This is a genomic window from Mesorhizobium sp. P2_C7, from assembly GCF_056404515.1.
On the sequence record NZ_JBFUDW010000020.1, the window covers coordinates 56,782 to 113,018 of the forward strand.

55 protein-coding genes (1 of these 55 running past the window's edge) are annotated in these 56,237 nt (G+C 63.4%); 36 read left to right on the plus strand and 19 right to left on the minus strand.

The features are described 5' to 3' along the window. Window positions 1-837, plus strand: the 3' end of a protein-coding gene (locus AC1D2G_RS31045; protein ID WP_477418823.1) for a DUF4159 domain-containing protein. 1,983 nt of this gene lie to the left of the window's left edge; 837 of the gene's 2,820 nt are visible here — the last part of the coding sequence; its start codon lies off the left edge, out of view; its stop codon occupies window positions 835-837. A gap of 63 nt (window positions 838-900) precedes the next feature. After that, a complete protein-coding gene (locus tag AC1D2G_RS31050) occupies window positions 901-2,979 on the plus strand; it encodes a hypothetical protein (protein WP_477228231.1) in 2,079 nt (692 codons plus the stop codon). A 2-nt stretch (window positions 2,980-2,981) separates the two neighbouring features. Here the strand turns inward: AC1D2G_RS31050 and clpS are convergent, their stop codons facing one another. The 4 genes from clpS to AC1D2G_RS31070 form a co-directional block, all read right to left on the minus strand. Beyond that, window positions 2,982-3,287 carry an ATP-dependent Clp protease adapter ClpS gene (gene clpS / locus AC1D2G_RS31055; protein WP_095090829.1) on the minus strand — a complete coding sequence of 102 codons (306 nt, stop codon included), beginning with the start codon at window positions 3,285-3,287 and terminating at the stop codon, window positions 2,982-2,984. A 138-nt stretch (window positions 3,288-3,425) separates the two neighbouring features. Next, a complete protein-coding gene (locus tag AC1D2G_RS31060) occupies window positions 3,426-3,791 on the minus strand; it encodes a hypothetical protein (protein WP_477300303.1) in 366 nt (121 codons plus the stop codon). Window positions 3,792-4,006: 215 nt separating this feature from the next. Then, window positions 4,007-4,240 (minus strand): hypothetical protein, encoded by a 234-nt coding sequence (locus AC1D2G_RS31065; protein ID WP_095090827.1) that lies wholly within the window; start codon window positions 4,238-4,240, stop codon window positions 4,007-4,009. A 38-nt stretch (window positions 4,241-4,278) separates the two neighbouring features. Next, window positions 4,279-4,581, minus strand: coding sequence for a hypothetical protein (locus AC1D2G_RS31070; RefSeq protein ID WP_457151218.1), 303 nt, complete (start codon window positions 4,579-4,581; stop codon window positions 4,279-4,281). A gap of 233 nt (window positions 4,582-4,814) precedes the next feature. Here AC1D2G_RS31070 and AC1D2G_RS31075 point away from each other — a divergent pair, with 233 nt between their 5' ends. Then, complete coding sequence (locus AC1D2G_RS31075) at window positions 4,815-5,531, plus strand: response regulator (protein ID WP_095090825.1); 717 nt, start codon at window positions 4,815-4,817, stop codon at window positions 5,529-5,531. After that, complete coding sequence (locus tag AC1D2G_RS31080) at window positions 5,528-6,934, plus strand: ATP-binding protein (protein ID WP_477228234.1); 1,407 nt, start codon at window positions 5,528-5,530, stop codon at window positions 6,932-6,934. Before AC1D2G_RS31075 ends, AC1D2G_RS31080 begins: the two co-directional genes overlap by 4 nt. A gap of 60 nt (window positions 6,935-6,994) precedes the next feature. Here the strand turns inward: AC1D2G_RS31080 and choV are convergent, their stop codons facing one another. The 3 genes from choV to AC1D2G_RS31095 all read right to left on the minus strand — a co-directional run bounded on the left by choV (window position 6,995) and on the right by AC1D2G_RS31095 (window position 10,101). After that, complete coding sequence (gene choV / locus AC1D2G_RS31085) at window positions 6,995-8,176, minus strand: choline ABC transporter ATP-binding protein (RefSeq protein ID WP_095090823.1); 1,182 nt, start codon at window positions 8,174-8,176, stop codon at window positions 6,995-6,997. Beyond that, window positions 8,173-9,027, minus strand: a complete 855-nt coding sequence (gene choW / locus AC1D2G_RS31090; protein ID WP_477418825.1) for a choline ABC transporter permease subunit — start codon at window positions 9,025-9,027, stop codon at window positions 8,173-8,175. Before choW ends, choV begins: the two co-directional genes overlap by 4 nt. Before the next feature lie 138 nt (window positions 9,028-9,165). Beyond that, window positions 9,166-10,101, minus strand: coding sequence for a choline ABC transporter substrate-binding protein (locus AC1D2G_RS31095; protein WP_477418827.1), 936 nt, complete (start codon window positions 10,099-10,101; stop codon window positions 9,166-9,168). Between the two features lie 259 nt (window positions 10,102-10,360). On the opposite strand from AC1D2G_RS31095, the gene AC1D2G_RS31100 reads away from it, so the two are divergent. The 8 genes from AC1D2G_RS31100 (at window position 10,361) to AC1D2G_RS31135 (ending at window position 20,593) form a co-directional block, all read left to right on the plus strand. After that, the gene (locus AC1D2G_RS31100) at window positions 10,361-10,972 is read left to right on the plus strand and encodes a thymidine kinase (protein WP_477418829.1); all 612 of its coding nucleotides are present in this window, start codon (window positions 10,361-10,363) and stop codon (window positions 10,970-10,972) included. 187 nt (window positions 10,973-11,159) lie between these two features. Next, on the plus strand, window positions 11,160-11,549 hold the full coding sequence (locus AC1D2G_RS31105) for a c-type cytochrome (protein ID WP_457151215.1): 390 nt from the start codon (window positions 11,160-11,162) through the stop codon (window positions 11,547-11,549). 308 nt (window positions 11,550-11,857) lie between these two features. Beyond that, on the plus strand, window positions 11,858-12,946 hold the full coding sequence (locus tag AC1D2G_RS31110) for a hypothetical protein (protein ID WP_095091695.1): 1,089 nt from the start codon (window positions 11,858-11,860) through the stop codon (window positions 12,944-12,946). 31 nt (window positions 12,947-12,977) lie between these two features. Further along, window positions 12,978-14,123, plus strand: a complete 1,146-nt coding sequence (locus AC1D2G_RS31115) for a hypothetical protein (protein ID WP_095090818.1) — start codon at window positions 12,978-12,980, stop codon at window positions 14,121-14,123. Between the two features lie 24 nt (window positions 14,124-14,147). Continuing rightward, a complete protein-coding gene (locus AC1D2G_RS31120; protein ID WP_477418831.1) occupies window positions 14,148-16,058 on the plus strand; it encodes an AAA family ATPase in 1,911 nt (636 codons plus the stop codon). 9 nt (window positions 16,059-16,067) lie between these two features. Beyond that, window positions 16,068-17,369 (plus strand): DUF6638 family protein, encoded by a 1,302-nt coding sequence (locus AC1D2G_RS31125; protein WP_477418833.1) that lies wholly within the window; start codon window positions 16,068-16,070, stop codon window positions 17,367-17,369. Window positions 17,370-17,473: 104 nt separating this feature from the next. Further along, on the plus strand, window positions 17,474-18,598 hold the full coding sequence (locus AC1D2G_RS31130) for a DUF2333 family protein (protein ID WP_477228240.1): 1,125 nt from the start codon (window positions 17,474-17,476) through the stop codon (window positions 18,596-18,598). A 315-nt stretch (window positions 18,599-18,913) separates the two neighbouring features. Beyond that, entirely contained in the window at window positions 18,914-20,593 is a 1,680-nt protein-coding gene (locus AC1D2G_RS31135; protein WP_095090813.1) for a formate--tetrahydrofolate ligase, read from the plus strand. A gap of 75 nt (window positions 20,594-20,668) precedes the next feature. Here the strand turns inward: AC1D2G_RS31135 and AC1D2G_RS31140 are convergent, their stop codons facing one another. Next, window positions 20,669-21,313, minus strand: a complete 645-nt coding sequence (locus tag AC1D2G_RS31140; RefSeq protein WP_477418835.1) for a cysteine hydrolase family protein — start codon at window positions 21,311-21,313, stop codon at window positions 20,669-20,671. Window positions 21,314-21,439: 126 nt separating this feature from the next. Here AC1D2G_RS31140 and AC1D2G_RS31145 point away from each other — a divergent pair, with 126 nt between their 5' ends. Further along, a complete protein-coding gene (locus tag AC1D2G_RS31145) occupies window positions 21,440-22,435 on the plus strand; it encodes a GlxA family transcriptional regulator (RefSeq protein ID WP_477418837.1) in 996 nt (331 codons plus the stop codon). A gap of 61 nt (window positions 22,436-22,496) precedes the next feature. On the opposite strand, the gene AC1D2G_RS31150 is transcribed toward AC1D2G_RS31145, so the two are convergent. Beyond that, window positions 22,497-23,105: a cytochrome b/b6 domain-containing protein gene (locus AC1D2G_RS31150; protein WP_477418839.1), complete on the minus strand. Its 609-nt coding sequence runs from the start codon at window positions 23,103-23,105 to the stop codon at window positions 22,497-22,499. 5 nt (window positions 23,106-23,110) lie between these two features. After that, window positions 23,111-23,377 (minus strand): PepSY domain-containing protein, encoded by a 267-nt coding sequence (locus AC1D2G_RS31155; protein ID WP_095091693.1) that lies wholly within the window; start codon window positions 23,375-23,377, stop codon window positions 23,111-23,113. A gap of 166 nt (window positions 23,378-23,543) precedes the next feature. On the opposite strand from AC1D2G_RS31155, the gene AC1D2G_RS31160 reads away from it, so the two are divergent. Then, window positions 23,544-24,203 carry a response regulator gene (locus tag AC1D2G_RS31160; protein WP_477228244.1) on the plus strand — a complete coding sequence of 220 codons (660 nt, stop codon included), beginning with the start codon at window positions 23,544-23,546 and terminating at the stop codon, window positions 24,201-24,203. Beyond that, complete coding sequence (locus AC1D2G_RS31165) at window positions 24,200-25,552, plus strand: ATP-binding protein (protein ID WP_477418841.1); 1,353 nt, start codon at window positions 24,200-24,202, stop codon at window positions 25,550-25,552. Before AC1D2G_RS31160 ends, AC1D2G_RS31165 begins: the two co-directional genes overlap by 4 nt. Before the next feature lie 173 nt (window positions 25,553-25,725). On the opposite strand, the gene AC1D2G_RS31170 is transcribed toward AC1D2G_RS31165, so the two are convergent. Further along, window positions 25,726-26,289, minus strand: a complete 564-nt coding sequence (locus AC1D2G_RS31170) for a sugar O-acetyltransferase (RefSeq protein ID WP_477418843.1) — start codon at window positions 26,287-26,289, stop codon at window positions 25,726-25,728. Window positions 26,290-26,473: 184 nt separating this feature from the next. On the opposite strand from AC1D2G_RS31170, the gene AC1D2G_RS31175 reads away from it, so the two are divergent. The 4 genes from AC1D2G_RS31175 to AC1D2G_RS31190 all read left to right on the plus strand — a co-directional run bounded on the left by AC1D2G_RS31175 (window position 26,474) and on the right by AC1D2G_RS31190 (window position 30,752). Then, window positions 26,474-26,935 (plus strand): DUF4126 domain-containing protein, encoded by a 462-nt coding sequence (locus tag AC1D2G_RS31175; RefSeq protein ID WP_095090807.1) that lies wholly within the window; start codon window positions 26,474-26,476, stop codon window positions 26,933-26,935. Further along, on the plus strand, window positions 26,932-28,308 hold the full coding sequence (locus tag AC1D2G_RS31180; RefSeq protein ID WP_477418845.1) for an FAD-containing oxidoreductase: 1,377 nt from the start codon (window positions 26,932-26,934) through the stop codon (window positions 28,306-28,308). Before AC1D2G_RS31175 ends, AC1D2G_RS31180 begins: the two co-directional genes overlap by 4 nt. Window positions 28,309-28,428: 120 nt before the next feature. Further along, window positions 28,429-29,607 (plus strand): MFS transporter, encoded by a 1,179-nt coding sequence (locus AC1D2G_RS31185; protein WP_477418847.1) that lies wholly within the window; start codon window positions 28,429-28,431, stop codon window positions 29,605-29,607. A gap of 89 nt (window positions 29,608-29,696) precedes the next feature. Then, entirely contained in the window at window positions 29,697-30,752 is a 1,056-nt protein-coding gene (locus tag AC1D2G_RS31190) for a M14 family metallopeptidase (protein ID WP_477418849.1), read from the plus strand. Between the two features lies 1 nt (window position 30,753). Here AC1D2G_RS31190 and AC1D2G_RS31195 read toward each other — a convergent pair whose 3' ends face one another. Continuing rightward, on the minus strand, window positions 30,754-31,524 hold the full coding sequence (locus tag AC1D2G_RS31195) for an isocitrate lyase/PEP mutase family protein (RefSeq protein WP_477228251.1): 771 nt from the start codon (window positions 31,522-31,524) through the stop codon (window positions 30,754-30,756). Window positions 31,525-31,843: 319 nt separating this feature from the next. On the opposite strand from AC1D2G_RS31195, the gene AC1D2G_RS31200 reads away from it, so the two are divergent. Together AC1D2G_RS31200 and AC1D2G_RS31205 are read left to right on the plus strand one after the other, a co-directional pair. Continuing rightward, window positions 31,844-34,033: an anthranilate synthase gene (locus AC1D2G_RS31200; protein ID WP_477418851.1), complete on the plus strand. Its 2,190-nt coding sequence runs from the start codon at window positions 31,844-31,846 to the stop codon at window positions 34,031-34,033. A gap of 5 nt (window positions 34,034-34,038) precedes the next feature. Next, a complete protein-coding gene (locus AC1D2G_RS31205; RefSeq protein ID WP_095090802.1) occupies window positions 34,039-34,986 on the plus strand; it encodes a cation diffusion facilitator family transporter in 948 nt (315 codons plus the stop codon). Between the two features lie 7 nt (window positions 34,987-34,993). Here the strand turns inward: AC1D2G_RS31205 and AC1D2G_RS31210 are convergent, their stop codons facing one another. Then, window positions 34,994-36,085 (minus strand): hypothetical protein, encoded by a 1,092-nt coding sequence (locus tag AC1D2G_RS31210; protein WP_477418853.1) that lies wholly within the window; start codon window positions 36,083-36,085, stop codon window positions 34,994-34,996. 102 nt (window positions 36,086-36,187) lie between these two features. On the opposite strand from AC1D2G_RS31210, the gene AC1D2G_RS31215 reads away from it, so the two are divergent. The 4 genes from AC1D2G_RS31215 to AC1D2G_RS31230 all read left to right on the plus strand — a co-directional run bounded on the left by AC1D2G_RS31215 (window position 36,188) and on the right by AC1D2G_RS31230 (window position 39,002). After that, the gene (locus tag AC1D2G_RS31215) at window positions 36,188-36,625 is read left to right on the plus strand and encodes a DsrE family protein (protein ID WP_477418855.1); all 438 of its coding nucleotides are present in this window, start codon (window positions 36,188-36,190) and stop codon (window positions 36,623-36,625) included. Between the two features lie 61 nt (window positions 36,626-36,686). Next, entirely contained in the window at window positions 36,687-37,469 is a 783-nt protein-coding gene (locus AC1D2G_RS31220) for an SDR family NAD(P)-dependent oxidoreductase (RefSeq protein ID WP_477418857.1), read from the plus strand. Between the two features lie 62 nt (window positions 37,470-37,531). After that, entirely contained in the window at window positions 37,532-37,846 is a 315-nt protein-coding gene (locus AC1D2G_RS31225) for a putative quinol monooxygenase (RefSeq protein WP_184874721.1), read from the plus strand. A 70-nt stretch (window positions 37,847-37,916) separates the two neighbouring features. Next, window positions 37,917-39,002, plus strand: a complete 1,086-nt coding sequence (locus AC1D2G_RS31230; RefSeq protein ID WP_477418859.1) for an AbrB family transcriptional regulator — start codon at window positions 37,917-37,919, stop codon at window positions 39,000-39,002. A 123-nt stretch (window positions 39,003-39,125) separates the two neighbouring features. Here the strand turns inward: AC1D2G_RS31230 and AC1D2G_RS31235 are convergent, their stop codons facing one another. Beyond that, window positions 39,126-39,902, minus strand: a complete 777-nt coding sequence (locus AC1D2G_RS31235) for an esterase family protein (RefSeq protein ID WP_095090797.1) — start codon at window positions 39,900-39,902, stop codon at window positions 39,126-39,128. A gap of 4 nt (window positions 39,903-39,906) precedes the next feature. After that, window positions 39,907-41,073 carry an ATP-grasp domain-containing protein gene (locus tag AC1D2G_RS31240; protein WP_477418861.1) on the minus strand — a complete coding sequence of 389 codons (1,167 nt, stop codon included), beginning with the start codon at window positions 41,071-41,073 and terminating at the stop codon, window positions 39,907-39,909. Between the two features lie 516 nt (window positions 41,074-41,589). Here AC1D2G_RS31240 and leuA point away from each other — a divergent pair. The 4 genes from leuA to AC1D2G_RS31260 all read left to right on the plus strand — a co-directional run bounded on the left by leuA (window position 41,590) and on the right by AC1D2G_RS31260 (window position 46,900). Then, a complete protein-coding gene (leuA, locus tag AC1D2G_RS31245; protein ID WP_167392405.1) occupies window positions 41,590-43,266 on the plus strand; it encodes a 2-isopropylmalate synthase in 1,677 nt (558 codons plus the stop codon). A 184-nt stretch (window positions 43,267-43,450) separates the two neighbouring features. Further along, window positions 43,451-45,217, plus strand: coding sequence for a tetratricopeptide repeat protein (locus AC1D2G_RS31250; protein ID WP_477418863.1), 1,767 nt, complete (start codon window positions 43,451-43,453; stop codon window positions 45,215-45,217). A 146-nt stretch (window positions 45,218-45,363) separates the two neighbouring features. Then, window positions 45,364-46,167 (plus strand): alpha/beta fold hydrolase, encoded by an 804-nt coding sequence (locus AC1D2G_RS31255; protein WP_457154252.1) that lies wholly within the window; start codon window positions 45,364-45,366, stop codon window positions 46,165-46,167. Window positions 46,168-46,282: 115 nt separating this feature from the next. Beyond that, window positions 46,283-46,900 (plus strand): hypothetical protein, encoded by a 618-nt coding sequence (locus tag AC1D2G_RS31260; RefSeq protein ID WP_477418865.1) that lies wholly within the window; start codon window positions 46,283-46,285, stop codon window positions 46,898-46,900. Here the strand turns inward: AC1D2G_RS31260 and AC1D2G_RS31265 are convergent. Continuing rightward, window positions 46,884-47,813 (minus strand): metallophosphoesterase family protein, encoded by a 930-nt coding sequence (locus tag AC1D2G_RS31265; protein ID WP_477300255.1) that lies wholly within the window; start codon window positions 47,811-47,813, stop codon window positions 46,884-46,886. The genes AC1D2G_RS31260 and AC1D2G_RS31265 overlap by 17 nt on opposite strands. Before the next feature lie 52 nt (window positions 47,814-47,865). Between AC1D2G_RS31265 and AC1D2G_RS31270 the strand changes: the two genes are divergently transcribed. Continuing rightward, window positions 47,866-48,363 (plus strand): NUDIX domain-containing protein, encoded by a 498-nt coding sequence (locus AC1D2G_RS31270; protein WP_477300253.1) that lies wholly within the window; start codon window positions 47,866-47,868, stop codon window positions 48,361-48,363. A 1-nt stretch (window position 48,364) separates the two neighbouring features. Here AC1D2G_RS31270 and AC1D2G_RS31275 read toward each other — a convergent pair whose 3' ends face one another. After that, window positions 48,365-49,354, minus strand: a complete 990-nt coding sequence (locus AC1D2G_RS31275) for a glutathione S-transferase family protein (protein WP_477418867.1) — start codon at window positions 49,352-49,354, stop codon at window positions 48,365-48,367. Window positions 49,355-49,624: 270 nt separating this feature from the next. On the opposite strand from AC1D2G_RS31275, the gene AC1D2G_RS31280 reads away from it, so the two are divergent. The 6 genes from AC1D2G_RS31280 (at window position 49,625) to AC1D2G_RS31305 (ending at window position 54,452) form a co-directional block, all read left to right on the plus strand. Continuing rightward, the gene (locus tag AC1D2G_RS31280; RefSeq protein ID WP_095091689.1) at window positions 49,625-50,161 is read left to right on the plus strand and encodes a GNAT family N-acetyltransferase; all 537 of its coding nucleotides are present in this window, start codon (window positions 49,625-49,627) and stop codon (window positions 50,159-50,161) included. Between the two features lie 62 nt (window positions 50,162-50,223). After that, window positions 50,224-50,985, plus strand: coding sequence for a 3-hydroxyacyl-CoA dehydrogenase (locus AC1D2G_RS31285; RefSeq protein ID WP_095090789.1), 762 nt, complete (start codon window positions 50,224-50,226; stop codon window positions 50,983-50,985). A gap of 6 nt (window positions 50,986-50,991) precedes the next feature. Further along, entirely contained in the window at window positions 50,992-52,167 is a 1,176-nt protein-coding gene (locus AC1D2G_RS31290; RefSeq protein WP_477418869.1) for a CaiB/BaiF CoA transferase family protein, read from the plus strand. A gap of 30 nt (window positions 52,168-52,197) precedes the next feature. Then, window positions 52,198-52,995: a HugZ family pyridoxamine 5'-phosphate oxidase gene (locus tag AC1D2G_RS31295; RefSeq protein ID WP_477228331.1), complete on the plus strand. Its 798-nt coding sequence runs from the start codon at window positions 52,198-52,200 to the stop codon at window positions 52,993-52,995. Window positions 52,996-53,136: 141 nt separating this feature from the next. Next, window positions 53,137-53,481, plus strand: a complete 345-nt coding sequence (locus AC1D2G_RS31300) for an ArsR/SmtB family transcription factor (RefSeq protein ID WP_477228332.1) — start codon at window positions 53,137-53,139, stop codon at window positions 53,479-53,481. 167 nt (window positions 53,482-53,648) lie between these two features. Further along, complete coding sequence (locus tag AC1D2G_RS31305) at window positions 53,649-54,452, plus strand: TrmH family RNA methyltransferase (protein ID WP_477418871.1); 804 nt, start codon at window positions 53,649-53,651, stop codon at window positions 54,450-54,452. Window positions 54,453-54,454: 2 nt separating this feature from the next. Here the strand turns inward: AC1D2G_RS31305 and AC1D2G_RS31310 are convergent, their stop codons facing one another. Together AC1D2G_RS31310 and AC1D2G_RS31315 are read right to left on the minus strand one after the other, a co-directional pair. Then, window positions 54,455-55,591 (minus strand): coiled-coil domain-containing protein, encoded by a 1,137-nt coding sequence (locus AC1D2G_RS31310; RefSeq protein WP_477418873.1) that lies wholly within the window; start codon window positions 55,589-55,591, stop codon window positions 54,455-54,457. Between the two features lie 107 nt (window positions 55,592-55,698). Beyond that, on the minus strand, window positions 55,699-56,235 hold the full coding sequence (locus tag AC1D2G_RS31315) for a DUF1134 domain-containing protein (RefSeq protein ID WP_246461785.1): 537 nt from the start codon (window positions 56,233-56,235) through the stop codon (window positions 55,699-55,701). Window positions 56,236-56,237 lie beyond the last annotated feature (2 nt).

The window sequence follows — 56,237 nt, forward strand, 5'->3', positions numbered from 1 at the left end:
GTGGCCACCACCGCCGCGATCCTGATTGCGCTCGGCGCGCTGTTTGGCCATGCCGATCCTGCCCGCGCCGACGACGCCAAACCTGGCGACGAGGTCGCCATCGAGGCCATATCGAAGACCCGCATCGCCTATGTGCTGACCGGCGTGCCGGGCGACGATTCGATCAGCCGCGCCGGGCTCGAAGGCCTGACCCGCTTCCTGGTCGAGAAGACGGCGCTGGAACCCGGCGCGCCGGCCGGCGTCGACATCGCGAAGGACGAGCTGTCGTTCTATCCCTTGATCTACTGGCCGATCGATCCGGCCGCACCGATGCCGAGCCAGGCCGCGATCGCCCGCATCGACGCCTATATGCAGCAAGGCGGCACGGTGCTGTTCGATACGCGCGACCAGTTCGCCAACGGCATCGGCGCCGATTCGACCAGCCCGGCGACGGAGCGGCTGCGCGACATCCTCGGCAACCTCAACGTGCCGCCGCTGGAGCCGGTGCCGTCCGACCACGTGCTGACCAAATCCTTCTTCATCCTGCCCGAATTTCCCGGCCGCTTCAGTGGCAGCCCGCTCTGGGTCGAGGCCTCGCTCGACGCCAGCAATGCCGAGAACCGGCCGGTGCGCACCGGCGACGGCGTCTCGCCGATCATGATCACCGCCAATGATTTCGCCGGCGCCTGGGCGGTCGACGAAAATGGCGATCCGCTGCTGCCGACCGTGCCGGCGGACCCGATGCAGCGCATCTACGCCTTGCGCGCCGGCGTCAATATCATGATGTACATGTTGACCGGCAACTACAAATCCGACCAGGTGCATGTGCCCAYACTGCTCGAACGGCTGGGGCAGTAGGATGACGTGCTTTGTTGCGTTCCCAGCCCGGAATTGCCCTCCCCACAAGGGGGAGGCTAATTCATGAACTGGTCGATCTCCCTCGAGCCGCTGATCTCCTGGCCCCTGCTGGCTCTGGTGCTGGTGCCGCTGGCGCTGCTGGCGCTCATCGGCCTGTGGTTTCGCCAGCGCGGTGCCGTCTTCCGCTTCGTCGCCCTGATGGCGCTCGCGGCCGCCCTGTTCAACCCGGTGTTCCTCAACGAGGAACGCGAGCCGCTGAAAAGCGTCGTCGCCCTCGTCGTCGACCGCAGCCAGAGCCAGGATATCGGCGACCGCACCAAGCAGACCGACGAGGCACTGGCCGGGCTGCAGCAGCGTCTTGGCCGCTTCAAGCAGTTCGATGTGCGCGTCATCGAGGCCGGCAAATCGCAAGCCGCCGAGGAGCGCACCGAGACACGGCTGTTCGGCGCGCTCGAAGGCGCTTTCCGCGACGTGCCGCCGTCGCGCATTGGCGGCGCCATCATGATCACCGATGGCGAGGTGCATGACGCGCCCGCGGGCAGCCCCGATTTCAACGCACCGCTGCATGCCCTGATCACCGGCAACGATCACGAGAAGGATCGCCGCATCCGCTTCGAGAACGCACCGCGCTTCGGCCTTGTCGGCAAGCCGCTCGACATGACCTACCGCGTGATCTCGACGGAAAACGAGACCAGCCCGGTCGAAGTGCGCGTCTCGGTCAATGGCGAGCAGGTCGCGGTCGAACATGCCACCGTCGGCCAGGCCATGCCGCTGCAGGTGACCATTCCGGGCGCTGGCCGCAACATCGTCGAGCTCGCCATCGACCGCGAGCCGGGCGAACTGACCGACACCAACAACCGCGCCATCGCGCTCATCGACGGTATTCGCGAAAACCTGCGTGTGCTGCTCGTCTCCGGCGAGCCGCATGCCGGCGAGCGCACCTGGCGCAATCTCTTGAAATCCGACGCCTCGGTCGATCTCGTCCATTTCACCATTTTGCGGCCGCCGGAAAAGCAGGACGGCACGCCGATCAACGAATTGTCGCTGATTGCCTTCCCGACCCGCGAACTGTTCGTCGAGAAGATCAAGGATTTCGATCTCATCATCTTCGACCGCTACCAGCACCGCGACGTGCTGCCGATCCTCTACTACGACTACATCTCCGAATATGTCGAAAAGGGCGGCGCGCTGCTGATCGCGGCCGGCCCCGAATATGCCGGCGAAAGCTCGATCGCGCGCACGCCGCTGATGTCGGCCTTGCCGGCGATGCCTACCGGCGAGGTGGTCGACAAGGCCTTCTATCCGCGCCTCACCGACCTCGGCCAGCGCCACCCGGTGACGCGCGGGCTCGACGGTTCGGCCACCGAGCCGCCGCACTGGAGCCGCTGGTTCCGCACCATCGGCGTGCAGAATCCCGAAGGCGAAGTGGTGATGAAGGGCGCCGACAACCGGCCCCTGCTCTTGCTCGACCGCAAGGGAGAGGGCCGCGTCGGCATGCTTCTGTCCGACCAGGGCTGGCTGTGGGCGCGCGGCTTCGAGGGTGGCGGCCCGCATGTCCAACTGTACCGACGCATCGCGCACTGGCTGATGAAGGAGCCCGATCTCGAGGAGGAGCGGCTGACCGCCGACGGCCGCGGCATGGTGCTGGAAATCCGCCGCCAGACCATGGCCGATGCTCCCGGCCCGGCGCAGATCATCACCCCGTCCGGCAAGACCTTGACCGTCAAGCTCGACAAATCCGATCCCGGCGTCTTCCTTGGCAGCGTTGAGACCAGCGAGATCGGCCTCTACCAGGTCGCCAATGGCGACCTCACCGCGCTCGCCCATGTCGGGCCGGTCAACGCGCCGGAATTCGCCGATGTCATTTCCACGGAAAACCGGCTGAGAACGCCGGCGGAAGCCACCGGCGGCAGCGTGCGGCGACTGGCGTCATCCACGGCCCTTGGCAGTGACATTACGCTGCCGTCGATCGTGCCCGTCCGCTCGGCCGGCGATGCCAGCGGCAGCGACTGGATCGGCCTGCGCACGACTGACGACAGCGTGCTCAAGGCGGTCTCGCGCGTGCCGCTGTTCGGCGGCTTCCTCGGCCTCGGCCTGCTGCTTCTGGCGATGGGTTCGATGTGGTACCGCGAGGGGCGGTAGGGCTACTCTTCCGGCTCGGTCGTGAACAGCAGCGGATAGCCCTTGGCCTTGCCGGCATCGGTCGCCCGTGTCGCCTTGGTCTCGGCGACATCCTTGGTGAAGACGGCAACGACGCACACGCCGCGCCGGTGCGCGGTGATCATGATCCTGTGCGCCTGGTCTTCGCTGAGCTTGAACTCGCCCTTCAGCACCGTCACCACGAATTCGCGCGGCGTGAAATCGTCATTGATGAGGATGACCTTGTAGAGCTTTGGCCGCTCGGTCTGCGGCTTAACCTCGGTACGCGGTTTTGTGGTGATTTCAGGCATCGGAACCGACAATTTTGCGCAAGCGACCTGGCCCGCATTCTGACACCAGCGAATTCAGCCGTCCATTTTGATTGACGCGCAAAGCCGGTCCGGAGGGCGCCGTCATTCACAACTATGTGGGAAAGTCTCGGTTGCCGTTCAACGGTCCTGGCGGCCGAAGATGCGGCGGCCGGGAATCTGCCGCGCGGCTGTGACGGACGGCAAATCGGACCGAAGGCGGTTTCCGCCCGCATCCGCCCGGCGTTCCAGCCATGCCGCGATCGGCCACGCGACGACGCAGATCAGCGTTGTGCCGGTGAGCACGATCAGCACCCAGGTCTGTGCCGGCGTGATGTAGTCCCAGTTGGTGGAAATCTCCGGCGCGAACAGCGAAGGCTCGGTGCGTCCGCTGGCCGGATCGGGCACCGGGCTGGCGGTGAGCAGGATCAGCACCCTGGCGGCGCCAGTGGCGACCAGGCCGCCAAGCACCAACGAACGCAGAGTGGACGAAAGCCGCTTCTTCATGCGGATTGTCCTACATGGCCGGCATTGCAAACGGGCTAAAGTCGGTCGGGGCGGAAGCTGCCGRCGCGGGGCTTCGGCCAAACATCGGTAGGCTAACCGTCCGCTACATCGCCGATATCAGGGCTTTCAGCGGTCGGACAGGAAAGAAGGCCGCCCCAGCCGAAAAACAACTGGAACGGCCTTGTCGCAGACGGGCAAGGTATGCCTGATCTGGATTAAGCCTTCGGGGCGTCCTTCTTGACGGCCTTCGTCGGAGCCTTCTTGTGCTTCTTGGTCTTCTTGACGACCTTCTTCGGGGCAGTCTTGGCCGGGGCGGCAGTAGCCGGAGCGGTGGTGGTCGTCGAAGCAGCCGGAGCAGCGGTCGTGGTGGCAGCGGCGTTACCGAGAGCCGGCATCGCGAAGGCGAGAGCGACGGCGAGACCGGTTGCGGAGAGGATGGACTTCTTCATGGCTTCACTTCCTTTTTAGCGGGTCGAGTTTTCGAGCGTCACTGAACCGGGTCGTTCGGCGTCACTCCAAGCAGCTTCAAAGCGTTGGCGAGCATCCGGATGCCCTGTGCCTGTTTCTTGGCGGCGCAGTACCGGTTACCCTTTCTCTGAAGTGCCTTTGCCGCGGTGACCTGCGTTGCCGCGGCATGGGTTTCGAGGGCTTCATCAAATTGGTGGCTGAGATTGGCGCACCGTTCGCTCCGGGTGGTGGGCGTCACCTTTGCGTCCGATTGTTCGACAGCGGCAGTAACCAGGCAAATGCCCAGCAACGCACCCAACAAACTGATCGACAACCTTGGCATCGGTTTATCCGTAAACCCCGAGACTAGCGTCGCAGCCGATGACCTGACCGCCACGAGACCAGTTATGCCTTTGTATTTTTTCAGGAGTTTTTCTGAACTGTAGAATTTTGTTTCTGGATTGTGTCTAAGGAAGCCGGTTGGACGCATCATCACCACTGGCCAACATATGGCCTGAATTCTATCGTGTGGGTTGCGACAGAACGGCTTGGCAATCAAACAATGACAGGGCTGCTGTGAAATCCGACGCACACATACTGATCGTCGACGACGACAAGGGCATCCGCGACCTGCTGCAGGAATTCTTCCAGAAGCGGGGCCTGCACACTTCGGTTGCCGCAGACGGCACCGAGATGGAGGCCATCCTGCGCCGCGCCCAGGTGGACCTCATCGTCCTCGACGTGATGCTGCCCGGCAAGAGCGGGCTGGAACTGTGCCGCGACCTTCGCGCCCAGTACTCGACACCGATCATCATGCTGACCGCCGTCACCGAGACCACTGACCGCGTGGTCGGCCTGGAGATGGGCGCCGACGACTATGTGCCCAAACCATTCGACCCGCGCGAGCTTCTGGCGCGCATCCGCGCCGTGCTGCGGCGCAACGGCGCCGCCGAGCCCAAGCGCGCCACCACCAAGCAGATCTACCGCTTCGCCGGCTGGACGATGGACTGTTCGCGACGCCGGCTGATCGCCCCCGACGATGTCAGGGTCGAACTGACCATGGCGGAATTCAACCTACTACAGACCTTCGTCAAGAGCGCGCAGCGCGTGCTGACGCGCGACCAGCTCATCGAACTGTCCGGCGGTGACAGCGACTATTCCTTCGACCGCAGCATCGACATCCTGGTCAGCCGGCTGCGGCGCAAGATGGAAGACGACCCGAAAACGCCCAAGCTGATCCTGACCGTGCGCAGCGGCGGCTACCAGTTCCTGCCCGAGACGACCTCCGAATGAGACGTTTCCTGCCGCAGACCCTGCCTGTCTGGGTGCTGCTGATCGTCATCGCCGGCCTGCTGATCAGCCAGGTCGCGACCCTCTACATCGTGTCGCGCGACCGCGCCGCGGCCAACGACGTTGTCGACCTCTACCGTCTCAATGACCGTGCCTTCTCGCTGGTGCAGCTCATGCATGACGCCAGTCCGGAGCAACGAAAGGCGACGGCGACCGGCCTGTTCAATTCCACCTACGCGCTTACCGTCACCGACACGCCCGCGGTCACCTCGTCGATTGCCGGCGACGACGAACTGGCGGAACTCGAAGACATCCTCGTCGGCCGGCTGTCGAAATTCGGCATCACCGATGCGCGGGTGCGGCGCGACCCGGCGACGCGCGAGGCCGACGATGCCACCGGCATGGCACCGGGACCGGATATCGGCCAGGTCGAGCGCGACCTGCTGGTTCTGGCCGCCGACTTCGCCCAGAGCGACAAGCTGACGGCGTCGCTGCGCTTCGCCGACGGCCAGTGGCTGAACTTCACCGAGCCGATCACGCCTGTCGGCCCGATCCTGAGCTTCGACAGCCTGCCACTCTATTCGCTGATCGCGGGCCTGGTGGTGATCATGTCGATCTGGTCGTTGCGCCGGCTGACGGCTCCCTACCGGATGATGGAAACCGCCGTGAACCGGATCGGCAAGGATCTGAAGAGCCCGCCGATCGCCGAAAGCGGCAGCCGCGAGGTGCGTGCCGCCGCCAAGGCGATCAATGCCATGCAGGCCCGGTTGCGCGAATATGTCGAGGACCGCGAACATCTGGCGGCGGCGCTGGCGCATGATCTGCGCACGCCGATGACAAGGATGCGTCTGCGCCTGGAGCTGTTGCGCAAATCGGCCGTTCGCGAAGCGCTGGCGCACGATCTCGCCGATGTCGAGAGCATCGCCAGCTCGGTGATAGACTTCGCCACCTTCGAGGTGACCGAGGAAAAGAGCGAACGCATCGACTTCTGGTCGCTCGTCGAGTCGATCGCCGACAGCTATGACGACATCTCGTTCGATGACGACACCCGCTCGCGTGGCCTGATCTGCATGGCACGGCCGGTCGCGCTCAGGCGTTGCGTCACCAATCTGATGCAGAATGCGATCACCTACGGCAAGAAGGCGCATATCAGCCTGCGCCGCTCGGAGAACATGATCCTGCTCACCATCCGCGACGAAGGGCCGGGCATACCGCAGGCGCAGATCGACGCCGTGTTCGGCTCGTTCGTGCGCCTCGAACAATCCCGCAACCGCCAGACCGGCGGTCTCGGTCTCGGCCTGACCATTGCCCGCAACATCGCGCGGGCCGCCGGCGGAGAGATCAGCCTGTCCAACAACCCGGGCGGTGGCCTGCTGACGCAACTGCGCCTGCCGCTGGCGGCGTAGGGCGATTTGGGACCACCAGGCAGCCTTCGCTGCAGCGAAGGCCGCAGCCGAAGCCTGGCGCTACCGCCGCAGCACCGCGCTCAGCACGTCGCGGATGCCGATGGCGCCGACAAAGCGCGACTGGTCGTCGAACAGCGCCACGGGTGCGGTCTGCGAGCGATGCATGGCCAGCATCACGGTTTTCAGCGAGGTGCCGGGGTTGGCCCAGAACACTTGCGCCGCTTCCTCGGACTGGCCCTCGACATCGGCGCATGACACCCACACCGCAGGCTTGCCGTCGCGTTCGGCCGCCGCCACCAGTCCGTGGTCGTCGATCTTGAAGCGCGTCGTCTTGCGCCGGTCGAGCCACACCCAGCCATTGTCGCCGTGCTCCAGGTCGCGACGGTCGCGCATCACATTCCAGGCGGTCAGCACCGACAGCGGGTTCACATTTGCGATGAAGTCGCGGACATAGTCGTTGGCGGGCCGCAGCACGATGTCTTCCGGCGCGCCGGTCTGCACGATGCGCCCGCCTTCCATGATGGTGATATGGCTGCCGATCTTCAGCGCCTCCTCGAGGTCGTGGCTGACGAAGATGATGGTCTTCTTCAGCTCGGCCTGCAGCTGCAGCAATTCATCCTGCAGCTTGGTGCGGATCAGCGGGTCGAGCGCCGAGAACGGTTCGTCCATCAGCAGGATCGGCGCCTCGGTAGCGAAGGCACGGGCCAGGCCGACGCGCTGCTGCATGCCGCCCGAAAGCTCATGCGCGTATTTCTTCGACCACTGGTCGAGATGAACGAGCTCCAACTGCTTTTTGACGCGCTCCTTGCGCTCGGCTTCCGGAACACCGGCGAGTTCGAGGCCGAGGCCGACATTCTCCTCGACCGTGCGCCAGGGCAGCAGGCCGAACTGCTGGAACACCATAGCTACCTGCTTCTGCCGCAGCCTTCTCAACGTCACCTCATCGCAGGTGACGACGTCGACGGTCTTGTCRCCGTCCTTGACAAGCACCTGACCGCGCGACACCACGTTCAGCCGGTTCACGGCCCTCAGCAATGTCGACTTGCCCGAACCGGACAGGCCCATCAGCACGGAAATCTCGCCCTCGTTCACGGTCAGACTGGCGCCTGCGCAACCCAGCACATTGCCGGTCTTTTCGAGGATCTCGGCGCGGGTGGCTCCAGCGTCAATCATTGCCAGAGATCCGGCCTGGTCGGCGCCGAAGACGATATCGACGTTTCTGAAATCGACGGCGACGGTCATTTCTTGCCTCCAACGGCAATGCGGGTCATCCGGTCAAGCACGATGGCGAGGACAACGATGGCCAGGCCCGCCTCAAGCCCGAGGTCGATGCGGCGCGAGCCGAGCGCTCTGTTGATTTCAGTGCCGAGGCCGCCGGCGCCGATCAGCGCCGCGAACACCACCATAGACAGCGACAGCATGATCGATTGCGTCAGACCGGCCATGATGGTTGGCAGCGCCGAGGGCAGTTCCACCTTCCACAACAGCTGGCTCTTGGTGGCGCCGAACGCTTCGCCTGCCTCGACGATCGACTTCGGTACCGAGACGACGCCGAGATGGGTGAGCCTGACCGCGGTCGGGATGACGAAGATGATGGTGACGATGAGGCCGGGCGCGTTGCCGAGACCGAACAGCGTCAGCACCGGGATCAGGTAGACGAAGGTCGGCAGCGTCTGCATCAGGTCGAGCACCGGCAGCATGATTCGGTAGACCTTCGGCTTGTGCGCGGCCCAGATGCCGAGCGGCACGCCGATGGCCATCGCCATGGCGGYGGCCGCAACCACGAGCACCAGCGTCTGCACCGTCTGCTTCCACAGGTTCTGGTTGATGATGAAGATCAGGCCGAGGAAGACGCCAATTGCGAGCGGCCTCGAGCGCTGCAGCAGCCAGGCGATGGCGGCGATGACAAGCGCCAGCAGCACCGGCGGCACCAGCAGCAGGATGTCGACCAACCCGTCGAGCAGGAAATTGAGGCCATTCGAAAAGGCCCTGAAGACAGTGTCGAAATTGTCGGTGAGGAAGCCGAAGAACGCCTTTCCCCAGGCGCCGATCGGAATCTTGTGATCGACCATGAATTTCGAGATCGGATCCATATCGCCCCTCTCATGCAGGAGACCGCCCTGCCCTCGGCCTCTGATGTCGCAACGTCATCTTGTCACAGGATATGAAAAAGGGCAGCCTTTTCCAGAATGGCTGCCCTTTATTTCGGTCACGCCGAAATCACAGTCGGCTCAGCTTCCGAGCGCGGTCTTGATCGCCGCTGCCGCGTCGCCGCCATCGAAGGTGGTGACGCCGGCGATCCAGGGCGCAACCGCGCCGGGATTCTTCTTCAGCCAGTCGCTCGCCACCGTGTTGGCATCGCCGCCCTTGAGGATCGCGTCCATCATCTGGCCTTCCATGTCCAGATTGAACTTCAGATTGGCGATGAACTTGCCTGCATTCGGGCACTCCGTGGTGTAGCCCTTGCGCACATTGGTAAACACGGTGGCAGCACCGAAGCCGCTGTCGCCCATGCCGTCGAGATAGGTGATCTTCATGGCGCCCATCACCGGATGCGGCGTCCAGCCGAGGAAGGCGATCCACTCATTGTTCTTCATCGACTGCTCGGCCTGCGTCAGCATGCCGGCTTCCGAGGATTCGACCAGCTCGAAGCCTTCGAGATTGTCCTTCGGGTTCTTGATCATGTCGAGGATGATGCGGTTGCCGTCATTGCCGGCTTCGATGCCGTAGATCTTGCCGTTGAACTTGTCCTTGAACTTGCCGATATCGGTCAGCGACTTGACGCCGGCATCCGCGACATAGGTCGGCACCACGATGCCGTAGCCGGCGCCGGTCAGGTTCGTGCTGATGGTCTCGACCGAACCGTCGGCGGTGTAGTCCTTAATGTCGTTGGTCATCGACGGCATCCAGTTGCCGAGGAAGACATCAAGATCCTTGTTCTTCAGCGACGCCATGGTCACCGGCACCGACAGCTGGATCGTCTGCGGCTCGTAGCCGAGCGCGGTCAGCAGAACGGAAGCGACACCGGTCGTCGCCTGGATATCGGTCCAGCCGACATCGGAAAGACGCACCGCCTTGCAGCTTGCCGGATCGCCGGCGAAGGCAGCGCTCGTAGACAACAGAGCCGCCAGGCCAAGGCCGGCGACGAAGGAACTCATGCGCGACATAGATATTCTCCCATTGCGATTCTTAGGCGAAGCGAAGTTACGGTTTCTCTGCCCGCCTTGTTTCGTCAGCCAAACACCATTCTGGTGTGGTTTCAAGCATTAAGGCAATCACGATCAACGGCGCAGGCTGGCCAATCAGCGACACGCTTCCTGCTTTTGCATTGCGCGGCCGTCGTTTTTTGAGAGCGGGGGTCGTTTTTTGGGGGAATGCGGCGGCGCCCCCTCCCCGCGCCGGGACAAGTCGGCTTAAAAGGGCGGCATGGCCAAGCTCTACTTCCACTATGCGACGATGAACGCCGGCAAGACGACGATGCTGTTGCAGGCGTCGTACAACTATCGCGAGCGCGGCATGCGCACTATGCTGTTCGTCGCCGGCCACTACCGAAAGGGCGACAGCGGCCTGATCTCGTCGCGCATCGGCCTGGAGACGGAAGCCGAGATGTTCCGCGACGGCGACGATCTGTTCGCCCGCGTCGCCGATCACCACGAGCATACGACCGTGCATTGCGTCTTCGTCGACGAGGCGCAGTTCCTCGAGGAGGAGCAGGTCTGGCAGCTCGCCCGCATCGCCGACCGGCTGAACATCCCGGTCATGTGCTACGGCCTGCGCACCGATTTCCAGGGTAAGCTGTTTTCCGGTTCGCGGGCGCTGCTGGCCATCGCCGACGATTTGCGCGAGGTGCGCACCATCTGCCGCTGCGGCCGCAAGGCGACGATGGTGGTGCGCCTCGGCCCCGACGGCAAGGTGGCACGACAGGGCGAGCAGGTCGCGATCGGCAAGGACGTCTATGTCTCGCTCTGCCGCCGCCACTGGGAGGAAGCGATGGGCCGCGCCGCACCCGACGATTTCATCGGCTTCACCCAGGCCTGATAGGCAACGGCCCAATGCATGTCGCCCCAAAGTGCGCAGCGGTTTTGGAACCAACGACATGCGTAACAACAAAGGCCCCGGCCCGGTGCGGCGAGATTCGGGCAGGCCTCCCAATCCCACGACGATGCAGCGTTTGTTAAGGCCTCGGTCCTATAAGACCGCCAGCCAGAGCTCTCCGGGGTCAGCCATGTTTCGAGCCGCTTCGTCTGCCAGCATTGTTCTCCTAGCCACATCGCTTGCCGCTCATGCCGGCGGCGACCCGGCACTGGGCAAGCATGTCTTCAACCGGTGCATCTCCTGCCATGAAGCGGCCACCGACCGTGACAAGGTCGGCCCGCATCTGCTGGGCGTCGTTGGACGCACCGCCGGCAGTGCCGAGAGCTTCCTTGGTCACTACTCCGAGGCGATGAAGAGCGCCGGTGCTGGCGGCCTAGTCTGGGATGAAGCCAACCTCGCCGAATATCTCAAGGCGCCTCGGCTCAAGGTGCCCGGCAACAAGATGGCATTTGCCGGCCTGACCAACGACGACGACATCGCCAATGTCATTGCCTATCTGAAGGCCGATCCCAAGCCCTGAGCAACAGCCGGCTGCGTTGCATGACGACGCAGGCTTGGCCGGATATGTTACGCCCGCAACTGGCATTCCAGAGCGTCCGCGCCAGCGGAGATTGACTGCTTTGCCGGCACAGAAGTTCAATGACAGTTGAACTACGCTTGACTGTAAGCTAATCACGCCATGACCACGCCTTCACTACCTTTCAAGACAGTGGCGAATTCTTTTGTTTTCGGGGCGGGTCTTGTCTTGCGTCTTTCAATCCCCGGATGCCCCACATATATTCGCCGCTGTTCGCGACCAGCGACGTGATGCCGAAGCGGGAGGCCCCAATGGCGACATTGCAGAATTTCGATGCCGAAATTGCCAAGACCAAGCAGGTCGTGCAGGACATGCGCACCAAGATCGAGCAGTCCGGCACCGTGCTTGATACGCTGGCCACCGCCGACAAGAAGATCGGCGACGCCAATTTCGACATCGAGAACGCCCGCATCGAGGACGTGCTGAAACAGCAGAAGGTGATGGAAGGCAACATCGCCGACCTGATCATCGGTCTGGAGGACGCCACCAACGTCTTCGGCGCCGAATTCGAAAGCATGAAGAACTACACCGGCTGGGAAAACTTCGTCGGCATGTTCTCCAGCCAGAGCAAGCAACGCATGCGCACCGATCGCGTCCGCAACATGTCGCTGGCCGGCAACCTGCAGGAACTGTTGGCCAAGTCCGACACCATTGTCGGCATCCTGAAGGCGCAGAAAGAAGTCCTCGACCAGCGCTACAAGACCTCCGAGGCCAGCCTGTCGCAGGTCATCGAGCGCCGCAAGACCACCATGTCCAACCTCGAAGCCGTGCAGAAGCGCATTGAGGAGCTCAACCCGATGCTGCTCGACATCGAAAACAAGATCGCCGCGTCCACCAGCCAGAAGGACCGCACGCAACTCGAAGGCGAACGCTCCAAGCTGGCGACGGAATACAATGAAAAGCAGGCCAAGGAGCAGGAATTGCTGGCCGAGAGCCAGACGCTGGAACGCTACACCTCGATGTTCCAGACCTTCGTCGATTCGCTCAACAACCAGATCGCCGCGCAGTCGACGCTGATCAACAAGCTGACCATCGATACCGAACAGCGCATCGTGCTCTACAAGGCGCTGGAGGATTCGCTGAAGACCGCAGCCCAGCAGGACGTCGCCCACAAGATCAACACGCTTGGCAGCCAGGTCGACAACACCGCCGAGGAAACCATGGCCGGCATTGGTGCCGCCTCGCAGAAACACATCGGCGACCTGCTTGAAATGCACGAGAAGAACATGGTCGCCAGCTCCGACATCCAGCGCCGCAAAAAGCTGGCCGACGATGCCTTTGCCCGTCGCTTCGACGAGGTGCTGAAGAAGCACAACGCGTCAAACTACGTGCAGTCTTAGGGGTGACTGGACTGCCCGCGAGCGCACAGGCATGACCCCCGAAAACGAAGCGGCCGCACGGTATTTCTCGGCCATCACGGCCGCACTGAGCGGCCTTGAAGTATTCATGCGCGACGATCGCTCGCCGCTCTACCGGCATGGCATCGTCGCCAAGATCGTCGCCGAATACATCGCCCGGCTCGACAAGTCCTTTGCCTGCTGGCGCAACCGGTTGGGCTTCATGGACACGTTCCGCATTTCGCGTGCCGAAAGTGGCTTCCCGGTCTTCCAGAACCTGCTCGAACTGGAAAACGACCGTCGCCAGGCTGACGCGCGGCTTGCCAACATTCCGCTGGCCGGCGAGTTGCGCGAGGAAATGGCCGACTTCATCCTGCGCCACAAGGAATTCCCCGAGGCGCTGCAGAAGTCGATGGCCGAACGGCTCTATCTCGAGGACGTAAAAAGCGAAAACACGTTCGGACCTTTCACGCTGGCGCAGACGGCCAAGGTCTCGGTCAATCCAAAGACGGCGCGGCCGTATTACCTCGTCCACTGGGCGACGTTCGACGGCAGCGCCAACCTGCCGCTGGTCTACATGGTGACGGTGGAAGATTCTTCCGACGCGATGGTGCGTCAGCTCGTCGACAGCAACGGCAAGCTCAATGACAAGGTCGACATTCCGCTGCCGGTCGATGGTCTGCTCAACCCCGAGCTGGCCCACCGTTTCGACGATTTCACCGAGAAGAACTCGGCCTACACGCTGTCACCGGCGACCATCGCGGTCAACCTCGACAAGGATTTCGAGCCGCTGCACCCCAAGCAGTTGCGCCGCGTCGTGCTCGGCCCGTTCTATTCGGCGGGGATCACCGACAACAATTCGACGGTCACCGAAGTGCTGGCCAAGGTGCGCAAGCCGGAAAATGCCTGGCTGCTGACCTGGACCATCCAGGAGGTCTATTCCAAGAGCGAGAAACCCGGCCGCAAGGGGCTGTTTTCGAGCGAGAAGACGACGCAGGAATTCTTCATCAACACCGATGATCTGGAAGCCGCGCGCCAGGGCGTGTCCAGCTACGAAAACCATGCGCTGATCCCGCACGAGGCCTACCAGGCACTCTACGCCGCCGGCGAGGCGCAGAAGATCTTTGCCGGCTACAAGGTCCACATCCTGTCCAACGGACAGGTCATCTCAGACGTCTGACCGTCACACCACGGAGCACTCTTCATGGATACCGGCCTGACCACCATTCCGGAAGCTTCGATCGAAAAGCACCGCGCCACCGCGCAGAGCTTCATCACCCGCATCGTCGTGCTGGAAGACCCTTCACGCGAGTCCGGCACGGCACTGGCCGGCACCAACCGGCGCTTCGTCTCCACCGTTTCGGTCGGCTCGGTGCGGCGCACGCGCGAGGTCGAGCTCACGAAGACCGTCGGCGCCGTCCACCCCGACGACCAGCTGCTGACCATCCCGCAGCACACGCTTCTGTTTCGCGCCCGGCGCGGCACGGCGATCGCACTCGCCATATCGGACGTCTTTGCCGAAGGCTCCGACCTCGAAAGCCTGCAAGCGAAAAACACCCGCGCGCCGCTCGAAGGCGACGAGGCCTCGGCTTTCAAGAAGCTTCTGTCGGCCTCGGCCTATATCTCCGCCTTCAGCCTGGCTTCCTATCTGTTCCAGCTGATCGACAGCGATGGCGAAGCGCCCAACGACATCCCGGAGCCGGACTTCCTGTTCGACACGCCGCAGGATGCGGTGAAGTCGATCCTGGCCGGCCTCGACAAGGCGATATCGGGCTCGTCCGACGATGCCGACCTGATGACCAGGGCACGCGCCTTTGCCCGCGTCGCCATCGACGGGCTGTTGGCGCGCAAGGGTCGCTTCGACGGCATTGGCCCGTTCGAGAACGCGCATATCCGCATCGATGCCGATAACTTCACCCTCGACGGTTTCGACGTCGCGCCGGGCAAGCGCTCGAAGCCGCTGGTGATGACCTTCAAGACGCCGGAAGAGGTGGTCGGCAACCACATCGCCAAATACCAGTCGGTCAAGCTCGCCAAGATGCTGATGGCCTACGACTTCGAGCGTGAGCTCAACCCCTTCGTCGAACTCGGCGGCTTCCTGTTCACCTTTATCGGCGACGGCGCCCCCGGCACCGGCAAGACGACGTTGATCCAGATGATCGCCGGCCTCGTCAACGGCTACTGCCAGGTCGCCGGCTATCCCTTCGCCTATGAGAATTTCGGCGTCGACCAAATCTCGTCCTACCAGGGCAAGTCAGGCCAGAACTGCCGCCAGTTCATCAACAATGTGCTCAATCCGCGCGTCATCGGCTTCGGCACCATCGACGACATCGACCAAGTGGCGGCGCGCCGCTCCGACGACCGCGCCTCGGCCGGCCAGCAGGAGATCACCGGCGTGCTGATGGATGCCTTCGCCGGTGCCGGCACGGTGGTGCGCGGCAACTGCTCCTTCGGCATGTTCTCCAACTATCCCGAAAATGTCGACGATGCGCTGCGCCAGCGCGCCGGCGCCCGCTGGCTGGTCGACGGTCCGCAGACGCGCGACGACTACATCGACATCTTCGTGCTGCTCGCCGGCAAGAACCACAAGATCCCGCTCGGCGACCACGATCTCTACGCCGCGCAGGAGATCCAGCGCGCTGTGACCGAGGCCTACGAGGAGCATGAGAAGCCGCAGGAAGACGGGCTGATGAAGGTCTACGAGCGCTACATGAAGGAGAACGGCGCGCCGAAATCGATGGCCGACATTGGCACCTATCTGCACCTGATCAAGGATGCCGAGCCGCGCTTCACCGGCCGCGCCATCAAGAACGTCACCGACGCCATCAAGATGCGCGCCATGGACATCGAGCTTCCCGACGACTGGTTCGAAAAGCCGGAAGCCTTCATGCACAAGGGCTACGACGAGAAGAAAGCGATGATCGAGGAACTGCGCGGGCCGTTCTCGATGGACATGGTCATGCAGGAAATCAACCGCTACGCCGACAGCGAGTTCCGCTATTCCGACAAATCAGACGACGCCGCGGTCGAAAAACTGCTGCGCGACGCACGCCTGCGCGAACGAGCCGCACGCGAGATGGAGGAAATGAAGAAAAAGGGTCTGTGGAATGCGTGAAGGTACGCAATGACCGCCAAGAAGCCCGACCTGCTGCGCGACAATGAGCTGATTTATGGCCGGCTGCTGACGGTCGACGAGCCGCATTTGATCCAGCGCTACAACAAGGCGCTGGCGGCGTTCGGCCTGAAGCCGACGAAGTTGAAGAGCTTCCAGATCGACCGCACCGGGTTCTCGCCCGAAGTGGCCGAAGAATGCGGCGACTATGATTATCTCGACCCCAACGAGGTCAATCGCCGCTTCATCATCCTGACGCCGTCGCAGATCGACCTGCCGGTGGTGCACACCGCCTTCTCCAACACCTCGCAGTTGATGTTCGAGTTCATGTCCAAGAACCAGCGCGCCATCGACGCGCTGACCATCAAGGACGTCATCTACGGTGAGATCGAGGATTCCGTTCCCAAGGTCAACGACATCGAGGACCTGCTTTCGATCAGCCAGGTCGAGTTCAAGGTGCTGTCGGCCGAGGATGTGCTGGGCAAGGCTGCCGAGCTCGGCAAGCTCGTCGACCGGCTGAAGCAGGAGCCCGACGCCTGGCGCGACAACGCCATGCTGACCCGCATGGTGGAATTGGCCAAGATCTGCGGCGACATCCGCGAGAACGCGCTGGTGCCCGACCAGGTGATCTTCCGCCACAATGCCTACTGGACCAGCCATTTCGGCGGTCTCTACGTGTTCGTCGATCCGAACATGACGACGGTGATCGGCGATCCGGCCGCACCTGGCTTCCGCCGCTCGCGGCCGTGGCAGGTCAGCTATCTCTCGATCAACGATGCCGACAAGGTGTTCAAGTTCCTCGCCACCACTGGCCGCATCGAGCTGCCGCGCGCCTCCTGGATCGAGGCCTCGAGCTATCTCGAGCACCGCGCCGAGATGGTGGTGCGCGCGCTGATCCGCGACGCCGAGCCGGACCGCAACCTGACCGACGTCGACAAGGTCTGGCTGCAGACCTGGATCCAGAGCCATGCCGATCTGATCACCAGGGACGGCAATTTTCCCTTCCTCAACGCCGCCAAGCGCGAGATCGCCCAGCTCGGCCACCTCAAGATCGAGGATGTCTTCCCGCAGCAGCGCTTCCTGGTGATCCGCGCCAAACCGGACCATCCCGACGCCTGGCTGACCAACCGGCTGATCTCGGATTTCGTGCCGTCGGATTTCGTCTCGCGCTACATCTTCAACAAGCAGGGCTTCTACAAGGACTATGACGGCTTCAGCGACGCCTGGCGATCGCATGTTGTGGACGTTCTCAAAACCACATATTTGAAGGACAAGGTGGCGTTTCGCACACGCCTCTACGGCCTGACTGACTAGAACGAAATGAACAGTCATTTCGTTCTAACTTATTGTTTTGGCGCATGATGCTATCCAAAAGTCCGCAACTTTTTGGCATCATGCTTTGAGGGGGTGACATCGCCATGCTCGATCCGATCGTGAACTTCTTCACCCGGATTTTCCAGTGGATCGGCCGTGGCATTGGCCTCCTGATCGGCGTCATCCTGTGGCCGTTCATGTGGGCTGGGCGCTGGTACACGCAGCGTGGCTGGATCCTCAAGGCGGTGGTCGGCGTCGCCTTGCTGGTGCTGATCGGCCTCTATGCCAACTTCTTCTACGCCACCCAGTGGTGGAACAATTTCAACCCGAATTACCCCGACACCTACACTTTCGAGAAGCGCAACGTGTCCGCCGGCGAACAGGTTGCCGCCGGCTCCGGCACGGATACCGCCAAGACCTGCGGCAACTCCGGTATCGCCCAGATCGCCGCCGACCTGACCGACTTCAACGTCAACCAGAATGCCTGGATCTCGTCGATGATCCTCTACAAGCTCGGCCTGTTCGGCATCGACTGGGACCACACGCCCTGGATGGACAACAAGGCCTCGTTCCAGCGCGGCATCAACCAGGCGGTGCGGCGCACGGCGACGGAACTCGCCGACAATCTCGGCCGTGTCCGCACCACATCGCAGATCGATGCCGATCTGCAGGACGCGCGCGGCAATCTGCAGTTCGACGAATACACCTGGTATTTCGGCCTGAGCCCGTTCGGCCCGAAGACGCCGACACCGAGCTACTACCGTGACGCGGTGCGCAAGCTGCGCTCCTTCAACGCCCGGCTCGCCACCTGCCAGGCGACCTTCGATGCCCGCGCCGACAATTTGAAACAATATATCGATCGCATCGCTTCGGACATCGGCTCGACCTCGGCCATTCTCAAGGAACGTGCCGAAAACCACAACAATGGCTGGTTCGATTTCCGTGCCGACGATCGCTACTGGTTCGCCTATGGCCAGCTCTACGCCTATTACGGCCTGATGAAGGGCGCCCAGGCCGACTTCGATGACGTCATCAAGGAAAAGCACCTGCAGAGCCTGTGGGACACGATGGACGCGCAGTTCGTCTCGGCGCTGCGCATCCAGCCCTTCATCATCGCCAATGGCCGCGAAGACGGCTGGCTGCTGCCGACGCATCTGACGACGATGGGCTTCTACGTGCTCAGGGTGCGCTCCAACATGGTCGAAATCAGCAACGTGCTGACGCAGTAAGGCTTGCCGGCCGCAGCCGGAGCGATGGCGAATTTGCGCCGTCGCCTCTGTCGCATTCGGTGCATTGTGCGGCTGTTTTGAGACGGCGGAACGGCGCGTCCTCTGGCTTCTATACGGCGCGGCAACGGAGCCGGGAAGAACCGATGACAGGTCGGCCGGTCCGCAGATGAATTTTCTTCATAGGAAACATAGTTGCATGCAAGTTGACGCCGCGGCAGCGACAGGGTTAAAACATGCCCGCGCCCCGGTTCCGGCCCGCATGCGAGTGAGATCAAACCCCGTCCCCTCCACCGACCAATCCAGAGGAAAGCCGTCATGGCCGAAGTGAAGTCCGACATCGAGATCGCGCGCGGCGCCAAGAAGAAGCAGATCCAGGAGATCGGCGCCAAGATCGGCATTCCGACCGAACACCTTTTGCCCTATGGCCACGACAAGGCCAAGATTTCCGCCGAGTTCATCAAGTCGGTGAAGGGCAACAAGGACGGCAGGCTGATCCTCGTCACCGCCATCAACCCGACGCCGGCCGGCGAAGGCAAGACGACGACCACCGTCGGCCTCGGCGACGGCCTCAACCGCATCGGCAAGAAGGCGATCGTCTGCATCCGCGAGGCTTCGCTCGGCCCGAACTTCGGCGTCAAGGGCGGTGCCGCCGGCGGCGGCTACGCACAGGTCGTGCCGATGGAGGACATGAACCTCCACTTCACCGGCGACTTCCACGCCATCACCACGGCGCACAACCTTCTGTCGGCGCTGATCGACAACCACATCTACTGGGGCAATGAGCTCGGCATCGACACCCGCCGAGTCGTCTGGCGCCGCGTCATGGACATGAACGACCGGGCGCTGCGCGAGATGATCTGTTCGCTCGGCGGCGTCGCCAACGGCTTTCCGCGCGAGGGCGGCTTCGACATCACCGTCGCCTCGGAGGTCATGGCCATCCTGTGCCTGTCGACCGACCTCAAGGATCTCGAGAAACGCCTCGGCGACATCATCGTCGCCTATCGCCGCGACAAGTCGCCGGTCTATGCCCGCGACCTCAAGGCCGACGGCGCCATGGCCGTGCTCTTGAAGGACGCCATGCAGCCCAACCTTGTGCAGACGCTGGAGAACAACCCGGCCTTCGTGCATGGCGGCCCGTTCGCCAACATCGCGCATGGCTGCAACTCGGTCGTCGCCACCACGACGGCGCTCAAGCTTGCCGACTATGTCGTCACCGAAGCCGGCTTCGGCGCTGACCTCGGCGCGGAAAAATTCTTCGACATCAAGTGCCGCAAGGCTGGCCTGAAGCCGGCCGCGGCCGTCATCGTCGCCACCGTGCGCGCCATGAAGATGAATGGCGGCGTCAAGAAGGAAGACCTCGGCAAAGAAAACATCGAGGCGGTGAAGAAGGGCTGCGCCAACCTTGGCCGCCACATCGAGAACATCCGCCAGTTCGGCGTGCCGGCGGTGGTCGCCATCAACCATTTCTATTCCGACACCGACGCCGAAATCCAGGCGATGAAGGACTATGTCGCCTCGATGGGTGAAGAGGCGATCCTGTGCAAGCACTGGGCCAAGGGCTCGGCCGGCATCGAGGAGCTCGCCAACAAGGTGGTGGCGCTGGCCGAATCCGGTGCCTCGCAGTTCGCGCCGCTCTACCCCGATGCGATGCCGCTGTTTGAGAAGATCAACACCATCGTCCAGCGCATCTACCGCGGCTCGGAAGCGATCGCCGACAAGTCGGTGCGCGACCAGCTGCACGCCTGGGAGCAAGCTGGCTACGGCCACCTGCCGGTGTGCATGGCCAAGACGCAGTACTCCTTCTCGACCGACCCGAACCTGCGCGGCGCGCCGACCGGCCACACCGTGCCGGTGCGCGAGGTCAGGCTGTCGGCCGGTGCCGGCTTCGTCGTCATCATCTGCGGCGAGGTCATGACCATGCCCGGCCTGCCCAAGGCGCCATCCTCGGAAAAGATCTTCCTCAACGAGGCAGGACAGATCGAAGGCCTGTTCTGAGAATTTCGAGATCGTTGCGAGATTTGAAAGGGCGGCCACTGGCCGCCCTTTCTGCTTTCCGAGGACAAACTCTGGCTACGCGGCGTTGCGCGCCAGCGCCCGTTGGTTGGAGGCATAGATCGTATCGCGCTCGGGCAGCACGCCCATCTTCAGGCATTCGATCCATTCGGCGGTCTTGAGCACCGCCGCGAAGCGCGACTGCAGGATGATCGTCACCACGCGGTGGATCTCTTCGGCCGAGGCAAAGCCGGCGCTGTTGGCGTAAGACAGCGATCCGGTCGCGTCGGACAGGAACTCTACGGCGAAGCCCATATGCACGGCGTGGATGATGGTCGACAGATCGCAATTGTGCGTCATGTAGCCGACAACAGTAATCGTATCGATGGCGTTGGCGCGCAGCCAGTCTTCGAGATCGGTGCCGGTGAAAGCGCTTGGCATGGTCTTTTCGACATAGTGGTCGCGGCTGCGCTTGGCGATCTCGGGATGCAGTTCGGCGCCATGGCTGCCCTTGGCGAAAACTGGCGACGTCTCGGGAGCCAGTTGCTTGATTACCACCACCTTGACGCCGGCCGCGGCGGCCGCGTCCATGGCGCGTGCCACATTGACGACGCTGTCGCGGAACGGAGGATGCTGGATGGCGAGATTGCCGCCATCATAATCGTTCTGGACGTCGACGACGACAAGCGCGCGACGTGGCGTGGCGTTGGCTGGGTCAGACATGGTGTTTTCCTTTCCGGCTTTGAATGCGATGGATCGAAAATAGGCGACATGCCAAGCGATCGAAAGTGTCCCGATTGACATCATTCGAAAGAATTGGGACAATCCGCATCCACTCGCGGAAGCCCCATGACCGACCCGATCATCGCCGTCCTTGCCTTCGACGGCATCAGCCCGTTCCATCTCTCCGTGCCATGCCTGGTGTTCGGCGAGGACAGGACATCTCTTGGCCTGCCGCGCTTCGAGTTCCGCATCTGCGCGGTCAAGGCCGGCCCGATCCACACCGAAGCCGGACTGACGGTTGCCGCGCCGCATGGGCTCGAAGGGCTCGACGGCGCCGACATCGTCATCATCCCAAGCTGGCATCATCTTGGCGAGGCGCCAGCGCCAGTGTTGATGGAGGCGCTGCGCAGAGCACACGAGCATGGCGCATTGATTGTCGGCCTGTGTCTGGGGACCTTCGCCATCGCTGCGGCCGGGCTGCTTTCAGGCCGCCGTGCCGCGACGCACTGGGCCTATTCCGAGCGGCTGCAAAAACTCCATCCCGACATCGCGGTCGATGCCACGGTGCTCTATGTCGACAATGGCGATGTCGTGACCTCGGCCGGCGTCGCGGCTGGCCTCGACTGCTGTCTCCACATCGTGCGCGCCCGCTATGGCGCGGAAGCCGCACTCCGGCTCGCCCGCCAGATTGTCCTTTCGCCGCATCGGCAAGGCGGGCAGGCACAATTCATCGAGCATCCAGTGGCAAAAAGCGCTGATGCCGACCGGTTCACCCAGGCGCTTGACGCGGTTCGCGCGACGCTTGGCGAGACGCACAGCCTCGACCGCGTCGCCGAGGCCGCCGGCCTGACCCGGCGCACCTTCACCCGCCGCTTTCAGAAATCGGTCGGCACCAGTTTCGGCGAATGGCTGACCAGCCAGCGGATCGAACTGGCGCAGCGGTTGCTGGAGGCAACGGAGAAATCGATGGACATGGTGGCCTTCGAGGTCGGCTTCGGCAGCGCCACGTCGCTGCGCCAGCATTTTTCGGCACGGCTCAAGACGTCACCGGCGCAATACCGTCGCGAGTTCTCGAGGCGAGCCGATCAGGACGAACCAGTGCCGCACGCCCTGCCTTCCTGAGAAAGAACGGCCAAAGGCGCCGCATCACTGCGGCGCCTTTGGTATTCCCTGATCCAGGCCGTTAGGCGACGTCTCCCGGCGATGGCCCGCGCTTGCGGCCGGTGAGCATGGCGCGAACCAGATTCTCACGATGGCGCAGGCTGGCCAGCAGCACGCCGCCGACATGAAGCCCGACGAGCACGAGAATTCCATTGCCCAGGATCTTGTGCGTGTCCTCCACCCAGGCCACGCCCCACCAAGCATCGGTGGTCTGCATCCAGCCCGTAAGCGCAATTCCCGCCACGCAGGTCAGAAGCGCCAGCACCATGGCGCCGCCGGCAGGGTTGTGGCCGAGATGACGCCTTTCGCGACCCTGCGCCACGTCGGCTATGTACAAGCCCACCGCGCGCGGCCCGCGCGCGAACTGACGGAAGCGTGTGTAACCCGATCCCGCCAGCCCGGCGATCAGCCGCGAGGCTATCAAGACCCCCGCACTGTAACCGGCCAGTTCATGCAGCTTCATGATTTCTCCCGAGGAAAGCCAGGCCACCGCAACGCACAGGACCAGCGACCAATGAAAGAGGCGGACGTAGGAACTCCAGACCCTGACCGAGCCTTCTCGTATCGACTCGACCGAGGCTTCTCGCGTCGACTCGACCGAGGTGTCTCGTGTCGAAACGGTGGCGTTCATGGCGATCAACCGTCGTCGGAATCGGCGCCGACCGACTCGAGCGTCTTGGGATTGAACACGGCCTCCAGCTTCTTGCCGTTAGCGTCGAGTGCCTTGGCTTCGTAGCAGCCGTTCTCGGTCTTGATGCTCCGAACCTTCCAGCCTTCGCTTTCAAGTTTCTTTTGCAGCGCCTCGCGTGGTTGCCACTGGTCGGTCGGCACATCGCATTTGTCGGCAGCGAAAGCCGGTCCGGCAACAGCCATCACCAGCGCGGTCAGGATCAAGGTCTTCATCTTGTTTTCTCCATCGGCCAATTCCGATGTCGCGGACCCTGAGCGCGAAACCTGACAGCAGCCTGAACGCGTATCGTATCGCTCAAAAGCCGCAGTTGGCTTTCGTTCAGGTTCCTGTCAGCCTTGTTCCGCATGGAGGTGGCGTGTTGCTGAACACGGAGGCAAGGTGCGCGTTCTGCTGATCGAAGACGACCCCGTGCTGGGCGAGGCGGTGCGCGATCATATCGCTGCCGACGGTCATGCCGTGGACTGGAGCACGACGCTTGGCGATGCCGGCGATCACCTTCATGTCGTCTCCTATGAACTCGTCCTGCTCGATCTCCATCTGCCGGACGGCAGGGGGCTCGAATTCCTGAAGACGCTGCGCCGCGAAGGCACCGATACGCCGGTCATCATCCTGACCGCGCGCGACCAGCTCTCCGACCGGATAGAGGGGCTGAATTCCGGGGCAGACGACTATCTGGTCAAGCCGTTCGATCTCGGCGAGTTGTCCGCGCGCCTCGCTGCGGTCGCGCGGCGCTATGCGGGAAACCCAAATCCCCTGGTTCGGCTCGGGCCAGTCGAAATCGACCAAGCCGCCCGCCGGGTTGTCGTGGACGGCAGGGAGGCCATGCTGACGTCCCGCGAATGGGCGGTGCTCGAGCAGTTCTTGCGCCGGCCCGGCATGACCGTGGGCAAGAACCAGATCGAGGATGCGCTCTATGCCTTCGGGGCGGAGATCGAAAGCAACACCGTCGAAGTCTATGTCAGCCGCCTGCGCAAGAAGATCGGACGCGAGGCCCTCACGACCGTAAGGGGGCTGGGCTACCGCCTGGCATTCCCATGAGGTTCTTCGACAGCCTTGCCGGTCGCCTCGTTGCCTCGCTGATCCTGGTCACGGTCGCCTTCGGCCTGGTCGCCGCGGGCACCGGAAGCATCACCCTGCATCGTGAAATCAACGAAGCCATGGACAATTCGATGCAGGAAGCGGCCCGCCGGCTGCTGCCACTGGTCATCGACGATCTTTTCGGGCGCGAGGTTTCGCAATCGCCCCGCAGGCTGGCAGAGGCCGTCTCGGACGATATAGGCGGTCGCCTCATCTTCCAGGTGCGGGACGGCAGTGGCCGTGTTCTCCTGCACTCCTACAATGCTCCCGCGGAGCCGCTCACGGCTGAACTCGCGCAGGGCTTTTCGGAGGCCGCTGGATGGCGCATCTACACTGAGCCCGCGGTTGGCGGCACGATCTTCATCCAGGTCGCCGAGCTCGATGCACGGCGCAACGAGGAAACCTTCGAAGCCGCCACCGGCTTCCTGATACCGATGGTCATCCTGATCCCGTTGAGCGCACTTGTCGCGTGGCTGACCCTGGCGCGTTTCCTGAGGCCGATTGCAACATTGCGCGGCGAGATCAGCGCCCGTCACGGCGACAACCTCGCTGCGATCCGAACCACCGAACTGCCTTCCGAACTCGCCGCCATTGCCAAGTCGGTCAACAGCCTGATGCGGCGCCTGCACATGGCGCTTGAGGCGGAAAAAGAATTCACCGCGAATGCCGCGCATGAATTGCGCACGCCGATTGCCGGCGCACTGGCACAGACGGAGCGGCTGATCGCGGAAGCTCCGGACGACGCGGCAAGAAAACGTCCACGCCAGATCAAGGCAGCGCTGTCCAATCTCGCCGGCCTGTCCGAAAAGTTGATGCAGCTGGCGCGCGCCGACGCCGGAGTGGCCGCCGCCGGCAAGCCTGCCGACCTTGCCGCGGTCGCGGCACTGGTGGTCGAAGACTTCGAACAGCACAGCGAAAACAAGGGCCGCCTTCGCCTCGAAACGCCGGTGAAAGGCAAGGCGCTGGCCGCGATCGACACGGATGCGCTGGCCATCGTCCTGCGCAACCTTATCGAGAATGCCTTGCGGCATGGTCCCGAAGGCGGAGAGGTTGTCGTGCGGATCGACGAAGACGCCCGACTTAGCGTGATCAACCAAGGTCCGGTGGTTCCAGCCCCAGGCAGCCTGATCAAACGGTTCGAGCGCGGCGCAACGCGCGCCGAGGGATCGGGCCTCGGGTTGGCAATCGTCAGCCGGATCCTGCAACAGATCGATGCGACGCTGGTTCTGAACTCCCCGGCATCCGGCCGGCAGGACGGGTTCGAAGCGACGATCCGGTTTCCAGGCTTAGAGCCGAACTCGAAGAGATAGAGCACGATGTCGTCCGAAAACCGCTTCACACTTTTCGGCATCATGCCCTAGAGCAATTCCAGGAAAAGTGTGAAACGGTTTTCCCGGGAAAAGCGCGTAGCGCTTTCCCTAGGGAATTGCGTCAAAACAAAGAGATAGAGCGGTTCGGCGTTTCCGTGAAACGGTGTACCGCTCTAGCGTCGGCCGCGCTTGACCGCCCGCGCCGGATTGCCGACAACCGTGGTGTTCGCGGCGACGTCGCGGGTCACCACCGCGCCGGCGCCGACGATGGCGCCCTCGCCGATGCTGACTCCGCCAAGGATGATCGCGCTGCCGCCGATCCATGCATTGGCGCCGATCTCGACAGGCCTCGCGATCTCCAGCCCCGCTTGCCGCCCGGCGGCCTCCTTGTGGTGCTCGGCGCAATAGATCTGCACATTGGGGCCGAGCAGCGTTCCCCTGCCGATGCGCACGCTTGCCGTGTCGAGAATGGTGCAGCCGGCGTTGAGAAAGGCGGCATCGCCGAGAAAGATGTTGAAGCCGTAGGCGCAGTGGAACGGCGCCTCGATGCGGGCGCCCTCGCCCACGCCGCCGAGCAATGCCTTCAAGCCCGGCCCGAGGTTTCCGCGCTGCCGGGGCGGCAGGCAATTGTGCTCGAACACCGCGTCTCGCGCCATGACGCGCAAGGCCTCCAGTTCGTCATCGAGGCAGGTGTACCATTCGCCGGCCGCCATCTTGGCGCGCTCGCTTCCAGCCATGACGGTGTCCTCCCTTTGGCATCCCCGCCAAAGCACAAATGCCGCGGACGGAGAAGTGCCAGCTTCTGCCAATTCCGGGCGCAAAATCCATTCCGATTTTTCGAAGTCATGTCTGGTCAAAGGCCAAGCCTATGCTAGCCTGCTCTTGCTGGGCTGTCCTGGCCCGGCGATGAGGGGATCAATCATGCTGTATATTCTCGCACTTCTGATCGGCGTCATTGCCGGCCTTCGCGCGATGACCGCGCCGGCCGCCGTCGCCTGGGGGGCTTATCTCGGCTGGCTGCCGGTCGCCGCCACCTGGGCCAGCTTCATGAGCCATTGGGCGGCTGTCGGCATCTTCACCATCCTGGCCATCGTCGAACTGGTCACCGACCAGTTGCCTTCGACGCCGAGCCGTAAAGTGCCGCAGCAATTCGGCGCCCGCATCATCATGGGCGCGTTTACCGGCGCTGTCATCGGCGCCACCGGCGGTTCCACCATCGGCGGCCTGATCGCCGGCGCCATCGGCGCTGTCATCGGCACGCTGGGCGGTGCCGAAGCGCGCGGCCGGCTGGCAGCCGCCTTCGGCAAGGACCCGCCCGCCGCCTTCATCGAGGACGCAGTGGCGATCATCGGCGGCCTGCTGATCGTGGCGGCGGTGGCATGACGGCAAAGACCTTCGACGCCATCATCATCGGCGCCGGACAGGCCGGCCCGTCGCTGGCCAGCCGGCTGAATGCCGCCGGCATGAGCGTGGCGCTGATCGAGCGCAAGCTGGTCGGCGGCACCTGCGTCAACACCGGTTGCATGCCGACCAAGACCATGGTCGCCAGCGCCTATGCCGCGCATCTGGCGCGGCGGGCCGCCGACTATGGCGTCACGCTCAGCGGCCCCGTCGGCGTCGATTACAAGGCGATCAAGGCGCGCAAGGACAAGGTGTCGAACGACGCCCGCATCGGGCTCGAAACCTGGATCGCCGGCATGGACAAATGCACGCTCTATCGCGGCCATGCGCGTTTCGAATCCGCCAACACCGTGCGCGTCGGCGACGACCTTTTGACCGCCGAAAAAATCTTCCTCAACACCGGCGGCCGCGCCTCGGTGCCCGGCCTGCCCGGCATCTACGATATCGACTATCTGACCAACTCCTCGATGATGGATCTCGACGTGCTGCCGCGCCATCTCGTCGTCGTCGGCGGCAGCTACATCTCGCTCGAATTCGCGCAGATGTTCCGCCGCTTCGGCAGCGACGTCACGGTGATCGAGAAGTCTCCCAGGCTGACCGGCCGTGAGGACGAGGATGTTTCCGACGCCATCCTTTCCATCCTCGAAAACGAAGGCATTACGGTCCATCTCAGTGCCGACGACATCGCCTTCGCCAAACAAGGCAACGACACTGCCGTGACCTTCTCCGCCGGCAAACCGCCGGCGGTCGGCTCGCATGTGCTGCTGGCTCTGGGACGCGTGCCCAACACCGACGATCTCGGCCTCGACAGAGCCGGCGTCGAGGTCGACAAGCGCGGCTTCGTCACCGTCGACGACCAGCTGCGCACCAGCGTGCCCGGCATATGGGCGATGGGCGACTGCAACGGCAAGGGCGCCTTCACCCACACCTCCTACAACGACTACGAGATCGTCGCCGCCAACCTGCTCGACAATGATCCGCGCAAAGTCAGCGACCGCATCGAGGCCTATGCGCTCTACATCGACCCACCGCTCGGCCGCTGCGGCATGACCGAGGCCGCGGTGAAGAAATCCGGTCGCCGGGCGCTGGTCGGCCAGCGGCCGATGACCCGCGTCGGACGCGCGGTCGAAAAGGGCGAGACACAGGGTTTCATGAAGATCCTCGTCGATGCCGACACCAGGGAGATCCTCGGCTGTTCTGTGCTTGGCCCCGGCGGCGACGAGGCGGTGCATTGCGTGCTCGACCTGATGTACGCCAAGGCGCCCGTCGATACGCTGGCGCGCGCGGTGCACATCCACCCGAATGTCTCGGAACTGCTGCCAACCATCGCCCAGGAGCTGAAGCCGCTGGTGTGAGACACTCACACTCGCGCCAAGCTCTGGACTTTATGCATTGCTGCATTGCAGCAATGCATATTGCGCGGAACAGGGCTACGCGTTCAATCTGAATTTGAACCGATTCAGTCTGGACGCCTCATGCCGTTGCCGATCCTTGCGCTTGCCATTGCGTCCTTCTGCATCGGCACCACCGAATTCGTCATCATGGGCCTGCTGCCGGAGGTCGCCGCCGACCTCGGCGTGTCCATCCCTTCGGCCGGCCTGCTGGTCACCGGCTATGCGCTGGGCGTGGTCTTCGGCGCCCCAATCGTGGCGATGGGCACCGCGCATTTGCCTCGCAAGCCGGTGCTGGTTGGGCTCGCTGCGCTGTTTGTCGTTGGCAATCTGTTCTGCGCCATCGCGCCCAACTACTGGATGCTGATGGCCGCGCGCGTCTTCACCGCCTTCGGCCACGGCGCCTTCTTTGGTATCGGTTCGGTCGTTGCTGCGAGCCTTGTGCCGCGCAACAAGCGCGCCAGCGCCATCGCGCTGATGTTCGCCGGGCTGACGCTGGCCAACATCCTTGGCGTTCCCGCCGGCACCGCCCTGGGCGAAGCCTTCGGCTGGCGCGCCACCTTCCTCGCCGTGGTCGGCATCGGCCTGATCTCGGTCGCTTGCATCGCCTGGCTGGTACCATCCGACGTCGCTGAACCGAGCGGTGGCGGCCTGCGCGGCGAATTGCGCGTGCTGGGCAAGCTACAGGTCTGGCTGGCGATGCTGATCGCCGCCCTTGCCTCGGCCAGCCTGTTTGCCGTCTTCACCTACATAAAACCCTATCTGACCGACGTGTCAGGCCTATCCACTTCCGCCGTCACCTGGGTGCTGCTGCTGTTCGGCGCCGGCATGACCATCGGCAACATCATCGGCGGCCGGCTCGCCGACTGGAAATTGATGCCGACGGTCATCGGCACGCTGCTGTTGCTGGCGCTGCTATTTGTCGGCTTCATGCAGTTCGGCGCCATAGCCGGCGTTGCCATCGGCATCGTTTTCCTGTGGGGCCTGCTCATCTTCGTCGTCGTGCCGCCGCTGCAGATCCGCGTCGTCGAGGCGGCCTCCGAAGGGCCGAACCTTGCCGCCACGCTGAACCAGGGCGCCTTCAATGTCGGCAATGCCAGCGGCGCCTGGATCGGCGGCGTGGCCCTTTCCGCAGGCGTTTCCTATGCCAACCTGCCGCTGGTCGGCGCGGCATTGGCGCTGCTGGCGGTCATCGTCGCGGTGCTGTCGCAGACACTGGATCGGCGTGCACCTGCCATCCCGCTTCAGGCTGCCGCGGAATAACCGCTTGCGCCCATAGCGCGGCAGGCTGGACCAATCGACATCGGCACCTTCAAATGGGCATGTCTTGTCGCTCTTGATGGAGGAAAGTCATGCAGAAATCGATCGAGCGCATCGCCGGCGAAAGCGAAGGTGTTTCCTACGAGTTTCCGCTGTTCCGGTTTGCCGGAACCGGCAAGGCCGCTCCGTCAGCCTATCTGCAGGCGGCACTCCACGCCGGCGAGTTGCCGGGCGTCGTCGCCATCGACGCGCTGATGCCGATGCTGGCCAAGGCCGAGGCCGAAGGCCGCATCAAGGGCAACATCACTGTCGTGCCCTGGGCCAACCCGATCGGCCGCGCCCAATATCATTTCGGCGAGCATCAGGGCCGGTTCCATCTCGGCACCCGCACCAACTTCAATCGCGGCTTTCCGCTGCTTGCCGCACCCGACGCAGCACTCTTGCCCGACGTCACGCTTGGCCCTGTCGACCAGCGGCTGAAGACCCGGCTGGTGCAGCTTTCGCTCGGCCACGACATTGTGCTCGACCTGCATTGCGATGACGAGGGCCTCGCCTATCTCTATGTCCATACCAGCCTGTGGCCGGCGATGGCCGACTGTGCCGCCGCCATGGGCGTCGATGCGGTGATGCTGTGGAGCGAAGACACCGACGGTACGTTCGAGGGCGCCTCGATCATGCCCTACCAGAACGTTCCCGATGACGTCGCCAAGCTCGACCGCCGCGTCGCCACGACGGTCGAATATCGCGGCATCCTCGATGTCGACGGCACCTTGGCCGCCGCCGACGCCGAAGGTCTCTACCGGCTGCTGGTGGCGCGCGGCGTGATCTCCGACACCGCCCTGCCCGCACCCGGTCCTTTCACCGGTGTCGTCGCACCGCTGGAAAATATCGAGATGATGCCGGCGCCCCGGGCGGGCGCCGTGCTTTATGACGTGAAGCCCGGCGACCGCGTCGCCAAGGGCGCCCGCCTCGCCACCATCGTCCATGCACCGGGTGAAACCGATGGCCGCACCGAAGTCTTCGCACCGCAGGATGGCATCATCCTGACCCGCCGCTCGCGCCGCATCATCCGCGCCGGCGAAGACTTGTTGAAGCTGGTCGGCGACAGCAAGAGCGCCGACGCCAGGTCGGGGACACTGGAGGACTGAATTAGCCGGAAATAGCCAGCCGCGCCTTCGCCTCCAGCCATTCGGCCATCTGCCGGTAAGGCACCGGGCCGTGGCTGATGCGGGCGACGCCGAGTTCCGCCAGCCGCTGGCGCGGCGGCACATGCGCCAGCGCAATGATGTTGACCGGCAACGCGATTGCCTTGCAGAGCGCCTCGATCAGGCTCTCATCGCCAAGGCCCGGCGCAAAGAAGCCGTTCGCTCCGGCCCTTTCATAGGCGTGTGCTCGTTCGATCGCCTGGTCGAGCAGCGCCTTGTCGTGCGTATCCGGTTTGGCCTTGAGGAAGATGTCGGTTCGGGCGTTGAGGAATGCCGGGATACCCGAGGCCTTGACCGCAGCGGCGGCGGCTTCGATCCGCTTCACCTGTAGCGCGATGTCGTGCAGGCCGGTGCCGCCGACGATCTGGTCCTCGAAATTGAAGCCGATGGCGCCGGCCTGCACGGCACGCGTCACGGTGCGGGCGACGGTTTCCGGTTCAATGCCGTAGCCGCCCTCGAGATCCATGGTCACCGGCAGGTCGACCGCCCCTACGATGCGCCTGATGTTGTCGAGCGCCAGCTCCAGCGGGATCTTCTCGCCATCGGCATACCCGAACGCGGCCGCCACCGGCCAGCTTCCCGTGGCGATCGCCTTGGCCCCTGCTTTCTCGACAATCTTGGCCGAGCCCGGGTCCCAGGCATTGTAGAGGACGATCGGGTTTCCCCTGGCGTGGAGGGAATGGAATGCGCGCGCACGCTCAATCTGCTCGGTCATTGCTGTTTTCCCATGTTTCTGCGGTTGGACATCCAGCCTAAGCAGGACCGCCGGCTCTGGCGATGTGCCATGAGCCGCAGAAGCGGCGGCCACCGAGCAGAATTTTCAAACCTGTTGCGCATCCGGTTTTTCGCAGCTATGGATTTCGCCATGAACATGCGTTCGACCAAGACCATTTGGTGGTGGGCCTGCTGACAGCGGCCTGTTCGAACGCGTGCGCGTGAAAATAGAGGGTGGCCGCAACGGAATGTCCGGGCGGCCATTTGTTTTTTCAAGCCATTCCCGGGTCCGTTGCCCCAAGAAGCTGATGGAGACGGCAATGACGATGAAGGTTCTGGAAAACGGGGCGGAAAGTTTCGTGACCGCGGGTGGCATCACCATCACCCGCGAGCGCCACGACCAGCCCTATGCGGGCGCCATCGACGCCTACGTCGACGGGCTGAACGCTCGCCGCGGCGCGGTGTTTTCCTCGAATTACGAATATCCCGGCCGCTACACGCGCTGGGACACCGCCATCATCGATCCGCCGCTTGTCATTTCGGCGCGTGGCCGCACTGTCCGCATCGAGGCGCTGAACGGTCGTGGCGAGGCGCTGTTGCCGGTCATCGGCAAGACGCTTGGCAGCCTGACCGATGTCACCATCGCCGAGAACTCGAAGAAACTGATCCGCCTCGACGTCGCCAAACCCGGCCGTGTCTTCACCGAGGAGGAGCGCAGCCGCGTCCCCTCGGTGTTCACCGTGCTGCGCGCCATCACCGCTCTGTTCAAGACCGAGGAAGACGCCAATCTCGGCCTCTACGGCGCCTTCGGCTACGACCTCGCCTTCCAGTTCGACCCGGTCGACTACAAGCTCGAGCGCAAGCAGAGCCAGCGCGACCTCGTCCTGTTCCTGCCCGACGAGATCCTGGTCGTCGACCATTACTCGGCCAAGGCCTGGACTGACCGCTACGACTATTCGGGCGATGGGTTTTCGACGGAAGGCCTGCCGCGCGATGAAATCGCCGAGCCGTTCAAGACCGCCGACCGCATCCCGCCGCGCGGTGACCATGAACCGGGCGAATACGCCAATCTGGTTCGCAAGGCCATGGATTCGTTCAAGCGCGGCGATCTGTTCGAGGTCGTGCCCGGCCAGATGTTCTACGAGCGCTGCGAGACGCAGCCGTCCGAGATTTCGCGCAAGCTGAAGTCGATCAACCCCTCGCCCTATTCCTTCTTCATCAATCTGGGCGAAGGCGAATATCTGATCGGCGCCTCCCCGGAAATGTTCGTGCGTGTCAACGGCCGCCGTGTCGAGACCTGCCCGATCTCGGGCACCATCAAGCGCGGCGACGACGCCATTTCCGACTCAGAGCAGATCCTGAAGCTGCTCAACTCCAAGAAGGACGAATCCGAACTCACCATGTGCTCGGACGTCGACCGCAACGACAAGTCACGGGTCTGCGAGCCGGGCTCGGTGCGCGTCATCGGCCGCCGCCAGATCGAGATGTATTCGCGCCTTATCCACACCGTGGATCACATCGAGGGACGGCTGCGCGAAGGCATGGATGCCTTCGACGCCTTCCTGTCGCATGCCTGGGCGGTCACCGTCACCGGCGCGCCGAAACTGTGGGCCATGCGCTTCATCGAGCAGAACGAGAAGAGCCCGCGCGCCTGGTATGGCGGCGCGATCGGCATGGTCAATTTCAACGGCGACATGAACACCGGCCTCACCCTGCGTACCATCCGCATCAAGGACGGCATTGCCGAGGTCCGCGCCGGTGCCACATTGCTCTTCGACAGCATTCCCGAGGAAGAAGAAGCCGAAACCGAACTGAAGGCATCCGCCATGCTCTCCGCCATCCGCGACGCCAAGACAGGCAACTCCGCCAGCACCGAACGCACCACCGCCCGCGTCGGCGACGGCGTCAACATCCTGCTCGTCGACCACGAGGACAGCTTCGTCCACACGCTGGCCAATTATTTCCGCCAGACCGGCGCCAACGTCTCGACCGTACGCACGCCGGTGCCGGAGGAAGTCTTCGACCGGCTGAAGCCCGACCTCGTCGTGCTGTCGCCCGGCCCCGGCACGCCGAAGGATTTCGACTGCGCCGCCACCATCAAGAAGGCGCGCGCCCGCGAATTGCCGATTTTCGGCGTCTGCCTTGGCCTGCAGGCACTGGCCGAAGCCTATGGCGGCGAGCTCAGGCAACTGCATGTCCCGATGCACGGCAAGCCGTCGCGCATCCGCGTCTCGAAGCCGGGCATCATCTTCTCCGGCCTGCCCAAGGAAGTCACCGTCGGCCGCTATCACTCGATCTTCGCCGATCCGGTGCGCCTGCCCGATGACTTCATCGTCACGGCCGAGACCGAGGACGGCGTCATCATGGCCTTCGAACATCGCAAGGAACCAATCGCCGCGGTGCAGTTCCACCCGGAATCGATCATGACGCTCGGCCACAATGCCGGCATGCGGATCATCGAGAACATCGTTGCCCACCTGCCGCGCAAGGCCAAGGAAAAGGCCGCCTGACGACCATGGCCGAAACCGAGAACACGATGGCGATCGCGGCCAAAGCCGCGGCGAAGCGCAAGGTCGCCAACCTTGCGTTCTGGTCGATCATCATTGCCGCAGTCGTGCTCGGTCTGAAGCTCGTCGCCTGGTACATCACCGGCTCGGTGGCGCTCTACTCGGACGCGCTGGAATCGATCGTCAACGTCATCGCCTCGATGGCCGCCTTCTGGGCGATCCAGGTCAGCTACAAGCCTGCCGACCAAGACCATCCCTTCGGCCACCACAAGGCCGAGTATTTCTCGGCTGTGCTCGAAGGCGTGCTGATCGTTCTCGCCGCGCTTTTGATCCTGAACGAGGTCTGGCGAGCCTGGCAGGTGCCAGCGCCCATCGAAAAGCCCTGGAACGGGCTGGCGGTCAACGGCATCGCGACGGTGATCAATGCCTTCTGGGCCTGGACGCTGATCCGCGCCGGCAGGGCCGAGAAATCGCCGGCGCTGGTCGCCGACGGCAATCACATCATGACCGATGTGGTGACCTCGATCGGCGTCTTCGGCGGCCTGGTCGGGGCAATCCTCACCGGCTGGCACATCCTCGACCCGGCACTGGCCGTCATCGTCGCGCTGAACATCCTGTGGCAGGGCTGGCACGTCATCGGCTCGTCGATGAACGGCCTGATGGACCGCGCCGTCGACACGCAGGCGCATATGCGCATCCGCGACGTCATCTCGGCCAACTGCAAGGGCGCGCTGGAGGTGCATGACCTGAAGACGCGCATCGCCGGCCGCGCCACTTTCATCGAGTTCCATCTGGTCGTCGATGCCGACATGTCGGTCGGCGCCAGCCATGTCATCTGCGACCGTATCGAGGACGCGCTGAAGGCCGAAATCCCCTCGGTGCGCGTCACCATCCATGTCGAGCCCGACGACGAAGCCAAGTTGCCGAAGGGCACGACTGCCGTGCCGTTCGCTTGAGGTCAGCTCACGGCGCGCAGGCCGATTGCGGCATCGGTTGCAGCCGGTAGACCTTGTCGTCGGATTTCGTCTTGCCGTCGGCGGCCTTCGAACACAGATCGACGATCGCCAGGCTGCTGTTGGGATTGGCCAGCATCATGGTGCCGTTGACGCCGCGCTTGAGGAAGATCTCCTTCTGCGCGATGTCGCAGGAAAAATCGCTCATCTTCGAACTTGCCGCGCAGCGCCACTGGTCGGCCTCGCCCTGGCAGGAATAGGTCTGCGTGACCTTGGCCGATTTCTGCCGCGTGGTGACGGTGACGGCAATGTCGGCGCCATCGGGCCAGAGGGCTGCGTCGCCCCCTGAAGCAAAAGACGCCAGCTCCACCGAGCCGCGGAAAACCCGGATCGACTGCGTCAGCTGATCGGGGTGCGAGGCAAGGTGCGACGCGTCATAGTCGCGCCCATAGCAGAAGGCCTGGTCCGGCTTCAGCCGTTCGCGCAGCGGGGCCCCGAGCGCCGGGTCGATCGGATCGATGCGCGCGAATTCCGCCTTGCAGGTCGCGGCCGGCATCGGGTCGAGGCGGAAATTGTCATCCTCCTTGCCCAGCGCCTGCCTGTCGTATTCCGCTGCACCCAGTTCCTCTTCCGACCCGGCATCCAGATAAACATCGGGTTGCACGTCGGTGAGGATCAGGCTTCCTTTGTCATCGACTTTCAGCGATGCGAGCGTCCGGTCGCAGTCCATGCCGCAATGGATCGGGCCTGATTTGCCGTCCTCGGACTCGTGATTGCACCAGCCGCCGGCCCATTCAGGCGCCTTGGCGCCGCGCACGGTGGTGGCAACGAAGGCATTGTACGATGAGTCAGAATTCGCGGCCGGCTCTTCATTCGGCCGGCTGACCGGATCATGGCCATAGTAGAAGAAGATTCGCGCCACCTTCTGCTTCGGATGCGCCTTGAGATGTGCTGCGTCATAGACGCGGCCGAAACAGGCGTCGGCACCGTTGGGGCTGAGTTCGGTGAGCTTGAGTGCGTCATCGGCCAAGGCAGAGCCGGCAAGCAGGCCGAGCAGCGCGACACCCCAAGCGCCGCCCGCCAATACCTTACACAGCGTCATGTGACCCCTCCTCCGCATCTACAGGACGTCACGTCAATTTATGCTAGTATTGCGGCCGCAGCCATGCATTTTGCGGTGAGCCGTCAAGCGGAGGAGAATGCGATGCGCCGGCGCGATATGTTCCGCGCGGTTCTTGCCGGAACCGGAACGTTTCTTGGCCTGCGGATGGTGCAGGCAGCTGCCATGGAGCCCGCCCGGCAGAAGGTCGCCTATCATCTCAGCGATCTCGACAAGGTCAATTTCGTTCTCGGCAACATCAAGAACCACTATGACGGCACCAGCGGCAATGTCGACATCGTGCTGGTCGTGCATGGCCCAGCCCTTGCCGCCTTCAAGTCCAAAGGCATATCGGCCGCGATTTCCGGCCGCTTCGCCGGTCTGGTGCAGCAGGGGCTCGATCCGCACGCCTGCGCCAACACCATGCAAGGCATGGATATTTCATTGACCGACCTGCTCGACGGTTTCCACGCCGCCGACAAGGGCGGCGTCGTCAAACTCGCGGAATTGCAGGGGCAGGGCTACGTCTATCTGCGCCCGTGAGGCTTGAACATCTGGGCACCAAAGGCCTACGAAGGACCGGCAGAAACCCCGGAGGACACGCGTGCCAGCCACCACCACACTCAGCATTCCCGATCTCGCCGGCAAGGCGGTACTGGTTACCGGCGCATCGACCGGCATAGGCGCGGCCCTGGCGTCGGCCTACGCCGCACAGAAATGCCGCGTAGCACTGCACTACAATTCGAGCCGCGACGCCGCCGAGGCTATGGCCAAGACCATTGCCGACAAGGGCGGCGAGGTGTTCCTCGTCCAGGGCGATTTCTCGGTTCCCGCCGATGTCGAACGCGTCGTCGAGGACAGCGCGCAGCATTTCGGCCGCCTCGACGGGCTGGTCAACAATGCCGGCGGCATGCTCGGCCGCGTGCCCTATGCCGAGCAGACCGAGGCGCACTACGACGCGGTGATGGACCTCAATGCGCGTTCCGTGCTGACCGCCTCGCGCAAGGCGATCCCGTGGCTGAAGAAACAGGGCGGCTTCATCGTCAACACCTCGTCGATCGCCGCGCGCAACGGCGCCGGCGGCGGCGCCGGCCTCTACGGTTCGGCCAAGGCCTTCGTCTCCAACGTGACGCGCGGCATGGCCAAGGAACTGATCGGCTTCGGCGTCCGCGTCAACGCAGTGGCGCCCGGCACCATTCTCACGCCGTTCCACGAACGCTATTCGACCGACGAGCAGATAAAGGGCATGGTCGCCACCATTCCACAGGGGCGCGCCGGCACTGCGGAAGACTGCGTCGGCGCCTACCTGTTCCTCTCTTCCGACCTTCTGAGCGGCTACATCACCGGCCAGGTGATCGAGGTGAATGGCGGCCAGTTGATGCCTTGACCGGCTATCTGCATACTGACGATCTGCATATCTTGTCGAAAACCTCGAAGGGAGACAAAGGAATGTATGGACTGATCGGCAAGATGCGGGCATCGCGCGGCCAGCGCGACGCGGTCATGGAGGTCCTGCGCGCCAGTACCAGCACCGGCGCCCTGCCGGGTTGCCTGAGCTACATCATTGCCCGCGACCCTGCGGATGCCGATGCGATCTGGGTCACCGAAGTGTGGACCGACGCCGAAAGCCACAAAGCCTCGCTGCAGCTTCCGGAAGTCCAGGCGGCGATCGCCAAGGCGCGGCCGTTCATCGCCGGCTTTGAATTCCAGGTCGAAACGCACCCTGTCGGCGGCTTTGGCCTGGCCGACGGCAAAAAAGCCTAAGCTCACGCGAGGCATCCTTTTTCGGCGCAGCGGGGTTCGCATCGCCCGGCTTCGAGTCTAAGACCAAGACATGGATTCCCCGGACCAGCCCGTTGTCGAGCGCATGGCGCGGATGCGCAAGGCTTGGCAATGGCTGGCGATCCTGACCGTCTCCGCCCTGTTTGCCGGCGCGCTGGAGCTCGCCGCCCTGCCGGCCGCCCTGCTGATCGGACCGATGCTGGCGGCCATTGTCGCCGGCACCAATGGCGCCACGGTGCGCGTGCCGCGTCTTATGTTCGGCGCCGCCCAGGCGATTGTCGGCTGCCTCGTCGCCAGTTCGATCTCGGCTGACATCTTTCCGGTCTTCTATCGGGAGTGGCCGCTGTTTCTCGGCGTCGTGGTGGCCACAGTCACGGCCTCCAGCCTGCTCGGCTGGCTGATCAGCCGCTGGCGCATCCTGCCCGGCACCACCGCCGTCTGGGGCTCCTCGCCAGGGGCCGCCACCGCCATGGTGCTGATGGCCGGTGCCTTCGGCGCCGACCAGCGGCTCGTCGCCTTCATGCAATATCTGCGCGTCATCTTCGTCTCGATGACGGCGGCTCTCGTTGCAAAGATGTGGGTCGACACGTCGGGGGTCGAAATCCCGCCCATCATCTGGTTTCCGCCGATCAATCCGCAAGCCTTAGCTGCCACCATCGGCATCGCGGTTGTCGGCGGCCTGGCGGGAAAGCTTTGCCGGCTGCCTTCGCCCTTCTTTCTCGGCACCTTCATCTTTGGTACCGTCATCCATCTTGGCCTTGGCATGGAGATGCAATTGCCGCAATGGCTGCTGGCGGTCAGCTATGCGATGGTCGGCTGGTCGATCGGCTTGAACTTCACCCGGCCGATCCTGCGCCACGCGACGCGTGCCTTGCCGCAGATCATCGCCTCGATCGTGGCGTTGATCGCCTTTTGCGGCGGCCTTGCCTTCATGATCAGCCATCTCTTGGGCATCGACCCTTTGACCGCCTACCTGGCGACCAGCCCAGGCGGCATGGACAGCATCGCCATCATTGCCGCCGCCGCGCAGAACGTCGACATCTCCTTCGTCATGGCGCTGCAATCGGCACGCTTCCTGGTCGTGCTGCTGGTCGGCCCGAGCGTGGCGCGGCTGGTGGCGAGAAGCGTCAGGGGGTAGCCAACGTTCTGAAATCACAACCAGGTTGCGATTTCACAGCCAGGGTCGAAGCCCGTCAGCGGTGCTGCCGTGCAACGGCCCACCGACGTTTCCAGGCCGGCATCACCCGAATATCAATGCGCCCTAATCCAGCCTGTGCATCAGGTCCTCGTCCAGCCAGCGGCCGAAGAAATAGACCAGTTGCTTGTGCCACCACGGCCAGTCATGGCTGACATCGCCGCCCCAATAGTCGACCCAGGCGGGAATGGACCTGTCGCGCAGGATCTGTTCCAGCTTGCGCGTCTCGACCAGCATCCGTTCCTCCCAGGCGCCCTGTCCGCAGCAGAAGATCAGCCTGAGCGCCTTCAGGCGGGCAAGCAGTTTGGGATCGACAATGCCGGGCAGATAGTCCAGCGGCGAGTTGTAGAAGATGTCGCCTTCAAGCGCCTTGCCGAAGAAGTCGCGGGCCGAATAGACGCCCGACAGCGAGATGACGCCGCTGGCGAGTTCGGGAAAGCGGAAGACGAAGTTCGACGAATGGTAGCCGCCCATCGAACAGCCTGTGAACAGCGGCTTCAGCTTGCGCCCGCCATTGGCCTGCGCGGCCGTGGACAGGAATTCCGGCAGCGCCTCCTCGCGCACATAGCGGAAATAGGCTTCGTGCCGGCCGATGCGGTGTGCGGCGTCGGCATGCTTGTCGAAGAAGGATTCCGAATCGATGCCGTCGACCGTGAACAGCTGGATGCGGCCGGTGTCGATGAACTCGGCAAGTGCGCCGACCCCGCCGGAATCCTCGAACTGGTAGAACCGCCCTTGCGATGTCGGGAACACCACCACCGGCCGGCCGGCATGGCCGTAGCGCTTGTATTCCATGTCGCGGCCGAGATTGCGGGCGAAAGTCTTGTGATAGGAAACGTCCATCGCCTCACGCCTTTTCCGCGTGGATGTAGGCGACCGCTTCGCGCAGCGCCGCTTCGTCCTTCGAGCGCATCTGGTAGGCGTAATTCCCCATGGCGCGGCTGAAAACCTCTTCGATGGCTTGATGGTGGACGATCTTGTCGCGATGGGCGGCTAGCACGTCCTTATGGCTGTGCAAATAGCTGAGGTGCCGCTTGCGGCTGGCATAGGCGGTGAAATACTTGCCCTCATAGGGGCCGCCGGCGGCATCTTTGACCACCATGTCGGCCCACGCCGCGTAGACGTCGATGTCGAAGGTGTAGTTGATCGCATCGGTCATCCAGGCGCCGGGCGGACGCATGTTGACCTCCAGCGCGATGACGCGGTCGTCCTTGGTCTCGAACAGCTCGATGTGGAAGAAGCGCTCGCGCACGTCGAAAGCCTTCAGGATCTTGCGGCCGGCCTCCTCGACTGCCGGGCTGATCCGCGGAAAACAGGTGTAGCTCATGTGGCGATCCTTGTTGACCACCTCCATGACGCTCTGGTCGTACCGGTGGCTGGCGGCCAGCACCACCTCGCCATCGCGGTTGACCAGCCCGTCGAAAGTCACCACCAGCCCCTCGATGAACTGCTCCATGACGAAGGTCACATCCTCGGGCTTGTCCCTGAAGAACTGGTCGAGCTCGCCAGTGTTGGAGATCTTGAAGGTGTTCGAGGCGCCCGAGCCGCTGTCGGGCTTGACCACCACCGGATAGCCGACGCGGCGGATGAAGGTCATGGCGCCGGCCCGGTCGGAGCATTTGCGTTGCGCGATGGTGTCGACCCCGCTCTTGCGGAAGAAGGCGCGCATGCGGCTCTTGCGCTTCAAATTCTTCACGAAATCGAGCTTGGTGCCGTAGATGTTGAAGTCGGTGCGGATGTTGGCTTCCAGCTCCAGCCAGTGTTCGTTGAGCGATTCAAAACGGTCGATACGGCCCCATTTGTGGATGAAATGCCCCATCGCCCGGAACACCGGATCGTAGTCCTCCATGTCCGCAACACGGTAATATTCGCTGAGCGCCGCCTTCAGCTTGCCGTCGAGCGCCTCATAGGGTGCGTCGCCGATACCAAGCACTCTGGCCCCGGCCTTCTTCAACCGGTCGCAGAAATCCGCGCCATTGACGGGAAAATGCGGCGAGAAGAACACGAAATTCATGGATGACCCCCCTGCCGATAGTGACCCCGACAAGGCCAAGTCTGGCGCATTTGCAGCGCGTGGGGAAGAGCGCACATGTTAGGGATGATTTCCAACACAAGCTCGGCCCGCCATGCGGCCCCACTTGCCTCCCACAAGCCGCTCCTGTATGAGAACCGCCATGAACACGCGCGCCACCAACGCTTCCCGTCCGACCGGTTTTTCCGGCGAGACCGTGCGTGCACTGGCTTCGACCCTGCTTCTTCTCGGCCTTATCGGCGATCGCCGGGTTCGCTGAAGGAGCGCCCGGCGGTCGAACCGCCGCGCAAGCGCATGCTCCTTGGCCAGTCACAAAATTGGCACGTCACATCAAGCGAACGAAAATCTGGTAAAGGCGCCGCTCGCCATCAATCCATCTGAGGGTGGATCCGTGAGCCGCCGGGAGAAACGACGATGAACGCACGAGAAGAAATCCGCCCCGATGCCGCGGTAGCCGGCAAGGATGCGGCAAAGGACACGCCCGAGGCGGCCCGGGGCATGCCGGACGCAGCGCGCAAATATCAACCCTACCCCACAGTAGGCCTCACCGACCGCACCTGGCCCTCGAAGGTCATCGACAAGGCGCCGATCTGGTGCTCGGTCGACCTGCGCGACGGCAATCAGGCGCTGATCGATCCGATGGGCCATGAGCGCAAGGCGCGCATGTTCGGCCTGCTGCTCGACATGGGCTTCAAGGAGATCGAGATCGGCTTCCCGTCGGCCTCGCAGACCGACTTCGACTTCGCCCGCTGGTGCATCGAGGAAGGCAACGTACCTGCCGATGTCTCGCTGCAGGTGCTCGTGCAGTGCCGGCCGGAACTGATCACCCGCACCTTCGAGGCGCTCAAGGGCGCCACCAACCCGATCGTCCATTTCTACAACTCGACCAGCGAGTTGCAGCGTCGCGTCGTCTTCGAAAAGGACGTCGGCGGCATCAAGCGCATCGCCACCGACGCCGCCAAGATGATCACCGACATGGCGGCCAAGGCCGGCGGCGGCTACCGCTTCGAATATTCGCCGGAGAGCTTTACCGGCACCGAACTCGAAGTGGCGCTGGAGATCTGCAACGCCGTCACCGAGATCGTCAGGCCGACACCCGACAACAAGCTGATCATCAACCTGCCGTCGACGGTCGAGATGTCGACTCCCAACATCTACGCTGACCGCATCGAATGGATGTGCCGCAACCTCGACAACCGCGAGAACCTGCTGGTCTCGCTGCATCCCCACAATGACCGCGGCACCGGCATCGCCACCACCGAGCTCGGCCTGATGGCCGGCGCCGACCGCGTCGAAGGCACGCTGTTCGGCAATGGCGAGCGCACCGGCAATGTCGACATCGTCACGCTGGCGCTCAACATGTACACGCAAGGCGTCGATCCGGGGATCGACTGCTCCGACATCAACCGGATGAAGGATGTCTACGAATATTCGAACCAGTTGAAGATCCCCGAGCGCCATCCCTATGTCGGCGAGCTCGTCTACACTGCCTTTTCCGGCTCGCACCAGGATGCCATCAACAAGGGCATGAAGGCGCTGAAGAAGGCCAACACGAGCCTGTGGGAAGTGCCCTATCTGCCGATCGATCCGGCCGATGTCGGCCGCAGCTACGAAGCGATCATCCGTATCAACTCGCAGTCTGGCAAAGGCGGCATCGCCTATGTGCTGCAGGCCGACCACGGCCTCAACCTGCCACGCAATTTGCAGATCGAGTTCAGCCAGGAAATCCAGGCGATCACCGATGCCGAGGGCAAGGAAGTGCCGGTCAGGCGCATCTACGAGCGCTTTCTGGAGACCTATGTCGACCAGCCGCGCGCGCGGCTGAAATTCCTCGACCACCACACCTATCCCAGCACCGAGACCAAGGGCCGGCGCGTCGTCGAGGCGGTCATCGTCGACAACGGCAAGGAGGTGACGATTACCGGCACCGGCACCGGCCCGATCGACGGCTTCGTCGATGCGTTGTCGCGTCATCTCGGCATCGAGATGTCGGTGCTCGATTATTCCGAGCACTCGATGCAGCGCGGCTCGAATGCCTCGGCCATCTCCTATGTCGAGATGGAACATCCTGATGGCAAGCTGTTCGGCGCCGGCATCAACACCAACATCGTCGCCGCCTCGCTGGAAGCGGTGATGTCGGCGGCGAACCGCATCGTCGTCAAAAAGGCCGGTTGACGCACGACCAGAACGAAGATCGGAACCCTCCCCATTCGGTGATCGGTTCCGATCTTTCGTATCATTAACCACCGAAGAATTATCCGGTGGGGTACGTGATCGCATAATGGGTGAATACTTGTGTGGCGGTGCGGGAACTATATGATCGCGCCTCAACCTGTGCCGACTTCGAGAGGATCGACACTTGCAGCATGCCACGCCTGCCGCCCCCGCAGTGCGCGAGACACTGGAGCGACTTCTTGCCAGCCAGACGTTCGGGCGATCCGAACGCGCGCGCAAGTTGCTCCGCTACCTTGTCGAACGCGAACAAGCCGGCGAAGCCGACAGGCTCAAGGGCTTCTCCATCGCCATGGATGTTTTCGGCAAGGACGGCGATTTCGATCCGGCCACCGACGCCGTGGTGCGGGTTCAGGCGGGAAGGCTGCGCGAGCTTCTGCAGCATTATTTTGCCAATGAAGGCGTTGCCGAGCCGGTCCGCATAGCCATTCCGCGCGGCGGCTATGTTCCCGCCTATGAATTGAACGCGATCCGGCTGCCGGCTGAGGCTGTTCCCGAACTCAGGCTGGATGGCGCCACGTCCGCCGATCGGGCCAACGACGCCAGCACGGGCATGCCGGATGCGGTGTCGCCGGCTCTCGCGAAGCCCACCCCCTCGGTGGTGCGCCAACTCCGCTTCTTCTGGATGGCGATCGCCCTCGTCATCGCCATGCTGGGCCTGCTGATCCTTCGTCAGGGCAGCAGCGCCTTGCTGAGCGGTGGCGGCGACACGTCGGCGACCCTCGAGACCGCTGGCGCAACCAGCAGCATCGCGCCGTCGGCAACGGCCGACGCCCTGCCGCTCGTCTATATCGACCTCAAGGCCGAAGGCGCCGATGCCAGCCGCGTCGCCGCCTCGCTGCGCGCCGGCCTGAGTGGCTTCGATACGATCGACTTCATCGGTCGCGACACACCCACCGATCCGGCTGACGACGCCACCAGCTTCGTATTCGCCATGCTGCCCGGGCCGAACGCGGGCGATATCACGATCGAACTGCAAAGTATGGCGTCCGGACGGGTGCTTCTGTCGCGCAATCTGACCCCTGCCGACAGCGCACCGGCCGTGGTCGAAGACCGGATCGCCGACATGCTGAGTTCGGCGCTTCCCGCCTCGGGCACGATCTACAACTATATCGAGCAGACCGGTGCCCCAAACGGCCTGACGCAATGCTTGCTGCTCAACGACAAATATTATCTCGACCAGAACGCCAGAACCCATGAAGCTGCCTATCGCTGCCTCGAAAAATTGGCCGATGGCGGAACGAAGTCCTCGCTGGTCTATTCGGAGCTTGCGTCTCTGCAACTCGAGGCGGTCTCCGATCATTATGCCTACCCGCCCAATGCAACGATTGAAAAGGCTGTGGAGTTTGCCCATCGCGGCGTCCAGATGGGGCCGACCAGCCCTTATGCGCATCGCTCCTACGGCTATGTCAGTTCGCGTCTCGGCAATACGGACGAAGCGATCCGCTGGATGCGCAAGGCCTATGAACTCAATCCCTACGATCTCGGCATGGCTGCCGCCTACGGCTACGGGCTGATCTTCGCCGGTCGATACGCGGAGGGAACGCCGATCCTGGCGCATGCGGCGGAGACCTTCAGCGGCCACTCGACATGGTGGGACTACGGGCTGTTCGTCGGCGAATTCATGCTCGGCAACACGAACAAGGCGGTCGCGGCCAGCATGGCACTGAGAACGACGGCAACGAAATCGCACTATCTTGCGGCGCGGCTGATCGGTGCGAAGGCTGGCGGACAGGACCATCTGGTCAGCACGCTGCTGAGCGAACTGAACACCCAGTTCCCTAAATTTGCAGCCGATCCGCGCGCGACCTTCGTCGAGCGGAAATATCCGGCCGACCTGACCGACCGGCTGGTCCAGGCTCTGCGCGCCGCAGGGCTCGGCAACGCAAGCTGACACAATCGACATCCACAGATTAGGCGCGCCGGGACTGTCCGCAACCGCGCAAATCGCGAAGATTTTACTGGTCATCACGCTAGACTGGGGGCAATTCAGCCACAGTTGGTGTCGCGCATCCTGCAATAACAAAAAAATCAGCCTTCATGACCGCATCGCTTTTTGTCGCCGAACAGGGTGTTGGCTCGAAGGCCATCGTCCTGCTGCATGGTTTCGGCGGCTGCCACGATGTCTGGCGCGAGGTGATTTCTTCCCTGGCGCCCGCCACGCGCACGCTGGCCTATGATCTGCCGGGGCATGGGCTGTCGCTCGATTTTCCCGGAGCCGGTCCGGCCAAGGTGGCGGCCAGGGCCGTGCTCGCCGATCTGTCGGAACGCAGGCTGAAGCGTGTTCATCTCGTGGGCCACTCGATGGGCGGTGCGGTGGCAATGCTGATGGCGCTGGCCGAGCCTGGAAAAGTCGCCTCGCTGACGCTTCTGGCGCCAGGCGGTCTTGGCCCCGAGATCAATGGACCGTTGTTGCGCCGCTATGGCGGCGCCGCGAACCGGTCCGAAATCCGCGCCTGCCTTGCCGCCATGTCCGGGCCCCACAGCCCGCCCCAGAAGCGTGTCATGGACGCGCTTTGCCGAATGCGCGGACGTCCAGGCCAAGTGCCGAAGCTGGTCGAGATCGCCACCGCCATGACCATGGACGATCGGCAAGGCGTCATCCCGCACGATCGTCTCGACGGATTGAACATGCCGGTGATGGTGGCGTGGGGAACCGACGACGCAGTGTTGCCCTTTACCCAGGCGGATGATCTGCCTGCGCATTTTCATGTCCACCATGTGCTGGAGGTCGGCCATATGCTGGCCGAGGAAGCACCCGACCTCGTCGCCGAGATCATTCGCCGCAACACCAACCGGCGCGCCAGGCCGCTGCGCCAGAAATTCGCTGCTGCTGCCAGCTGACCTTTTTCGCGCACAGCCGCCTGCTGAACGCGCCTCGATCCCGTTGCTCTCGCCAGTGCATTTTACAGGCGGCTGTGTTAACCCCGTGTTAACCAAACCCGCGAGGCGAACGCCGATGAAGGAAGCAGGCGAGAAGACCATCGATCAGTCGAGGCAACTGTCGGATGCCGTCCGTGATGTGAAGAATGCCTTCGCCGACCGCGACGACGTCGTCGTCGACATGCGCGAAGCCCATCGCATGCGCCTCGAGCTGCTTGCTGCCGAACTGGCGCCGGTTTTTGCCGATGTTCCCGCCGACATGGACAATTTCGACTTTGTCGTCTCGTCCGGCTTGCAGCCACGCCTGTGGATCGATGCCGTCAGCCATGTCGCCATGGGGCGCGATCGCCGCACCTATCGCTTTATCAGGGACACCCGCATCGGCCGGGTGGTGCTTGCCGAATCGACCGACATGAAGCCCGTTGCTGATCAGGTGACGCGCTATGTTGCCGAGCGGATCGTCGAGCGCCAGAAGATGATGGAAGGCGGGGTCGAGCCGGCCGTCGCCGGCATGAAACGCACCGATGTGTCGGAAGCCGAACCGCCACTGCGCTCGAAGACCCGCAGCAAGGCCTGGTCGGCGTTTCTGTCGGGCCTTGGCCTGGTCGCCGCCGGCGCTCTGGTCGGACTTGTGGTGTCGGTCATCCTGTTGTGGGACCGCATTGTGGCCATGGTTCTCAACGTGCGGCCATAGCCGCACCGGCCTCCGCGCCAAGCTCCAGCGTCTGCAGATCGGATGGCGGTATGGACGGCCCGGTCAGGCCGCGCCGTGTCAGCCGGATCCGCCAATTGCCCTTTTCGCCGTCGATGTCCAACAGATTGTACTGCGCCGCCGGGTGCTTGCCGCCCGGCGCCTGGCCGGCGGCGGCAACGCCGACCACAGGAACCTTGGCGCCCCGGTTGCCGATGAAGAACAGCGACGGCAGATGCGAATGGCCGTGCAGGACAAGCTCGGCGCCATGGCGGCGAATGATCTTGTGGAAGCGGGCAATGCCGAACAGCCGCTTGTGCTGCGAGACCGCGCCGCGCACCGGCGGATGATGGATCATGATCGCGCGAAACAGCCCTTGCCCGGCCGTGGCGTCGAGCAGCTTGCCAAGCCGCTTCGCCTGACCCTCCATGAAGAAGCCATTGGCCATGAACGGCGCCGTGGCACGCGCTGTCGAGATGCCGATCAGCGCGATATCGCCGCGCACGCGCAGATAGGGGAATGCGTTGCGGTCGACCGGCGTGTTGACACCGTCGCCACTCATCCACGCCGCCCAGGACCGGCAGACCTTGTCGAAGGCGCCGGGAACATAGGCATCGTGGTTTCCAGGAACGACCGAGACATCCTGCGGCGATCCCAGCGTTTCCAGCCAGTGCCTGGCCATCTCGATCTCGCCGTCGAGCGCCAGATTGACCAGGTCACCGGTGACGGCGAGGTGGTCAGGCGCGTTCGCCTTGATGTCGGCGACGATCGCGTCGATGACGGCATCATGCATATGGCGGCGGCGGTTGCGCTGCCAGTTGACGTAGCCGAGCACGCGCTTGGAGGCGAGATCGCGATAGGATACATCGGGGAGCGGCCCCAGATGGACATCGGAAATATGCGCGAGCCTGAACATCCATCCTTCATATGCGACGCGCCCCCCGCTTTCCACCACGGTTTCGCACCTGATGCAGACTGATCCGGAGAAGACCTTCCGTCAGACCGGTTGGGCGGGCCTCCGGGCCCGGTTGTTCCATCTCTATTTCGTGCTGCGGCGGCCGATGACGCTCGGCGTGCGCGGTCTGGTCCACGACACGGCATCCAATTCCGTCTTCCTCATTCGCCACACCTATGTGCCGGGCTGGCAGCTTCCCGGCGGCGGCGTCGAAGTTGGCGAGACGCTTGGTGAGGCACTGGCGCGCGAACTGGCCGAGGAAGGCAATATCGCACTGACGTCGCCGCCGGCGCTGAGGTCGATGCATTTCAACCGTCGCGCCAGCCGGCGCGACCATGTCGGTTTCTATCTGATCGAGCATTTCAGTCAGACGGCGCCGAAGCTGCCGGACCACGAGATCGCCGAGTCCGGCTTCTTTCCCCTGGACCGTTTGCCGGAAGGCACGACACCAGCGACCCTACGGCGGATCGCCGAGGTTTTTGGCGGCGAGCAGCGATCGCCCTACTGGTAGATCACGCCGCCTTCTTAAACCGTCCCCGGTCATGCCGCGCGTCATAGTCCAGTTCCGGCCCTACCGGCACGATCCGCGTCGGGTTGATCGTCTCGTGGCTGCCGTAATAATGCGACTTGATGTGGTTGAGGTTCACGGTCCCGGCGACGCCCGGCACCTGATAGAGGTCGCGCAGATAGTTGGACAGGTTCGGGTAGTCGGCGATGCGGCGCAGATTGCATTTGAAATGGCCGACATAGACCGGGTCGAAGCGCACCAGCGTGGTGAACAGCCGCCAGTCGGCTTCGGTGATGTGATCGCCCACCAGATAACGTTGCCTTGAAAGGCGGTCTTCCAACGTGTCGAGTGCCGCGAACAGTTCGCTGAACGCTTCCTCATAGGCGCCTTGCGTGGTGGCGAAGCCGGCGCGATAGACGCCGTTGTTGACGGCGGGATAGACCAGCGCGTTGATCGCATCGATCTCGCCGCGCAGCGCCTTGGGATAGAAATCGAGGCTGGCATCGCCCCATTCGTCGAAGGCCGAATTCAGCATCCGGATAATCTCGGGGGATTCGTTGGAGACGATGGTCTGCTCCTTTTTGTCCCATAGCACCGGCACCGTCACGCGGCCGGAATAGGCAGGATCGGCCTTGGTGTAGATCTGGTGCAGAAAATCGAGGCCGTAGAGCGTGTCGCCGGTCGCGCCATCCTGCGCCACAAACGTCCAGCCATTGGCGCCCATGAAATGATGCACCACCGACACCGAAATGATGCCTTCCAGCTTCTTCAGCGCGCGAAAGATCAGCGTCCGGTGCGCCCACGGGCAAGCGAGCGAGACATAGAGATGGTAGCGGCCGGGCTCCGCCTTGAAGCCGCGGCTGCGGCCCGCAGGCGGCGTCCCGTCGCGAGTGATCCAGTCGCGCCACTGCGATTGCGTGCGCACGAACTTGCCTCCGCTGTCCTTGGTGTCATACCAGCGGTCCTGCCATTTACCTTCGACCAGCAATCCCATCGCATGTCCTTTCCTGCTTGCTTCCCATGTAGGGCACGAAGGCACGCCGTGGAATCACCTGGTGCTGAACAGACCGTCAAGCGGTCGGGTGGACCATCAAGCCGCCGATTGCAGCGGCAGGAAATTGATGCTAGCGGACAATCCGCATGTTCGACTTTGCTTTGATCCGGTTTGACCGACGACGAAAGGGCGCCCGCGCTTGATGAAGCGCTGACTGGCGAATGCTGCCGTTTGCAGCAAACCTTTCCTCCCTATCGGAACGCAAAGACCATGAGCCTTGCCGACGTGAAATACCTGCCGGAAACCCCGGCGCATGACCTCCAGATCGAAGCCATCAACGACGAAGCCTTCGGGCCCGGCCGTTTCGTGCTGGCCGCCTACAAGATCCGCGAGGCCGGCGGGCACGAACGCTCGCTGTCGTTCGTCGCCGTCGACGGAGACCTCGTCGTCGCCTCGGTGCGCATGACCCGCATCGCCGCCGGTGCCGGCCGCGCATTGATGCTCGGACCGCTTGCGGTGCGGCCAGCCTTCAAGAACCTCGGCATCGGTCGTCGGTTGGTGGCGATCGCGCTGGAGGCGGCCGCCAAGGCCGGTGCGCCAGCCGTGATGCTGGTTGGTGACGAGCCCTACTACGGACCGCTCGGTTTCAAGCGCATTCCGCGCGGCCAGATATCGATGCCGCGCCCCGTCGATCTTGACCGGCTGCTGTCGCATGAGATCGCGCCGGGCGCGGTTGCCAGGCTTTCGGGCGAGGTCTGCCACGCCGATCAGGCCAGGGTTGGCGACCATATCGCAGCGATGGCTTGACCTTCCCCGCCGATCTGGCGCCTGATCCGTCCCACTGTTCCTGAGATTAAAAGGATGTCGGCATGAACCCGAATGGCCAGATCGCGATCATTACCGGCGGCGGCTCCGGTCTTGGCGAGGCAACGGCGCGCGCGCTGGCCGCCAAGGGCGCCCGCGTCGCCATCTTCGATGTCGGTATCGATCGCGCGGCGAAGGTCGCGGCCGAGATCGGCGGTATTGCCGTTCAGTGCGACGTCAGCAACGCCGATAGTGGGACTGCCGCTCTCGCCGAGGTCGCGGCTAAGCTTGGCGAGCCGCGTATCCTGGTCAATTGCGCCGGCATCGCCATCGGCGTGAAGACGATCGGCAAGGATGGCCCGCATCCGCTAGATCAATACCGCAAGGTGATCGAGGTCAATCTGATCGGCACGTTCAACATGATCCGCCTCGTTGCCGACCGTGCCGCGAAGCTCGATCCGCTGCAAGGCGGCGAGCGTGGCGTCATCGTCAACACCGCCTCGGTCGCCGCCTATGACGGCCAGATCGGCCAGGCCGCCTATGCAGCCTCCAAGGGCGGCGTCGTCGGCATGACACTGCCGGTGGCGCGCGATCTCGCCCGTTCCGGCATCCGCGTCTGCACCATCGCGCCCGGCATCTTCAAGACGCCGATGATGGCCGGCATGCCGCAGGACGTGCAGGATTCGCTGGGCGCCGCCGTGCCATTCCCGTCCCGTTTGGGCGAGCCATCCGAATATGCGGCGCTTGCCCTGCACATCATCGAGAACCAGATGTTGAATGGCGAGACCATTCGTCTCGACGGCGCCATTCGCATGGCGCCGAAATAGCCGGTCGTGAGCGCCGGTCTGTCAGCTGCCGGGAAGACCGGTCCACTCGCCGGACTGAAGGTGATCGAGATGGCCGGGCTTGGTCCCGTGCCGCTGGCCGGCCTGATGCTGTCGGAGATGGGCGCCGAAGTGCTGCGCGTCGAACGGGCGGGGACGACCCGGCCTCTCCCGTCGATGTCGGATGAATACAACATCGACCGTCACGGCCGCGCCATCCTGCACCTCGACTTGAAACGCCGGGAAGGCACCGATCTGATGCTGCGCCTTGCCGAAAGGGCGGACATGTTGCTCGAAGGGTTTCGCCCCGGTGTCATGGAGCGGCTGGCGCTCGGTCCGGAAGCGGTGCTGGCGCACAATCCGGCGCTGATCTACGGCCGCATGACCGGCTTCGGCCAGGACGGGCCGCTCGCGGGCCGCGCCGGCCATGACATCACCTACCTTGCCTATTCGGGCCTGCTGCACGCAGTTGGCCACGACGGCGGCCGTCCTGTCCCACCGCTGAACCTCATCGCCGACTATGCTGGCGGCGCCATGATGCTGGTCGCCGGCGTGCTCGCCGCCCTTTTCCAACGTTCGCGCACGGGCAAGGGCGAGGTCATCGACGCCGCGATGGTCGAAGGCGCCTCGATGCTGGCGGTACCCTTGCATGCGCTCATGGCGGCCGGCTTGTGGAGCGACAGGCGCGGCGCGAACCTGCTCGATTCCGGCGCCCCTTTCTACGACACCTATGAGACATCAGACGGACACCATGTCGCCATCGGCTGCCTCGAGCCGCAATTCTTCGCCGAATTCGCCAGGCTGCTGCCGCTCGACGAGCGCTTTTCACGCGGCCAGTACGACAAGGCACTGTGGCCACCGATGCGCGCCGCCATTGCCGACCGGGTCCGGCAGAAATCGCGTGACGACTGGGACCGGCTGTTTGCCGAAACCGATGCCTGCGTTGCCCCCGTCCTGTCGCTGCAGGAGGCGAAGCATCACCCACACAATCGGGCGCGCAATGCCTTTGTAGCGGCGGATGGATTTGAGCGCCCGGCCCCGGCGCCGCGTTTCTCCGGCTCGCGGCCGACAGTTGCGACCAAGCCCGCCGACAATGATCTCGTCCCGTCGACAGTGCTTGAACGTTTCGGGTTTTCGAAAAACGAGATTGACGACCTTGTCGAATCCGGTTTGTTTGACAGATAAGCGGAGAAGGAAGATCAACTTATTGTGGTGATGCCTTTGGACGAGCCGAAGAAGGACGTAATCCGCGAGACGGATGCCGAGGCGGTCCGACTGGCCAAGACACTTTTGCGCAGCGCCCGCTTTGGTGCGCTGGCGGTGATCGAACCACAGACAGGTGCGCCGCTGGCCAGCAGGGTCGGCGTGGCCACCGACATCGACGGCGCGCCGCTGATCCTGGTGTCGATGCTCTCGGCGCACACCGGCGCGCTGCTTGCCGATGCGCGCTGTTGCCTGTTGCTTGGCGAACCCGGCAAGGGCGACCCGCTGGCGCACCCGCGCCTGTCACTGGTCTGCCAGGCGAAACGGCGTGAGCGCGGATCGAGCGAGCACGCCCGTTGCGAGCGTCGTTATCTCAACCGCAATCCCAAGGCGAAACTCTACGCCGGTCTCGGCGACTTTTCGATCTTCCGCCTCGAGCCGCAACGCGCCAGCCTCAACGGCGGCTTCGGCAAGGCCTATCAGCTCGATCGACCGGGTCTGCTCACCAGCGGACCGATCGTCGAGGAACTTGCGGCGACTGAACAATCCGCCATCGACCATATGAACGCCGACCATCTCGACGCGATTGCCGTTTATGCACAGCATTTCGCGAAAGTGTCCGGCAACGGCTGGATTATTGCCGGATTCGATGCCGATGGTATGGATCTGGTGTCGGGTGACGATGTTTCCCGGGTTTTCTTCCCGAAAACTTTGCAGGCGGCACGCGAATTGCGGCCTGTTCTGGTCGAAATGGCCAGAAACGGACGGGCCGCGGCCGACACGGAGACTGGGCTTAATTACATTAGATAAAAAGCAACACTTGAGATTTGAACGAAATGCTCTACCTTTTGTCAGTGACGCTGAATCGCAGCGGCTATACGCAACTGAGTTTATGGAATCAGATGCCATTGCCCCCATGGCGTCAGGATGATCAAAAAGCATGGGGGATCGATGGTCTCGTCTAAGCTAATCGCAAATGCCGGATTGGCAGCCGAATTTCTCATGCTGATGGGCAATGAGAAACGGCTGTTGATCATGAGCCATCTGATCGACGGTGAAATGTCGGTCGGCTCCATCGCCGAAAAGGTGATGCTCAGCCAATCCGCCCTGTCGCAGCATCTGGCCAAGTTGCGGGCGCTGGACCTCGTCGACACCCGTCGCGATCGGCAGATGATCTACTACTCCTGCAAATCCGATGCCGTGCGCGAACTGCTCGGCATGCTGGACGGCATTTTCGGCAGCGGCAAGGAGGACCTCTCCCAGATGGCCCACCGTTTGCGCCGCGCCGGAACCTGACCGTCCTGTAGCCACTTACCTCGCAACGCTTTCAGGGCGATGTGCGTCCATCCGGGCGCACAGAGGTGGCTGATCGTCCTGAATTGTCGCATCGTGGTTCCCAGCCGACGGTGAGCGCCGGCAATCCGTGCGGATTTTCGGGCGGCTGCGGTGACCACGAGGAACGCATGGATCCCATTCGCATCGTCGACCCGCAAGACCTGCGCGTTGCCGCCTACCTCGATATCCGCGAGCGAGACCTCGCCGGCCGGCAAGGTCGCTTCGTCGCCGAAGGCAAGGTGGTGCTCGACCTGCTGCTCTCGTCTGGGCGTTTTGGCGCCGAATCGGTGCTTGTCCTGGAAAACCGGCTGGCCGGCCTCGAAGGCATCCTGAGCAAGGCGCCGGCGGACCTGCCGGTCTATGTCGCCACCAGTGCGGTGATGGATGCAATCGCCGGGTTTCATATGCATCGCGGCATCCTGGCCATCGGTCGCAAGGGGACACCGCAATCCGCCGAGGCCTTGCTCGATGCCTTGCCGGCCCAGAGGCTGATCGTGGTGCTTGTCGGCATCGCCAACCACGACAATATGGGTTCAATCTTCCGCAACGCCGCCGCCTTTGGCGCCGATGCGGTCCTCATGGATGCGACATGCTGCGATCCGCTCTACCGCAAGGCGATCCGGGTTTCCGTCGGTGCCGCGCTCAAAATTCCCTTCGCGTCGTTCACCGACGCCGCCGGCTTCACGGCAACGCTTGACCGCCGCGGCTATGGCCAGTTTGCGCTGTCGCCGAGCGGGCAGACCGACATTCGCGATGCGCCGCGGCGCGAGCGCCTTGCGCTTTATCTCGGCACCGAGGGTGAAGGCCTGCCCGCAAGCCTGCTCGCGCGCTTGCAGACGGTACGGATCACCATGTCGGAGGGCTTCGACAGCCTGAACGTCGCGGCGGCGTCAGCCATCGCGCTGCATCATTTCTCGGCAAACAGGAACTGATTTCAGCTTGCTGCGTCCGCGTCCTGCAGCGCCCGCACGCGATCTGCAAGGCTGCGCTCACCATTGCCGGAGCGTGCATCCGAGGGTACTGCCAATGCCTTGGCGATCGGCGAATCAGGTCCCTCGAGCTTGGCCGTCAGGTGGACGACCTCCGCTGCCAGTTCGTTCATCTGCTCGCGCAAGGCGGAGCTGCCATCCGCGGGATTGGACACGACCAGCGCGGTCAAATCCGCCTTCAGCTGCTTGTTCTCGCGCGCCAGCACCGTCAGCCTCGCCTCGAGCCGCTCACGGTCGCTGTCGAGCTTGGCGATAGCCTTGTCGACGTCATCGCTCTTGGCGACATCGCCGCCCCTGCCGACCAGGCGCAGAGCCGGCGTGGTATCCTCGGCTTTCGACTTTTCTCGCAGCCGCGCCAGTTCCTTTTCGCGGCGGTCGAGCTTGTCCTCGCGATCAGCAAGAGTGGCCAGCAGCCGTTCGACCTTCCTGTCGAGGTCGGCGGTCTTTTTCTTCTCGGCTTTCACGGCATCGCGTGCAGCCTTGCTTTCGGCCGCGATCTCCTGGCCGCGCCTGTCCGCCTCCTTGCGCTGGCCGCGCAGCAACGCAATGTCGCTCGCAAGTTTCTGCATCTCGGATTCGCGCGCCACGAGTTCGATCTGTCGGCTGCTGGAGGAGAAGCTGGCGTCGTCATACATGCTCTCCAGCTTTTCAAGCTCGAGCGCGCGCTTCTCCAGCTTGCGTTCAGTTTCCTTGAGCCGGTCCGACAGACGGTGCAACTCGTCCTCCCGCTGCCGCAGCATTTCGCTCGTGGCCCCCAGTTCGCTCAGTACCTGGTTCTTCTCCATGCGCTCGATCGCCAGGCCCTTCATCGCCTCGTGGCCGCGACTGATCTCGACGAGCTGTTCGGCCACCTTCTCGCGCAACGCCTTGACGCTGATTTCGAGGCGGCGCGTCGACATGGCGTACTCGGCGCGAACGCGATCCTTGTCCGCCAGGATCTCGGTTTGCGTCAGAGGTATCGAGGCTTCGATGCGCTTGCGCGTCAGGGCGACGGCGCGGCGCCATATGGCCGGAGCAATCATAAGCGCCAGGAAGCCGGCGCAGAGAAAGCCGAGGACGAAGAACAGGACCGATTGGACCAAGTGACTACCCGTTGTGGACGGCAACCGCTAATGCAGGACTGTGCCACGTTGACATGGCGGAAATCCAGCGTTGGGGCAAGGCTTTGCCGCAACGGAACGGGATTAGCTCAGAACGGATTCCACGTGGCGCGTTCGGTGAGCTTCAGATAGCCGAGATTGACGCCGAGCCGGGCACCGACACCAGTGCGGATCGGCACCAAAAGCACATTGTTGTTCTTCAGCACGTTGAAGCCAACGCCGGCCACCACATAGGCCGAACCGGCGACGCCGCCATAGCGGTTGTAGAGGTTGCTCACATCGTCGAGATTGTAGACCAGCATCATCACCCGCGACCCCTCGCCGCCGAAATCCCAGCCGAGCGACGGGCCCTGCCAGAACACTTTGTGATCGCCGGCATTCTTGGTGTAGAGCGTGCCTTCGCCATAGGTCAGGCCGCCGATCAGCGCGCCCGAGCCCTCTTCGCCCAGCAGATAGCCGTTGGGCAGTCCGTAGGAAGCAAAAATCTTCTCGATAACCGTGGCCAGCCCGCCCGATGTCGCGCCGAAGAACTTGTGCCCGGAATCGACAATCTCCTGAGCGGTGTATTCCTGGGCCCGCAGGGCCGAAGTCGAGAAGACGAGAACGCCCATGAGCGCTATCGCCATTG

Bases quoted from the DNA above. Each gene is read 5' to 3' on its own strand.
- AC1D2G_RS31170 (WP_477418843.1), bottom strand. From the start codon at position 26,289: ATGGCTGGAAGCGAGCGCGCCAAGATGGCGGCCGGCGAATGGTACACC.
- AC1D2G_RS31060 (WP_477300303.1), bottom strand. From the start codon at position 3,791: ATGAAGAAGCGGCTTTCGTCCACTCTGCGTTCGTTGGTGCTTGGCGGC.
- AC1D2G_RS31080 (WP_477228234.1), top strand. From the start codon at position 5,528: ATGAGACGTTTCCTGCCGCAGACCCTGCCTGTCTGGGTGCTGCTGATC.
- AC1D2G_RS31205 (WP_095090802.1), top strand. From the start codon at position 34,039: ATGGCCGAAACCGAGAACACGATGGCGATCGCGGCCAAAGCCGCGGCG.
- AC1D2G_RS31255 (WP_457154252.1), top strand. From the start codon at position 45,364: ATGACCGCATCGCTTTTTGTCGCCGAACAGGGTGTTGGCTCGAAGGCC.
- AC1D2G_RS31260 (WP_477418865.1), top strand. From the start codon at position 46,283: ATGAAGGAAGCAGGCGAGAAGACCATCGATCAGTCGAGGCAACTGTCG.
- AC1D2G_RS31315 (WP_246461785.1), bottom strand. From the start codon at position 56,235: ATGGCGATAGCGCTCATGGGCGTTCTCGTCTTCTCGACTTCGGCCCTG.
- clpS (WP_095090829.1), bottom strand. From the start codon at position 3,287: ATGCCTGAAATCACCACAAAACCGCGTACCGAGGTTAAGCCGCAGACC.
- AC1D2G_RS31135 (WP_095090813.1), top strand. From the start codon at position 18,914: ATGGCCGAAGTGAAGTCCGACATCGAGATCGCGCGCGGCGCCAAGAAG.
- AC1D2G_RS31240 (WP_477418861.1), bottom strand. From the start codon at position 41,073: ATGAATTTCGTGTTCTTCTCGCCGCATTTTCCCGTCAATGGCGCGGAT.
- AC1D2G_RS31295 (WP_477228331.1), top strand. From the start codon at position 52,198: ATGCCTTTGGACGAGCCGAAGAAGGACGTAATCCGCGAGACGGATGCC.
- AC1D2G_RS31120 (WP_477418831.1), top strand. From the start codon at position 14,148: ATGGATACCGGCCTGACCACCATTCCGGAAGCTTCGATCGAAAAGCAC.
- AC1D2G_RS31050 (WP_477228231.1), top strand. From the start codon at position 901: ATGAACTGGTCGATCTCCCTCGAGCCGCTGATCTCCTGGCCCCTGCTG.
- AC1D2G_RS31265 (WP_477300255.1), bottom strand. From the start codon at position 47,813: ATGTTCAGGCTCGCGCATATTTCCGATGTCCATCTGGGGCCGCTCCCC.
- AC1D2G_RS31065 (WP_095090827.1), bottom strand. From the start codon at position 4,240: ATGAAGAAGTCCATCCTCTCCGCAACCGGTCTCGCCGTCGCTCTCGCC.
- AC1D2G_RS31215 (WP_477418855.1), top strand. From the start codon at position 36,188: ATGCGCCGGCGCGATATGTTCCGCGCGGTTCTTGCCGGAACCGGAACG.
- leuA (WP_167392405.1), top strand. From the start codon at position 41,590: ATGCCGGACGCAGCGCGCAAATATCAACCCTACCCCACAGTAGGCCTC.
- AC1D2G_RS31230 (WP_477418859.1), top strand. From the start codon at position 37,917: ATGGATTCCCCGGACCAGCCCGTTGTCGAGCGCATGGCGCGGATGCGC.
- AC1D2G_RS31235 (WP_095090797.1), bottom strand. From the start codon at position 39,902: ATGGACGTTTCCTATCACAAGACTTTCGCCCGCAATCTCGGCCGCGAC.
- AC1D2G_RS31100 (WP_477418829.1), top strand. From the start codon at position 10,361: ATGGCCAAGCTCTACTTCCACTATGCGACGATGAACGCCGGCAAGACG.
- AC1D2G_RS31145 (WP_477418837.1), top strand. From the start codon at position 21,440: ATGACCGACCCGATCATCGCCGTCCTTGCCTTCGACGGCATCAGCCCG.
- AC1D2G_RS31140 (WP_477418835.1), bottom strand. From the start codon at position 21,313: ATGTCTGACCCAGCCAACGCCACGCCACGTCGCGCGCTTGTCGTCGTC.
- AC1D2G_RS31180 (WP_477418845.1), top strand. From the start codon at position 26,932: ATGACGGCAAAGACCTTCGACGCCATCATCATCGGCGCCGGACAGGCC.
- AC1D2G_RS31115 (WP_095090818.1), top strand. From the start codon at position 12,978: ATGACCCCCGAAAACGAAGCGGCCGCACGGTATTTCTCGGCCATCACG.
- AC1D2G_RS31300 (WP_477228332.1), top strand. From the start codon at position 53,137: ATGGTCTCGTCTAAGCTAATCGCAAATGCCGGATTGGCAGCCGAATTT.
- AC1D2G_RS31155 (WP_095091693.1), bottom strand. From the start codon at position 23,377: ATGAAGACCTTGATCCTGACCGCGCTGGTGATGGCTGTTGCCGGACCG.
- AC1D2G_RS31095 (WP_477418827.1), bottom strand. From the start codon at position 10,101: ATGTCGCGCATGAGTTCCTTCGTCGCCGGCCTTGGCCTGGCGGCTCTG.
- AC1D2G_RS31280 (WP_095091689.1), top strand. From the start codon at position 49,625: ATGAGCCTTGCCGACGTGAAATACCTGCCGGAAACCCCGGCGCATGAC.
- AC1D2G_RS31125 (WP_477418833.1), top strand. From the start codon at position 16,068: ATGACCGCCAAGAAGCCCGACCTGCTGCGCGACAATGAGCTGATTTAT.
- AC1D2G_RS31200 (WP_477418851.1), top strand. From the start codon at position 31,844: ATGACGATGAAGGTTCTGGAAAACGGGGCGGAAAGTTTCGTGACCGCG.
- AC1D2G_RS31185 (WP_477418847.1), top strand. From the start codon at position 28,429: ATGCCGTTGCCGATCCTTGCGCTTGCCATTGCGTCCTTCTGCATCGGC.
- AC1D2G_RS31270 (WP_477300253.1), top strand. From the start codon at position 47,866: ATGCAGACTGATCCGGAGAAGACCTTCCGTCAGACCGGTTGGGCGGGC.
- AC1D2G_RS31150 (WP_477418839.1), bottom strand. From the start codon at position 23,105: ATGAACGCCACCGTTTCGACACGAGACACCTCGGTCGAGTCGACGCGA.
- AC1D2G_RS31305 (WP_477418871.1), top strand. From the start codon at position 53,649: ATGGATCCCATTCGCATCGTCGACCCGCAAGACCTGCGCGTTGCCGCC.
- AC1D2G_RS31210 (WP_477418853.1), bottom strand. From the start codon at position 36,085: ATGACGCTGTGTAAGGTATTGGCGGGCGGCGCTTGGGGTGTCGCGCTG.
- AC1D2G_RS31275 (WP_477418867.1), bottom strand. From the start codon at position 49,354: ATGGGATTGCTGGTCGAAGGTAAATGGCAGGACCGCTGGTATGACACC.
- AC1D2G_RS31225 (WP_184874721.1), top strand. From the start codon at position 37,532: ATGTATGGACTGATCGGCAAGATGCGGGCATCGCGCGGCCAGCGCGAC.
- AC1D2G_RS31165 (WP_477418841.1), top strand. From the start codon at position 24,200: ATGAGGTTCTTCGACAGCCTTGCCGGTCGCCTCGTTGCCTCGCTGATC.
- AC1D2G_RS31105 (WP_457151215.1), top strand. From the start codon at position 11,160: ATGTTTCGAGCCGCTTCGTCTGCCAGCATTGTTCTCCTAGCCACATCG.
- AC1D2G_RS31190 (WP_477418849.1), top strand. From the start codon at position 29,697: ATGCAGAAATCGATCGAGCGCATCGCCGGCGAAAGCGAAGGTGTTTCC.
- AC1D2G_RS31285 (WP_095090789.1), top strand. From the start codon at position 50,224: ATGAACCCGAATGGCCAGATCGCGATCATTACCGGCGGCGGCTCCGGT.
- AC1D2G_RS31130 (WP_477228240.1), top strand. From the start codon at position 17,474: ATGCTCGATCCGATCGTGAACTTCTTCACCCGGATTTTCCAGTGGATC.
- AC1D2G_RS31195 (WP_477228251.1), bottom strand. From the start codon at position 31,524: ATGACCGAGCAGATTGAGCGTGCGCGCGCATTCCATTCCCTCCACGCC.
- AC1D2G_RS31175 (WP_095090807.1), top strand. From the start codon at position 26,474: ATGCTGTATATTCTCGCACTTCTGATCGGCGTCATTGCCGGCCTTCGC.
- AC1D2G_RS31070 (WP_457151218.1), bottom strand. From the start codon at position 4,581: ATGCCAAGGTTGTCGATCAGTTTGTTGGGTGCGTTGCTGGGCATTTGC.
- AC1D2G_RS31110 (WP_095091695.1), top strand. From the start codon at position 11,858: ATGGCGACATTGCAGAATTTCGATGCCGAAATTGCCAAGACCAAGCAG.